This window comes from Terrabacter lapilli (assembly GCF_039531305.1).
GTDB lineage: Bacteria > Actinomycetota > Actinomycetes > Actinomycetales > Dermatophilaceae > Terrabacter > Terrabacter lapilli.
The window spans coordinates 371756-427135 of sequence record NZ_BAAAPU010000003.1 but is presented as its reverse complement, the minus strand read 5'-3'; the positions used below and the strand labels follow the sequence as shown (position 1 = coordinate 427135).

58 protein-coding genes (2 of these 58 only partly in view) are annotated in these 55380 nt (G+C 72.0%); 12 read left to right on the top strand and 46 right to left on the bottom strand.

The window, feature by feature from the left end; genetic code table 11:
• The 3 genes from lepB (ABD241_RS03355) to rplS all read right to left on the bottom strand — a co-directional run.
• Window positions 1–587: the 5' portion of a signal peptidase I gene (gene lepB / locus ABD241_RS03355; RefSeq protein ID WP_344058407.1), read on the bottom strand. Its footprint begins 289 nt before the window's first position; only the first 587 of its 876 coding nucleotides appear in the window; its start codon is at window positions 585–587; the stop codon falls past the left edge of the window.
• Window positions 587–1225 (bottom strand): signal peptidase I, encoded by a 639-nt coding sequence (lepB, locus tag ABD241_RS03350; RefSeq protein WP_344058405.1) that lies wholly within the window; start codon window positions 1223–1225, stop codon window positions 587–589. The genes lepB (ABD241_RS03355) and lepB (ABD241_RS03350) overlap by 1 nt, the downstream gene beginning before the upstream one ends.
• A gap of 214 nt (window positions 1226–1439) precedes the next feature.
• Window positions 1440–1826, bottom strand: a complete 387-nt coding sequence (gene rplS / locus ABD241_RS03345) for a 50S ribosomal protein L19 (RefSeq protein ID WP_142184213.1) — start codon at window positions 1824–1826, stop codon at window positions 1440–1442.
• A gap of 265 nt (window positions 1827–2091) precedes the next feature.
• Between rplS and ABD241_RS03340 the strand changes: the two genes are divergently transcribed.
• Window positions 2092–2850, top strand: a complete 759-nt coding sequence (locus ABD241_RS03340; protein WP_344058403.1) for an ABC transporter permease — start codon at window positions 2092–2094, stop codon at window positions 2848–2850.
• A 69-nt stretch (window positions 2851–2919) separates the two neighbouring features.
• On the opposite strand, the gene trmD is transcribed toward ABD241_RS03340, so the two are convergent.
• From trmD to ABD241_RS03290, 10 genes are all read right to left on the bottom strand, one after another.
• The gene (gene trmD, locus ABD241_RS03335) at window positions 2920–4113 is read right to left on the bottom strand and encodes a tRNA (guanosine(37)-N1)-methyltransferase TrmD (protein WP_344058401.1); all 1194 of its coding nucleotides are present in this window, start codon (window positions 4111–4113) and stop codon (window positions 2920–2922) included.
• A gap of 32 nt (window positions 4114–4145) precedes the next feature.
• The gene (gene rimM / locus ABD241_RS03330; protein WP_344058399.1) at window positions 4146–4673 is read right to left on the bottom strand and encodes a ribosome maturation factor RimM; all 528 of its coding nucleotides are present in this window, start codon (window positions 4671–4673) and stop codon (window positions 4146–4148) included.
• Between the two features lie 125 nt (window positions 4674–4798).
• Window positions 4799–5041 carry an RNA-binding protein gene (locus ABD241_RS03325; protein ID WP_142184219.1) on the bottom strand — a complete coding sequence of 81 codons (243 nt, stop codon included), beginning with the start codon at window positions 5039–5041 and terminating at the stop codon, window positions 4799–4801.
• 2 nt (window positions 5042–5043) lie between these two features.
• On the bottom strand, window positions 5044–5499 hold the full coding sequence (rpsP, locus tag ABD241_RS03320) for a 30S ribosomal protein S16 (protein WP_142222350.1): 456 nt from the start codon (window positions 5497–5499) through the stop codon (window positions 5044–5046).
• Window positions 5500–5694: 195 nt separating this feature from the next.
• A complete protein-coding gene (locus ABD241_RS03315; RefSeq protein WP_344058396.1) occupies window positions 5695–6624 on the bottom strand; it encodes a GNAT family N-acetyltransferase in 930 nt (309 codons plus the stop codon).
• Between the two features lie 16 nt (window positions 6625–6640).
• Window positions 6641–7729 (bottom strand): amidohydrolase family protein, encoded by a 1089-nt coding sequence (locus tag ABD241_RS03310; protein ID WP_344058394.1) that lies wholly within the window; start codon window positions 7727–7729, stop codon window positions 6641–6643.
• A 66-nt stretch (window positions 7730–7795) separates the two neighbouring features.
• Window positions 7796–8218 (bottom strand): DUF350 domain-containing protein, encoded by a 423-nt coding sequence (locus ABD241_RS03305; RefSeq protein ID WP_344058392.1) that lies wholly within the window; start codon window positions 8216–8218, stop codon window positions 7796–7798.
• A 101-nt stretch (window positions 8219–8319) separates the two neighbouring features.
• Complete coding sequence (locus tag ABD241_RS03300; protein WP_344058390.1) at window positions 8320–9531, bottom strand: glutathionylspermidine synthase family protein; 1212 nt, start codon at window positions 9529–9531, stop codon at window positions 8320–8322.
• A gap of 2 nt (window positions 9532–9533) precedes the next feature.
• Entirely contained in the window at window positions 9534–9890 is a 357-nt protein-coding gene (locus tag ABD241_RS03295) for a hypothetical protein (protein WP_344058388.1), read from the bottom strand.
• 244 nt (window positions 9891–10134) lie between these two features.
• The gene (locus tag ABD241_RS03290) at window positions 10135–10377 is read right to left on the bottom strand and encodes a hypothetical protein (RefSeq protein ID WP_344058386.1); all 243 of its coding nucleotides are present in this window, start codon (window positions 10375–10377) and stop codon (window positions 10135–10137) included.
• A gap of 1261 nt (window positions 10378–11638) precedes the next feature.
• Between ABD241_RS03290 and ABD241_RS03285 the strand changes: the two genes are divergently transcribed.
• Window positions 11639–11836 (top strand): hypothetical protein, encoded by a 198-nt coding sequence (locus tag ABD241_RS03285; RefSeq protein ID WP_344058384.1) that lies wholly within the window; start codon window positions 11639–11641, stop codon window positions 11834–11836.
• Between the two features lie 916 nt (window positions 11837–12752).
• On the top strand, window positions 12753–12995 hold the full coding sequence (locus tag ABD241_RS03280) for a hypothetical protein (protein WP_344058382.1): 243 nt from the start codon (window positions 12753–12755) through the stop codon (window positions 12993–12995).
• 86 nt (window positions 12996–13081) lie between these two features.
• Here ABD241_RS03280 and ABD241_RS03275 read toward each other — a convergent pair whose 3' ends face one another.
• The 12 genes from ABD241_RS03275 to ffh form a co-directional block, all read right to left on the bottom strand.
• On the bottom strand, window positions 13082–13450 hold the full coding sequence (locus ABD241_RS03275) for an HNH endonuclease (protein WP_344058380.1): 369 nt from the start codon (window positions 13448–13450) through the stop codon (window positions 13082–13084).
• A gap of 220 nt (window positions 13451–13670) precedes the next feature.
• A complete protein-coding gene (locus tag ABD241_RS03270) occupies window positions 13671–14576 on the bottom strand; it encodes a hypothetical protein (protein ID WP_344058378.1) in 906 nt (301 codons plus the stop codon).
• Window positions 14577–14631: 55 nt separating this feature from the next.
• Window positions 14632–14895, bottom strand: a complete 264-nt coding sequence (locus ABD241_RS03265; RefSeq protein ID WP_344058376.1) for a hypothetical protein — start codon at window positions 14893–14895, stop codon at window positions 14632–14634.
• A 73-nt stretch (window positions 14896–14968) separates the two neighbouring features.
• Window positions 14969–15139: a hypothetical protein gene (locus ABD241_RS03260; RefSeq protein ID WP_344058374.1), complete on the bottom strand. Its 171-nt coding sequence runs from the start codon at window positions 15137–15139 to the stop codon at window positions 14969–14971.
• Between the two features lie 14 nt (window positions 15140–15153).
• Window positions 15154–15930: a hypothetical protein gene (locus ABD241_RS03255; RefSeq protein WP_344058372.1), complete on the bottom strand. Its 777-nt coding sequence runs from the start codon at window positions 15928–15930 to the stop codon at window positions 15154–15156.
• The gene (locus ABD241_RS03250) at window positions 15927–16184 is read right to left on the bottom strand and encodes a WhiB family transcriptional regulator (protein ID WP_344058370.1); all 258 of its coding nucleotides are present in this window, start codon (window positions 16182–16184) and stop codon (window positions 15927–15929) included. The genes ABD241_RS03255 and ABD241_RS03250 overlap by 4 nt, the downstream gene beginning before the upstream one ends.
• Before the next feature lie 274 nt (window positions 16185–16458).
• The gene (locus ABD241_RS03245) at window positions 16459–17775 is read right to left on the bottom strand and encodes a DUF3631 domain-containing protein (RefSeq protein ID WP_344058368.1); all 1317 of its coding nucleotides are present in this window, start codon (window positions 17773–17775) and stop codon (window positions 16459–16461) included.
• A complete protein-coding gene (locus ABD241_RS03240) occupies window positions 17772–17981 on the bottom strand; it encodes a hypothetical protein (RefSeq protein ID WP_344058366.1) in 210 nt (69 codons plus the stop codon). Before ABD241_RS03240 ends, ABD241_RS03245 begins: the two co-directional genes overlap by 4 nt.
• On the bottom strand, window positions 17981–18232 hold the full coding sequence (locus tag ABD241_RS03235) for a FliH/SctL family protein (RefSeq protein WP_344058364.1): 252 nt from the start codon (window positions 18230–18232) through the stop codon (window positions 17981–17983). The genes ABD241_RS03240 and ABD241_RS03235 overlap by 1 nt, the downstream gene beginning before the upstream one ends.
• A gap of 89 nt (window positions 18233–18321) precedes the next feature.
• A complete protein-coding gene (locus tag ABD241_RS03230; protein WP_344058362.1) occupies window positions 18322–18570 on the bottom strand; it encodes a hypothetical protein in 249 nt (82 codons plus the stop codon).
• A gap of 380 nt (window positions 18571–18950) precedes the next feature.
• Entirely contained in the window at window positions 18951–19883 is a 933-nt protein-coding gene (locus ABD241_RS03225; protein WP_344058360.1) for a tyrosine-type recombinase/integrase, read from the bottom strand.
• Between the two features lie 87 nt (window positions 19884–19970).
• On the bottom strand, window positions 19971–21584 hold the full coding sequence (gene ffh / locus ABD241_RS03220; RefSeq protein WP_344058358.1) for a signal recognition particle protein: 1614 nt from the start codon (window positions 21582–21584) through the stop codon (window positions 19971–19973).
• Window positions 21585–21663: 79 nt separating this feature from the next.
• Here ffh and ABD241_RS03215 point away from each other — a divergent pair, with 79 nt between their 5' ends.
• Window positions 21664–22098 carry an NUDIX hydrolase gene (locus ABD241_RS03215; protein WP_344058356.1) on the top strand — a complete coding sequence of 145 codons (435 nt, stop codon included), beginning with the start codon at window positions 21664–21666 and terminating at the stop codon, window positions 22096–22098.
• Between the two features lie 29 nt (window positions 22099–22127).
• Here ABD241_RS03215 and ABD241_RS03210 read toward each other — a convergent pair whose 3' ends face one another.
• The 6 genes from ABD241_RS03210 to smc form a co-directional block, all read right to left on the bottom strand.
• Entirely contained in the window at window positions 22128–24491 is a 2364-nt protein-coding gene (locus tag ABD241_RS03210; protein WP_344058354.1) for a [protein-PII] uridylyltransferase, read from the bottom strand.
• 138 nt (window positions 24492–24629) lie between these two features.
• Window positions 24630–24968: a P-II family nitrogen regulator gene (locus ABD241_RS03205; protein ID WP_343992512.1), complete on the bottom strand. Its 339-nt coding sequence runs from the start codon at window positions 24966–24968 to the stop codon at window positions 24630–24632.
• Window positions 24965–26452, bottom strand: coding sequence for an ammonium transporter (locus ABD241_RS03200; protein WP_344058352.1), 1488 nt, complete (start codon window positions 26450–26452; stop codon window positions 24965–24967). The genes ABD241_RS03205 and ABD241_RS03200 overlap by 4 nt, the downstream gene beginning before the upstream one ends.
• A gap of 206 nt (window positions 26453–26658) precedes the next feature.
• Window positions 26659–27861, bottom strand: coding sequence for a signal recognition particle-docking protein FtsY (ftsY, locus tag ABD241_RS03195; RefSeq protein ID WP_344058350.1), 1203 nt, complete (start codon window positions 27859–27861; stop codon window positions 26659–26661).
• A gap of 136 nt (window positions 27862–27997) precedes the next feature.
• Complete coding sequence (locus ABD241_RS03190) at window positions 27998–28180, bottom strand: hypothetical protein (RefSeq protein ID WP_142184247.1); 183 nt, start codon at window positions 28178–28180, stop codon at window positions 27998–28000.
• Window positions 28181–28313: 133 nt separating this feature from the next.
• Window positions 28314–31892 carry a chromosome segregation protein SMC gene (gene smc / locus ABD241_RS03185; protein WP_344058346.1) on the bottom strand — a complete coding sequence of 1193 codons (3579 nt, stop codon included), beginning with the start codon at window positions 31890–31892 and terminating at the stop codon, window positions 28314–28316.
• Window positions 31893–31946: 54 nt separating this feature from the next.
• Here smc and ABD241_RS03180 point away from each other — a divergent pair, with 54 nt between their 5' ends.
• A complete protein-coding gene (locus ABD241_RS03180) occupies window positions 31947–32669 on the top strand; it encodes an MSMEG_1061 family FMN-dependent PPOX-type flavoprotein (RefSeq protein ID WP_344058344.1) in 723 nt (240 codons plus the stop codon).
• A 16-nt stretch (window positions 32670–32685) separates the two neighbouring features.
• On the opposite strand, the gene ABD241_RS03175 is transcribed toward ABD241_RS03180, so the two are convergent.
• Both ABD241_RS03175 and ABD241_RS03170 read right to left on the bottom strand, forming a co-directional pair.
• A complete protein-coding gene (locus ABD241_RS03175) occupies window positions 32686–33003 on the bottom strand; it encodes a chorismate mutase (RefSeq protein WP_425580663.1) in 318 nt (105 codons plus the stop codon).
• A gap of 18 nt (window positions 33004–33021) precedes the next feature.
• Window positions 33022–33390: an acylphosphatase gene (locus ABD241_RS03170; RefSeq protein WP_425580662.1), complete on the bottom strand. Its 369-nt coding sequence runs from the start codon at window positions 33388–33390 to the stop codon at window positions 33022–33024.
• A 50-nt stretch (window positions 33391–33440) separates the two neighbouring features.
• On the opposite strand from ABD241_RS03170, the gene ABD241_RS03165 reads away from it, so the two are divergent.
• The gene (locus ABD241_RS03165) at window positions 33441–35525 is read left to right on the top strand and encodes an acyltransferase family protein (RefSeq protein ID WP_344058342.1); all 2085 of its coding nucleotides are present in this window, start codon (window positions 33441–33443) and stop codon (window positions 35523–35525) included.
• A 25-nt stretch (window positions 35526–35550) separates the two neighbouring features.
• Here ABD241_RS03165 and ABD241_RS03160 read toward each other — a convergent pair whose 3' ends face one another.
• The 4 genes from ABD241_RS03160 to ABD241_RS03145 all read right to left on the bottom strand — a co-directional run bounded on the left by ABD241_RS03160 (window position 35551) and on the right by ABD241_RS03145 (window position 41505).
• On the bottom strand, window positions 35551–37263 hold the full coding sequence (locus ABD241_RS03160) for a DUF5671 domain-containing protein (protein ID WP_344058340.1): 1713 nt from the start codon (window positions 37261–37263) through the stop codon (window positions 35551–35553).
• 129 nt (window positions 37264–37392) lie between these two features.
• On the bottom strand, window positions 37393–38244 hold the full coding sequence (locus ABD241_RS03155) for an MOSC domain-containing protein (protein ID WP_344058338.1): 852 nt from the start codon (window positions 38242–38244) through the stop codon (window positions 37393–37395).
• Complete coding sequence (locus tag ABD241_RS03150; RefSeq protein WP_344058336.1) at window positions 38241–40166, bottom strand: M3 family metallopeptidase; 1926 nt, start codon at window positions 40164–40166, stop codon at window positions 38241–38243. Before ABD241_RS03150 ends, ABD241_RS03155 begins: the two co-directional genes overlap by 4 nt.
• Before the next feature lie 43 nt (window positions 40167–40209).
• The gene (locus tag ABD241_RS03145; protein WP_344058334.1) at window positions 40210–41505 is read right to left on the bottom strand and encodes a hydroxyacid-oxoacid transhydrogenase; all 1296 of its coding nucleotides are present in this window, start codon (window positions 41503–41505) and stop codon (window positions 40210–40212) included.
• A gap of 22 nt (window positions 41506–41527) precedes the next feature.
• Between ABD241_RS03145 and ABD241_RS03140 the strand changes: the two genes are divergently transcribed.
• Genes ABD241_RS03140 through ABD241_RS03130 form a run of 3 tightly spaced genes read left to right on the top strand, consistent with a single transcriptional unit; the run spans window position 41528 to window position 45005 of the window.
• On the top strand, window positions 41528–42838 hold the full coding sequence (locus ABD241_RS03140; RefSeq protein WP_344058332.1) for an NAD(P)/FAD-dependent oxidoreductase: 1311 nt from the start codon (window positions 41528–41530) through the stop codon (window positions 42836–42838).
• A 60-nt stretch (window positions 42839–42898) separates the two neighbouring features.
• Window positions 42899–44659, top strand: coding sequence for a sodium:solute symporter family protein (locus ABD241_RS03135; RefSeq protein ID WP_344058330.1), 1761 nt, complete (start codon window positions 42899–42901; stop codon window positions 44657–44659).
• A gap of 13 nt (window positions 44660–44672) precedes the next feature.
• Entirely contained in the window at window positions 44673–45005 is a 333-nt protein-coding gene (locus tag ABD241_RS03130) for a hypothetical protein (protein WP_344058328.1), read from the top strand.
• Window positions 45006–45054: 49 nt separating this feature from the next.
• On the opposite strand, the gene mutM is transcribed toward ABD241_RS03130, so the two are convergent.
• The 8 genes from mutM to ABD241_RS03090 form a co-directional block, all read right to left on the bottom strand.
• Window positions 45055–45915, bottom strand: a complete 861-nt coding sequence (gene mutM, locus ABD241_RS03125) for a bifunctional DNA-formamidopyrimidine glycosylase/DNA-(apurinic or apyrimidinic site) lyase (protein ID WP_344058326.1) — start codon at window positions 45913–45915, stop codon at window positions 45055–45057.
• A 6-nt stretch (window positions 45916–45921) separates the two neighbouring features.
• Window positions 45922–46704: a ribonuclease III gene (rnc, locus tag ABD241_RS03120; protein ID WP_344058324.1), complete on the bottom strand. Its 783-nt coding sequence runs from the start codon at window positions 46702–46704 to the stop codon at window positions 45922–45924.
• A gap of 52 nt (window positions 46705–46756) precedes the next feature.
• The gene (gene rpmF, locus ABD241_RS03115) at window positions 46757–46951 is read right to left on the bottom strand and encodes a 50S ribosomal protein L32 (protein WP_142184271.1); all 195 of its coding nucleotides are present in this window, start codon (window positions 46949–46951) and stop codon (window positions 46757–46759) included.
• Between the two features lies 1 nt (window position 46952).
• Window positions 46953–47528 carry a YceD family protein gene (locus ABD241_RS03110; protein WP_344058322.1) on the bottom strand — a complete coding sequence of 192 codons (576 nt, stop codon included), beginning with the start codon at window positions 47526–47528 and terminating at the stop codon, window positions 46953–46955.
• 89 nt (window positions 47529–47617) lie between these two features.
• A complete protein-coding gene (gene coaD, locus ABD241_RS03105; protein ID WP_344058320.1) occupies window positions 47618–48106 on the bottom strand; it encodes a pantetheine-phosphate adenylyltransferase in 489 nt (162 codons plus the stop codon).
• A 41-nt stretch (window positions 48107–48147) separates the two neighbouring features.
• Window positions 48148–48729: a 16S rRNA (guanine(966)-N(2))-methyltransferase RsmD gene (rsmD, locus tag ABD241_RS03100; RefSeq protein ID WP_344058318.1), complete on the bottom strand. Its 582-nt coding sequence runs from the start codon at window positions 48727–48729 to the stop codon at window positions 48148–48150.
• 1 nt (window position 48730) lies between these two features.
• A complete protein-coding gene (locus tag ABD241_RS03095) occupies window positions 48731–50983 on the bottom strand; it encodes an ATP-dependent DNA helicase RecG (protein ID WP_344058316.1) in 2253 nt (750 codons plus the stop codon).
• 1 nt (window position 50984) lies between these two features.
• Window positions 50985–52703 carry a DAK2 domain-containing protein gene (locus tag ABD241_RS03090; RefSeq protein WP_344058314.1) on the bottom strand — a complete coding sequence of 573 codons (1719 nt, stop codon included), beginning with the start codon at window positions 52701–52703 and terminating at the stop codon, window positions 50985–50987.
• Window positions 52704–52854: 151 nt separating this feature from the next.
• On the opposite strand from ABD241_RS03090, the gene ABD241_RS03085 reads away from it, so the two are divergent.
• Window positions 52855–53628: a fructosamine kinase family protein gene (locus ABD241_RS03085; RefSeq protein ID WP_344058312.1), complete on the top strand. Its 774-nt coding sequence runs from the start codon at window positions 52855–52857 to the stop codon at window positions 53626–53628.
• Window positions 53629–53794: 166 nt separating this feature from the next.
• Window positions 53795–53983, top strand: coding sequence for a 50S ribosomal protein L28 (rpmB, locus tag ABD241_RS03080; protein ID WP_325004458.1), 189 nt, complete (start codon window positions 53795–53797; stop codon window positions 53981–53983).
• A gap of 189 nt (window positions 53984–54172) precedes the next feature.
• On the opposite strand, the gene thiL is transcribed toward rpmB, so the two are convergent.
• Window positions 54173–55141, bottom strand: coding sequence for a thiamine-phosphate kinase (thiL, locus tag ABD241_RS03075; RefSeq protein WP_425580702.1), 969 nt, complete (start codon window positions 55139–55141; stop codon window positions 54173–54175).
• Between the two features lie 228 nt (window positions 55142–55369).
• Here thiL and ABD241_RS03070 point away from each other — a divergent pair, with 228 nt between their 5' ends.
• A protein-coding gene (locus ABD241_RS03070; RefSeq protein ID WP_030146698.1) for an Lrp/AsnC family transcriptional regulator crosses the window boundary here: on the top strand, window positions 55370–55380 show its start. The gene runs 223 nt beyond the window's last position; only the first 11 of its 234 coding nucleotides appear in the window; its start codon is at window positions 55370–55372; the stop codon falls past the right edge of the window.

Sequence of the window (55380 nt, the reverse complement as noted above, 5' to 3'; positions counted from 1 at the left end):
ACGGTGATGTCGAACTTCTTGCCCTCGCTCGGGTAGTCGCCCGGCTTGATGTAGGGCTCGGTGATCTCGACGCCGTTGACCTTGATCTTTCCGGTGTCGCCGTTGCCCTGGACGTGGTCGCCCGGCAGGCCGATGACGCGCTTGATGAGGTGGTTCTCCGAGTCCTCCGGCAGCAGGCCGACGAAGACGAGCGCGTCGTGGAACGGCCCGCCGACCGTGCTGTGCGTGTCACCGAGGCTCCCGAGCCACGGCGTGGGCGTCCCGGGATCCTCGAAGACGACGACGTCACCGCGCTTGAGCTCGAACGGTCCAGGTGTCAGCTTGCTGACGATGACCCGGTCGTCCTTGACGAGGGTGTTCTCCATCGAGCCGGACGGGATGTAGAAGGCCTGGAAGAGCCAGGTCTTCACCACGAACGAGAGCGCCATCGCCAGGACGATGACGATCACGAGCTCCTTGATCCCGGCCAGCAGCGTGCCGCCGAAGCCCCGCGGCTTCTCGTCGTAGTCGTAGTCGTCGTCGTCGTCGATGTCGCCAGGGGTACGCCCGCGCGTGGGGTCTTCCGGGCGTCCGGTGTACTGCGACATCACTCACCATTTCGTGGGACGGAGGCAACTGGTCCTGCGGCGACCGGACCGAGCCGATCGAGCGGCCAGTATCGCACCCATACCTTGCCGACGATGTCGTCCCCGGGCACCATGCCGCCCCCCGGGTCTCCGAGGTGGGCGCGGGAGTCGGCCGAGGCTCCGCGGTTGTCGCCCATGACCCAGAACCGGTCGGGCGGGACCGTCACGTCGAACGTCACGGCGCTCGGCCGCTGTCCCGCAGCGACGTAGGGCTCGGTGACGGCGACGCCGTTGACCTCCAGTCGCCCGTCGGCCGAGCAGCAGCGGACGTGGTCGCCGGGAACCCCGATGACGCGCTTGACGTAGTCGGTGGGCTGCCCCGTGCCGGTCAGGCTCTGCACCGCCTGCACGAGGGTCTGGAGCGGCCCGCGCTCGGGCACCCGCAGGTGGAAGGCCTGGGAGGCGTCGAAGACGATGATGTCGCCGCGCCGGACGTCGTCGGGCGCCGTGAGCCGGCTGACGAGGATGTGGTCCCCGACGAGGAGCGTGTCCTGCATCGACCCGCTGGGGATGCCGAAGGGTGTCACGAGGAAGGCGCGCACGACGACAATCGCGAGCAGCAGCAGCGCGGGGCCGAGCAGCCACCGCTGACGCCGCACGGCGGCATACGTACGCGTTGGGCCGGGCGAGTGGGTTGGGCCGGGTGCGCCGGCAACCGCGCCTGTGGCGGCCTCCCCCGCCACGCCTTCCCTGCCCGGGCGCGACGAAGGCGCGGTGGACCCCCGCTCGGGGGTCGTACCGGAGCTCTCCGGGACGGCCCGCTCGGGGTCCACCGCGCCTCGTGTGTCAGTGCGACGACTGCGTCGGCAGCCGTCAGCCCTTGGCGCCGGCCTTGGCGCCGCCCTTGGCCGGGACGGTCTCGCGCTTCTCGCGGATCTTGGCGGCCTTGCCGCGCAGACCACGCAGGTAGTAGAGCTTCGCGCGGCGGACGTCACCGCGGGTGACGACCTCGATCTTGTCGATGACCGGGGTGTGCACCGGGAAGGTGCGCTCGACGCCGACACCGAAGGAGACCTTGCGGACCGTGAAGGTCTCGCCGATGCCGCCACCGTGGCGACGGATCACGACGCCCTGGAACACCTGGACACGCGAGCGCGTGCCCTCGATGACCTTGACGTGGACCTTGAGGGTGTCGCCGGCGCGGAACTCGGGAACGTCCGAGCGCAGCGACGCCGCGTTGATGTCGTCAAACGTGTGCATGATGCTTCGCTTTCCTGGGTGCCACAGGCCACCTCGTCACCAGTATGTGGTCGTGCGTCCGCGTGGCCGCGTCGAGTCACCGGTGGAGCTGGCCGAGCCGGCTCGGCTCGGTGGTGACCCGACTCCCCCTGTGGCAGGGGCCGTCGTGTCCCGGACGCAAGGAGCAAGTCTGCCAGAGCAAGCGTCCCACGGCGAAATCGGCGGCGGCGGCCGCCGCCGGCAGCGGGTGGCCCAGGTGGTCCGGGCCGTGCCCTAGCGTTGCCCCGTGGACGTCTCCCCGAGCTGGCCCGTCGTCGCCTGCCTGATCATCCTCCTCGCGGTGACCGTGGCGGCCAACCGGGTCGGCGGGCTCGGCCTCGGACGGCAGTCCGTGCTCGCGGGCGGACGCGCGGTCGTGCAGCTCACCCTCGTCGCACTCGTCATCACCGCAGTGGTCGGCTCCCTGTGGCTCTCCTTCCTGGCGGTGGGGGCGATGTTCGCCACCGCGGTGGCCACGACGTCCAAGCGGGTCGGGGCTCCGGGCACCTGGCCGTGGGCCGCGGCCGCGATGGCGTGCGGCGTCGTGCCGGTCGTCGCGATCATCCTCGCCACCGGCGCGGTGCCGCTGACCGGGATCGCGGTCATCCCGATCGCGGGCATCGTCATCGGCAACACCATGACGGTGCACACTCTCGTGGGGCGTCGCACCTTCGCGGCCCTGCGCGAGGAGCACGGCCAGTACGAGGCGTGCCTGTCGCTCGGCCTCACCTCCGACCAGGCGATCGACGAGATCATCGCCCGACGCGTGCCCGAGGGGATCGTCCCGAGCCTCGACCAGGTGCGCACCTCGGGAGTCGTCACCCTCCCCGGGGCCTTCATCGGGGTGATGCTCGGCGGTGGCAGCGCCGTGCAGGCCGCGACCGCCCAGGTCCTCGTGCTCTTCGCCATCATGGCCACCCAGTCGATCACCGCGAGCGTGCAGGCCGAGCTGATCCGTCGGCGCCGCCTTCTCCCGGCGGACCTCGACGTCGCGCTCGTCTCCTGACGCCGCCGGCCCGCCGAGACCGCATCCCCGAGACGCGCGAGATCGCCAGGCCGTGGGTCGGGCCGCAGCTCAGCGGCGGCGCTTGACCAGCGTGACCGTGCCCGGCAGGGAGGACGAACCGTCGGCGGGGCGGTAGCCGGCCTTCCGGTACGCCTTGAGCGCCTCGGGGCGACCCGACCCCAGGTGCAGCGTGACGCTGCGCGTGCCGTCCGGCGCAGCGGCCTCGGCCTGCTCGACGAGTCGTCGATCCAGTCCGCGACCCTCGAGGTCGGGGGCGACACAGAGTCGGCTGATGGCCCACTCGCCGTCCGGGGACGGCGAGCGCGGGGTGCGGACGGCGCCCACGAGCCGGCCGCCGCTGCGGGCGACCCAGGTGATCGACGTGTCGAGGGACGCCCGGACGTCGTCGACGCTCGCGTGGGCGTCGGGGGTCCCCGAGGTGCCCGCGGCGCCGGCCTCCCGCGCCGCGCAGGCCAGGAGGAGGACGGCCAGCTCCGGCACGTCGCCCGGGGTCGCGGCCGCGATCTCCAGGTCGCCGCCGTCGGCACCGCCGGCGTGCGAGGCGTGGAGCAGGTCCGGGCGACGCGCGGCCGTGCGGGCGAGGCGCTGCTCGTGTCGCCACTGCGCGATGGCGCCGTGGTTGCCCGAGAGCAGCACCGACGGCACATCGCGGCCGTTCCACGAGCTGGGCTTGGTGTAGATGGGGTACTCGAGCAGGCCGTCCTCGTGCGACTCCTCGACGAGCGACTCGGCGTTGCCGATGACGCCCGGGATCAGCCGCCCGATGGCCTCCACCATGGCCAGGACGGCGACCTCGCCGCCGTTGAGGACGTAGTCGCCGAGGCTGACGACCGACACCTCGAGGCCGAGGTCCTCACGGGCGTGGTCGTAGACGCGCTCGTCGATCCCCTCGTAGCGGCCGCAGGCGAACGCCAGCCACGGCTCCAGCGCGAGCTCGCGGGCCAGGGCCTGCGTGAAGGGGCGCCCGCCCGGGCCGGGTACGAGCAGGCGCGGCTTGGCACCCGACGGGTTGTCGAGGGCCAGCACGTGGTCGAGCGCCTCGGCCCACGGCTGCGGCTTCATGACCATGCCCGCTCCCCCGCCGTAGGGGGTGTCGTCGACCGTGCGGTGGCGGTCGTGGGTGAAGTCGCGCAGGTCGTGGATCCGGACGTCGAGCAGGCCGTCCTCGCGCGCCTTGCCGATGAGCGAGAGGTCGAGCGGGGTGAGGTAGTCGGGGAAGATCGTGACGACGTCGAGGCGCATGGCGGCTCGAGCCGCATGGACGTGTCCCGTCGTCACTCGGAGCCCTCGCGGTAGAGGTCGAAGAGGCCGGGCGGCGGGTCGACGACCACGTGGTCCTCGGCGACCGTCGGCACGATCCGCCTGACGAAGGGCACGTATGCCGTGACGCCGTCGGTCAGCGTGACGACGAGGCGGTCCTGCGCCGGGCCGATCTCCAACCCGCTCACGGTGCCGACCCGCTCCCCGCTGGTGTCGCGGACCTCGAGGCCCACGAGGTCCTCCTCGTAGAACGCCTCCTCCTCGGGGGTCGGGGCCGCCTCGGGCAGCACGAGCCGGGTGCCGCGCAGGCTCTCCGCGCCCGTTCGGTCGGGGATCTCCTCGAAGGTGAGCAGCCAGATGCCACGGTGCACCCGCGTGCCGGCGATGGTCAGGGCCTTGGGCACGCCGGACCCCGGGTCCGCCTCGGTGGCGACGACGGTGCCGACGGCGAAGCGCACCTCGGGGTCGTCGGTGTGCAGCTGGACGGTGACCTCTCCGCGCAGGCCGTGGGGTTTGCCGATGCGGGCAAGGACGACGTTCATGGGCCGAATCCTCTCAGGTCGTGAACGGGTCCGGACACGCGAACAGGGGCGCCCCGGAAGTCCGGGGCGCCCCTGGCGGTCACTCTCTGACGGCTCGTCGGCGTGTCTCCGTGAGCCCTCGGCGCTCAGCGCACGCGGTCGGTGTCGACGATGTCGACGCGTACGTTGTTGTTGCCCGCGAGGGCGCCGACGACCGTGCGCAGGGCGCTCGCCGTGCGGCCGGAACGGCCGATGACGCGGCCGAGGTCGTCGGGGTGGACCCGGACCTCGAGCAGCTCACCGCGGCGCAGCTCCTTGCGGCGCACGACGACGTCCTCGTCGTGGTCGACGATGCCCTTGACGAGGTGCTCGAGCGCCTCCTCGAGCATGCTCAGGCCTCGGCCTTCGCGGACTCGTCTGCGCCGGCCTCGGCGGAGGCCTCGGCCGGGGCCTCGGTCTGCTCGTCGGCCTTCGGCTCGGCCTTCTTGGCAGCCTTCTTGCGCGGAGCCGGGCTGTCGGTGCCCGCGTCGCTCTTGCCACCGGCGGCGGCGACGGCCGCCTCGTAGAGGTCCTTCTTCGAGGTCTTCGGCTCCTTGGTCTGGAGCTTGCCCTCGTCGACGACCTTGATGAGGGCCGCGACGGCCTCGGTCGGCTGCGCACCCTGGCTCAGCCAGTAGTGCGCGCGCTCGATGTCGATGTCGATGAGCGACGGCTGCTCGGTGGGGTGGTACTTGCCGATCTCCTCGATCGCACGGCCGTCGCGCTTGGTGCGCGAGTCCATGACGACGACGCGGTAGAACGGTGCACGGATCTTGCCCATGCGCTTCAGGCGGATCTTGACAGCCACTGTGGCGGTCTCCTCAAACAGTCGTGAGCGCGGCGAGACCGGCTGGGTTCAGCCGGGGTGCCGACGCTCGGTGTGTAGGCGTCCGGTCCAGCCGAGAGGGGGCCGGACGGGTACAGCCCTCCATTCTGCCAGACGCCGGGCAGTGCTCCGACCAGCCGGGGCAGGTGACGGCCCACGGAGCGGGCCGTCGACTGCCTAGGGCGTATGCCGTGAGCTCCCTCGGGCGAACGCCGCCCGGACCGCGAGGGCGTGGCGCACGACGTCGCGCTTCGGCACGTCGAACGCCCCGTCGAGGACCGGTACGACCGACGGGTCGAAACCGGCCCGGGCCAGGCCCATGCGCAGGGCCGGCCCCGTCAGCCCGCACTCGAGCACGCCCCCGACGGGTGAGGAGCGCAGCAGGTCGAAGAGGGCCTCCGTGTTCTCGACGACGGTGGAGGAGAAGAGCGGGACCCCCAGCTCGGCGGCGACGGCAGCACCGAGGCCGGTGCCGCCGTAGCCCCCGGCGCGGTGGACGACGCAGGCGAAGCGTCGGGGTGCGTACAGGTGGTAGGGGGCCGCCGGCCAGTCGCTCGAGAGCATCGTGTAGCGGTCGTGGTCGCGCCAGTCACGCCGGCCGTCGGGGCCCGGCAGGTGCAGGAAGTCGCGGGAGAAGCCCTCGTGGACGAAGCCGAGCGACCGCACCAGGCCGGCCGAGCGGTGGTTGGCCGGCTGGATGTTGGCCTCGAGGCGGTGCAGGCCCATGCCGTGCGGCGGCTCCTCGAAGACGAGGTCGAGCACGAGCCGCAGGCCCTCCGCGAAGAGGCCGCGACCGGCGTACGGGTCGTAGGAGTCGTAGCCGACGGTGGCGCTGCGGAAGGCACCCTCGACGACGTTGGCCACGTTGACCCGGCCGACGAGGCCGTGGGAGCCCTCGGGGTCCAGGGCCAGGACCATGAACGTGCGGTACGTCGGCGACTGGTTCTCGAGGACGGTCGGGAGGTTGTGGGGGTTCGGGATCGCGAAGTCGGCGAGCCGCCGTTCCGACAGCGTCACGGCAGCGGCATACGCGGGGATGTCGTCGGCACACGGCGGGCGCACCTCGACGCGCTCCCCCAGTGCCGTGAGCGGGCGCTCCGGACCCACCGACGGAGGCAGGGCGTCAGGCGACAACTCGGCCTCGCAGGACGACCCCCAGCGGGTCCGCGACGGTCGTGACGTCGGCGCGCGGGTCCGCGGCGAGGACGACGAGGTCGGCATCCTCGCCCTCGGCGATGCCCGGTCGTCCGAGCCACTCCCGGGCGCCCCAGGTGGCGGCGGACACGACCTCGGTGTTCGTCAGGCCCGCCTTCGTCAGCTCGACCATCTCCTGCGCGACCAGGCCGTGCGGCAGGCTGCCGCCGGCGTCGGTGCCGACGTAGATCGCCACGCCGGCCTCGTGTGCCGCGCCGACCGTGGCGTAGCGGCGTTCGTGCAGGTCGAGCATGTGCTTGTGGTAGTCGGGGAACCTCTCCTGCGCCGGCGCCGCCAGGGCGGGGAACTGCGCGATGTTGACGAGGGTGGGCACGATGGCGATGCCCTGGGCTGCGAAGGTGTCGATGGAGTCCTCTTGCAGGCCGGTCGCGTGCTCGATGCAGTCGATGCCGGCGGCCGCCAGGTCACGCAGCGACTGCTCGCCGAAGCAGTGCGCCGTCACCCGGACACCCTCCTCGTGCGCCGCGGCGATGGCGGCGGCGACGGCCTGCTGCGACCAGCTCGGCGCCAGGTCGCCCACGTCACGGTCGATCCAGTCGCCGACGAGCTTGACCCAGCCGTCGCCGCGGTGGGCCTCCAGCCGCACGTGGCGCTCGAGCTCGTCCTCCTCGACCTCGTGGGCGAAGTTGCGGATGTAGCGGCGGGTGCGGGCGATGTGGCGGCCGGCCCGGATGATCTTCGGCAGGTCCTCGCGCTCGTCGACCCAGCGGGTGTCACCGGGCTGGCCGGCGTCGCGGATGAGCAACGTGCCACGGTCGCGGTCGGTGAGGGCCTGCTGCTCGGCCTCCTCCCGCGGCACCTCGCCGTGCGGCCCGAGGCCGACGTGGCAGTGCGCGTCGACGAGGCCGGGCAGCACCCATCCCTCTAGGGTCTGCACGTCGGCGGCGTCGGCCGGCGGGGTGAAGGACACCCGGCCCCCGATGACCCAGAGCTCGTCGACGACGTCGTCCGGACCGACCAGCACCCGACCGCGGACATGGAGCACCGGTGCACTCATGCGTCCGACCCTAACGTCCGCGATGCGCGTCTCCCGTGGCGACGTGCGGGAGCGGCGCGAGACGGCTCAGGCGATGGAGGCGATGACCACGAGCGAGACGGCCAGCTGCGCCGCCGCCGCGACGAGCGCGGCCGGGTGGAACTCGCGCTGGGTCACGACCTCGGCCAGGTCGCCGGGCGTCACGAGGTCGAGCAGCCGGAAGGCCACCGCCTGCAGCACGACGCCGAGCAGGCCGAAGACGACGGTCCAGCCGAGCGCCTCACCCAGGGAGCCCGAGCCGTTGGCCCAGATCGCGGCGAAGACGATCCCCCCGAGGCCGAGGAACCCGGAGGCGAGCACGACGGCGGCGTTGAGCGAGCGCTCGGTCCAGATGTGCGCGCCGAGGTGTCCGGGGGTCAGCAGGTCGAGCGCGGCGTACCCGAGCCCGAGGACGGCGATGCCGACCACGGCGTAGACGAGGGCGTATCCGGTGTGGACGAGCAGGTCCATGTGCAGGCTCCAGGGTCGAAGGGAGAGGGCAGAGGGAGAGGGCAAAGGGAGAAGGCAGGCGTGGGGCTCGGGTGGTGACGTGGGTGGGTCGGCCCCACGGGTCAGGGCTCGGCGACCCAGGTCGCGACCTGCTCGGCGCTTGAGCGGGGCGCCAGCATGCGGTGCGGCACGAACCGGGCGCCGGTGTTCGTGACGAGGTTGGTCGACTCGCGGATGCCGAGACCGGCCGGCTTGCCGTCGACCACCCAGGTGCCGAGGACCGGACGGTTGCCGTCGAAGTCGGGCAGCGGGGTGTACTGCTGGTACACCCGTTGCTGCCCGGCGGTGCGCAGCCGTGGCGAGCGCTCCTCGCCGTCGGGGCCCACGACGTCGACGCCGTCGCCCTCCCACCCGAAGAGCGGCTTCGAGGCGTATGCCGTCAGGCCGTGCGGGTGGTCGAAGTACGCCGGCAGCAGGTTGGGGTGGCCGGGGAACATCTCCCAGAGCACGGGCAGCAGCGCCTTGGACCCGGCGAGCAGCTTCCACGGCGGCTCGATCCACTGGGTCGTCGAGGCGCCCCCGAGCAGGTAGGCGCCGAAGGGCGAGTCGAGCATCCACTCGGTGGGATACATCTTGAAGCAGTGCGTGATCGGCGCGCCGTGCACGTCGACGAAGCGGCGCTGCCCGTGGTGCCAGCCGATGTCCTCCATCGTGATGCCGAGCGCCACCAGACCGGCCTCCTGCGCGGTGTCGCGCAGGTAGGCGACCGTGGCCCAGTCCTCGGTCGGCTCGTCCTGGCCCACGGCGAAGTGCACGACCTCGACTCCCGTGCGCGCCCGCATCCGGCGCCAGCCCTCCACGAGCCGCTCGTGCAGCAGGTTCCACTGGTCGTGGTCGGGGTGCAGGTCCTCCAGCCAGAACCACTGGCTCACGGCCGCCTCGACCAGGCCGGCCGGCGTGTCGGCGTTGTACTCGAGCAGCTTCGGGGGGCCGTCGCCGTCCCAGGCGAGGTCGAACCGGCCGTAGACGGACGTTGCCTGCGGGTCGGCGAGGGACCCGGCGAGCCACGCGCCTGCCCCGTCCGGCAGTCCGTGCCGGGCGACGATCTCGGGGTCGTGGGCCATCCGGTGGACGGCCGCGACGGCCATCCGGTGCAGGTCGCCGGTGGCCCGCTCGAGCACCTCGACGTCGGACTCGGTCAGCTCGTAGCAGGCCGACTCGTCCCAGTACGGGACGGCGGCGCCGTCCTCTGCCCGGTCGACGGCATACGTCAGCCCCTGCTGCTCGACGGTGCGCAGCCAGTCGGGACGCGGCCGGCTGGGAAGGCGGTCCACCCTCAGCCCCCGACGGAGAAGCCGTGGCCGGAGAAGCCGCCGCGGGTGACCACGCCGCCCTCCGACCGGAAGCCGGTCCCCCACGACCTGCTCGACGGGGGCGCCGCGAAGGACCCGCCGGAGATGCGGCTGCCGATCGCGGGGGCCGCCACCCCGCGTGGCACGAAGTACCAGCCGTGCCCGCCGTGGAAGCCGGCCGAGTGGTGGTCGTCGCACCGGTCGTCGGAGATGCGGGTCTGGGTGGCCTGGTCGACGCAGACCCCGGCGTAGTCGTTGTCATCGTCCTGCGCGGCCGCGTAGATGCCGAGCGAGGCGAGCGCCACGGCGCCCACCGTGACGGCGGCGGACTTGCGGGTCATGGGCATGCGGGTACGCGTCTCCTCAGCGGCGTGGTGGCCGCGACGCCTCGTCGCGACGGGCCTACGACGTCAGGAGCGCGCCGCCGGATCCCTCCCGGCTCGTCCCGTTTTGCGGCGGCCCAGAGCCCTGCGGCTGAGGTCGAAGGGCGCAGCCACGCTGACGTGTGCCGCCGCGCCCGGTCGGGCCCGGCGGCATACGTGGTCCGTCACCTCGACGACCGAGGGAACGTCGACGTCCGTGTCGTCAGCTCGGCTTCCACCAGACGGAGAACCGCCACGTCAGGCTGGAGCCGACGGCGGCACCCGCGCCGAAGGCGACGGCGCCCACGACGACGGGGATCGCCCAGTGCCGCTTCTTCTCCTGGGTCTTCGCCGGGGTCTTCGCCGGGGTCGTCTCCGGGGTCGTCTCCGAGGTCGGCTCCGCCGGCGCCGTGGCGCCGCCGTCCGCTGGAGCGAGGACGGCGTCAGTTCGGGTGGTTGTGGTCATGGAGGGCCACCTTCTTCGGGGTGTGAGCAGTCCCCTGTCCTCCCTCCATGGTCCCTCTGGTGGCCGACGCGCGCAGGCGCCGTGAGGGATGGTGCCGGGGGTCACACTCCGACGGCCCGGAGGTCAGCTCTTGCCGAGGAACTTCTCGAATACGCAGCATCTAGCGCTGTGCGGGACACCCTCACAAGGCGGCCAATGACGGAGCGCTGTGGAGTGCAATCTCCTCGGTTAGACGAGGCGGCCCCCGCGACGTTGGCGCGTCCGAGGGCCTGACGACGAACCAACCTGAGAGGGGTTCACCGTGGGCACGATCCTAGACGTACTCAGCGAGGCCGGACGCTCAATCGGCACAGTCCTACTCATCCCATCGACTGTGGTCGCGTGTATCTACGGCTTGAGCGGTGCTCGCCGATGACCACCCTCGGCCGCGACGCACTAGCGGCACTCAGCTCGGCTGGCATCACGCCGCGCGAGTGGATCGGCGAATGGTCTACCGATGGCACATGGTCCGGCGACACGTGCGGATGCCCCGACGACCGATGCATCGGGCACCATCACGACGCCCGCCACGCCTGCGGCTGCCTGCCCGCGCTGCTCGAGGAAGCGGCCGCCCTGAGGGCGGCTAAGCGCTCCAAGGCGGCACTGCGAGAGGCAGGGGCCATGGACTAGCGGGCCACGCTTCACGCGGCGTCGGACAGTGCCCTAGCCGCGACACCAAAACAGACGACGCACCCGGGAATCGACCCCCGTTCCTCGAACCGGCGAGGAACGCTCACAGGCCAGCAGTCGACGGCAGCCCGTGAGTCGACGGCCAGCCTTGCCGCCACTCGCGGTGAGGCCATGAGTCGTGGCTGGGAGCGAACAAGCCGGGTCGGCCTTTGGGGGGGTTCGCCACACCCCTGCCCCGCTCGCGGGTCTGCGCCGTGGTGCCCGACTTGTGAGGTATGAAGAAAACGGCCCCGGCCGACGAGGAAGCGTCGGCTCGGGGGCCTAGAACCGAATCAACCTGTTACCGAGGAGAAACGATCATGACCATTAGTGTCTCGCACACCACACCCAGATACGCCACTCGACGACTCAAGCGCGACCGATGCGCTGTCGACGTCTGCATCCTCCCCGACCGCGCAAAGGGGCAGCACGCGCTCTGGATGCGCCTGACAGGTCAGGAGTGCAACGGGGCCGGGCAGTGCGGCCTCAGCACGTCACTGTTCCCCGATGTCGAGGCGTCCTTGGCAGCCAAGCGTGCCGATCGGGCGGGCCGGTGAGCGACGACTTGCAGCGGATGGCGCGTGCATTCGGCGACAACATGGCGGCCCTGCTCGCCAATACCGACCGCCCCATGACGATGGACACACTCGCAGTCGTTAGCGAGGCTGTCGGTGTGCCGGTGTCCGTGCTCGTCTCGCCGGCCTTCGACGTCACCCAGGCACCCGGACGCCCACGTCTCCAAGTAGTCTGACGTCCGCAACGCCTCGACCGCCTCCCCTGTCGGTCGGGGCGTTGTCTTGTCCGTTCGATCGGCGGCCCGCGCTCATCCGTGTTCGGCAAAGATCTCGGAAAAGGCCCACAGGGAAAGAGACGTCCGGCGAGGATGGGCTAGTCAACGCCCTAAGGGTGTAGATGCAGCGGCTGCCAGGACTCATCCCTCCAGGGAGCTTGGCAGTGCGCCGTTTTGGGCGGCGCTGGCGGCGCCTCAATCCCACACCTCTAGAGGCGCCGCCACGGCCATCGCCTGCCCACGCGATGACGTCCCCTACCTGAGAACACGCTGACAGACGGATGGCAGTTCCCACAACGCATTCGACGCGATTCACAGGAAACTTCGCGCACTAGACCGGGACGCATACCTTGCACTTCCCTCGACCTGCATCGCCGCGTGAGCGGGGGGTAAGCGGCGAGTGGCGCACCCCCGACCACCCCCGGGCGGGGGTGTTGCTCTGCTCTCATATGGGGGGCGTCGGTGACTTCGCCGGTCTCGATGTCGAAGTCAGGTGTCACATCGTTACACCTGCATCGAGGTCGCGAGCCGCCGTCATGTGTAGGGGCCCCTACACCTGACCGGAGGTCGTCGGCTACTAGCGACTTGCTGACGCCCAGGTGATACCCGAGGTGTCACCTGGGCCGATCTCCGGCCAATCGCGCCCGTTGTCGGTGTCAGCCAGACCGGCGAAGTCTCCGACGACTACCAGCCCGCCTCATATGGACAGGGGTCTTAGCGATCTGGCATTCTCGCTGTCGCGCCCGCTGAGCCTCCCCTGTCTCGGTCGGGCGCACTCACGCCCTAAGCGGCATCCCCCGGCGCCGTTTGGGGCACCTTGGCGCAGCCCGCCCAGCCCCCCACGGAGCGGGCTGCGCCACATCAGGCCTCGGATGGGATGAGTTCGTCAGCTGCAACCGAAGGCCAGTGGGTCACCTTCCGCGACGAGACACAGATGCGCGGCGCCGTTGTGCCATGGTTCGACATGAAGGCAGAGGCGGCTGACGGTCAGGTGTCACTGTCCTTCCGTCAAAACGGCAACTTCGTCGCCGACTACCGGTTGAGCGACGACCAAGCGGTGGCGCTAGCGGGGCAGATCGTCCATTCAGTGCAGGAGCTTCGGCCGGACGAGGCCGACTAGCCGCCTCAGAAACGCGTGGAGAGAGAAAGCGGACCTATGCCGACGAGTGGTCCGTGGCGCTCGACTGGGGGTGCCTCCCCACCCCTTCACCATGCGAGTCGGACTGTCGGCTTGGGCCAGTGGAAGCCCGGACCGTAGGGGCATTCAGGCGTGGCCGGTCCGGGTGGGCAGTGCAGCATGGGGCATGCGGTTGGCTGTCCGTAGTCGAGGCGGTCGGACTTGTCGCGGTTGCAGTGGAGGTGCGCGAGCTGCCACGCCTTGGTGTCCATCGCGTCTCCGCCCTTGGCCAGCGGGATGACGTGGTCGACTGATGGGCTGTCGGGGTGGGGCCACTTGAGGGTCTTGTCTACCTCGGCGCCGCAGATGCCGCACCACGGTTCGGCGTTGCGGACGAACCGGGCTTTGGCTTCGCGGTATCGGTGGCCGTTGGCTTTGAGGCGGTGCTCGCCTGCCATGTGGGTTGCTCCCTCTGACTCTCTGTGTGTGTTAGCGGACCTATGCCGACGAGGGGTCCGTCGAGGGCTGCTCGAGGACCCCCGGCCGGGTGGGTCCGGGCTGGGCGCTGGCAGGTCTTCGGGGACCAGGAGGTCGTGACTCGACCCTCGCTGCCATCGCTCCCACACTCGCGCGTAGGTGTGGGTGGCGTTCACGCCCAGCCCGGGCGTTGTTGGTTGGTCAGTCGGCGCTGACGTCGAGTCCCATTGCGCCGGCGTACTGGGCGCTGCGGTTCACGGGCGGGGCTGCCGGCCCGGGCTGGGTGGCGTAGGCCGGCGTGGCGCCGAATCCGCCGCGCATCGCTGAGGCGATCTGGTGGCGGGCGGCTGCGGCGCGCTGGGCTTCGCCGTAGACCTGCTCGAAGCGTGCGTCCTGCTCGTCGGGGGTGGGCAGCCAGAGATGGCCGCCGTTGCGGATGAGCCACTTCGTGCCGTCCGCTCCCTGCCCCCAGGGGCGCGAGGCGTACTGCCGGGTGGCGCGTGGCCACAGCTCGTCCATGTTGCGGATCGAGGCGAACTCTCCCTCGGTGTCGAGGGCGGGTCGGGCGCCCAGGTCGGTGAGGACGCGGCGCGCGCCGTAGAGGACGTCCAGCACGCCGATGTGCTCGGTGACGGCCACGAATGCGGCGCGGTCCTTGGCCGGTGCCGAGAGCGCTGCGGCGGGGTCGTCGGCGTACTTGCCGGTGATGGCGCATGCGTCGGTGAGGGCGGCGAGAGCAGCGTCGAACCTGGGCCGCAGGTGTTCGGTGATGATCTCCTCGGCGGCGTCGGCGGTGGCGGCGTTGAGGCGGTTGAGCAGGGCGTCTGCGGCTGCCAGGGTGACGCTCACGGCGTCGGCGTGCGCACGCTGGGCGGCGCGAGTGGCTTCGAGTGTGGTGACGTCGGGCAGGGGGCGTCCGGCCTCGGCAGCGTCGGCCATCTCGAGGACGAGGCGGGCGTGGGTGTCGGACTCGTCGGGGCTGGGGTCGAGCTGGTGCTGCCAGAGTGCTTGGAGTCCGGTGCGCATCTTCGTGAGGCGGGCGGGCAGGGTGTAGTGGCCGTTCTCGACGGCTGCGAACAGGGCCTTGGTGCGGTCGGTGGTGTTCATGCTGTGGGTGCTCCTTGGGTGGGGCTGGGGGTTGTCTTGGGGGTTGTGCGAGGGGTCACCATTCGGTGGCTGCTTCGGTGCGCCGGCTGCGGCGCTGGGCCTTGCTCATCGCTATCTCGGCGGCGCAGCGCTGGCAGCCGGCGCCTTGCCAATTGACCTGGGCGTAGTGCGGCCGGCAGACGTACCCGCGGCGCTGTAGGCGCTGCTCTGCTGCGGCTGTGGCTGCTTCGGTCTCGGCTCGGGTGTCCTCGACCTTGAATCGGCCGCAGGCGTGGCACTTCCAGAGGCGGTCACCCTCCTCCCCGATGCGCCAGCTCATCCGCGACAGTGGGCGGGTGCAGTCGGGCTCGTGGATGAATCGGGGCACGGGGACGCCGCGGACCTGCTCGGGCTCAGATGGCACGGGGCGGGACCTCCTCGCTCGGCTGGGTGGTCGGCGCGGGCTGCTGCTCGACAGTTGGCATCGGGTCGAGGTTGCGCAGGTCGCGGTCGATGGCGGGCGGCGCGTAGTCGGAGATGGGCGGCTCGGGGGCCGGAATCGGGGGGAGGTAGTCGGTGCTCATCGGGTGTTCTCCTGTCAGGCGCTCGGCCACTGCATGGCGGTGGTGATGCGGGCGTAGGTCTTGCCGCTGCCGCTGGTGTTGCGGGCCTGCAGCTCGAGGGTGATGGGGTCACCGATGGCGCCGGGGAGCGCGGCGGGTGTGCCGAAGGTGGTCTGTCCCATGGCGAGGTTGGCGACGGTCGCGGTCGGTCCGAGCTGGGAGCCGTTGGCGAGCAGGCGCACTTCCCCTGCCGCTGTGCCGTCTGCGATGTGGTTCGCGACGGCGTACAGGCGGGCGCTGCTCTTGTAGGTCAGGGCGCTTGCGACGGTGACCCATCCGGTGGTGGTGTTGTTATCCCAGGTGGCCCACGACATGCCCGAGAAGGGGATCGGCGCGAGGGGCCACGCGGCGCCGCTTCCGGTGCTGTCCTCGGTGATGAGGGGCTTGCCGTTGGAGTCGAACAGGCGCAGCCGTTGCACGGCCTCGAGCAGCGTGTCGTCGTCGGCGAACACGAGCGCGGGCTGCCCATTGAGGCGGGTCAGCGTCATGCCGAAGCCATTGGTCACATATCCGCCAAGGTAGGCGTACTGCCGGCCCTGCAGGTCGTTGGCGAGCATCGAGCCACCCGCAGGGAACGACAGCCGGCCGACGTCCGCGATGTTGAGGTCGCCGTCGACAGTCAGGCCGTTGTCGCCGTTGGGGGCCATGCCGGTTCCGGTGTACGGCGAGCGACGCGCGAGGTCGTCCACGCGGCGTTTGAGGGCGACAATCTCGCCGGTGAGGGAACGCCAGGGGTCAGGTTGCTTGCTCATGCTGCTGTGTCCTTCTTGGTCTTGGGGGGTTGTGGGGATCGGTCGCGGCCGGCCCAGACGCCGAACCGCTCTCTGGTCTCGTCGGCGGCGGCGGCGCACTCGGTGATGCACGGGCAGCCGTCGCATCGGCGGGCGGCTTGGGTGCGCGTGTTGGGGTCCTCTGAGATCCAGTCGTCCGAGCCGGCGCAGGGGATGCGCAGACCGGCGTCGGCGGCGTCCTCGAGAGCTCTAGCGAGGGCTTCGTGGGCGCTCATGGGGCGCCTCGCTGGCAGGAGGGATGCACGGTCACGCCGGGGCGGAGGCTGCCGCCACAAACGGGGCACTTGGGCGCGACATCCACCACGGCCACTCGGACGTGGTAACCGAGCGTCGCGCCACAGTCGGCAGACCTATGGCCGGTGTAGTCAGCACTCGGGCCACCGTGGACATGCGTCTGACCGCAGTGCGGGCAGCAGACCCACACCATGACCCAGCCGGAACGCTGGGGGTTCGGCACCACGGCGTACGGGGTGACGCTCGGCGCGGCGGTCATGCTGCCGCCTCGCAGCCCGCGCGATGGCCTTGGGTGGCGACATGGAATCCGCAGCCGGGACAACGGCCGGGGCCCGACACGAGGGGGAACGGTCGGGTTTCGCTGGTTTCGGGGGTTTCCCTTCCCCATTGAGGGAGAGAGGCCACGTCCTCCGGGTGCGTGATACCCCAAGGGGTATCTTGGGTTACCCCCCCTCCTAGGTCATGTGAAACGACAGGGAGGTAGCGGCTCCAGGCGTCCGCGAGGTCGTCTCGTCGGTAGCCCTTGCGGTTGATGGCCTTGAGCTGCCTGGGGCCGATGCCGTACTTGCCCAGACGGAACGCGAGGCCGCGGGCGTCGAGCGGCTTGCCCTTGAGGTCGTCCCACGGCGCCTCGTCGAGCCGATGCAGTGCGTCGAGAAGTTCGTCGGTGCCCATGTGCTCGGCGCCCTCGAACACGCGGCGAATGTCGGCCAGCAGTCGGATGCCAAGCCCGCCTCTCTCCTGCCGGGAAAGCGAAACCAGCGAAACCGCCGAAACCCTCGCTCGGTCGGGCCACTCGCGCCCAGCCGCGTCGGCTATCGCGATGAGCGGTTCCCACACGTCGGCGTCGCGGTCCTCGATGCCTGCGGGAAGCTCGGGCCATGCGCCCTCGAGCTCCGAGTACCGAGAGTGCACCCACGAGGCGAGCCGGTCGCGCAGCTCGTGGCCCGGGGTCTCATGGACGCGGCGGCGGTAGGGCTGCACTCGCTCGTGCGGTGCCCGACGTCGCATCCTGACGAGGACGGCGCGCGTTGCGATGGTGTCCGGCAGATCGTCAAGGCCGGCCAGGGCTACGGCCGCGAAGGACGGGAAGTCCTCGACCTCAACACTTTTGCCCTTGATGACACATCGGCCAGAGGTCGCGCCGCGGCGGTATCCGGAGTTGATCAGGCCGCGGACCTCTTCGTTGTCCGACTTGGCCTTGGGGCCAAATACGGTGTCGATCTCGTCGAACAGGAGCGTTGGCCGGTTCTCGTCTGCGAGCCGTCGAATCAGATAGGCGGGAGTCGCGTTCACCGTCAGGACGGGGTTGGGGACCAACATTTCGACGATCTCGAGGGCGCGAGTCTTGCCACTGCCCGGCTCGGGCGAGAGGAAGGCGAGGCGCGGTGTCGTCTCGAAGGCGTCGACACTGTGCGCGTGTGCGATCCACAGGACCGTGGCCACGCGCGTCTCCTCGGACGGGAAGGCCACGAACCGAGACAGCATCGCCTCGACCTCGTCGAGCAGGTCGGCGCCGTAGTGCGGTGGTTCGAAGGGGTCCGGCACGGGGCCGTCGTAGTAGTCGCTCATCGGGCATCACCGCGCCGGGGCCGGACGTCGTAGCCCTGCCGGTCGAGCTGGGCGAGGACGTCGGCCACGCGCTCACGGCGCAGCCACCATCCGCGGGAGCGGTTGCTCCAGAGGGCTGGCACATGTGCGGCTCGGAGTGAGTCGCCCACCGGGCCACGCACGAGGACGTGCCTGGGGTCGGTGCCGTCGTAGATGTAGACGCGCATCATGCCGACCGCCGCGCCGAGTAGTCACGGCGGATACGCTCGAGCTCGTCATGCGTGGGGACGTTGGCGAGCGTGTGCACGACGCGGGCAGCGTTGCGCCAGAGGGCTGCCGCCTCGTCGTCCGCGAGCTGGCGGCCGCGCTCGACGCCGGCGACATATCCGGACGCGTAGCCCTCGGAGAAGGCGACGAACTCGGGGCCGGTGTAGTCGGTCAGTGGCCGGCCGGCCGCCCAAGGCTGCTGGGACGCCATTGCGGTACAGTGAGGGTGATCGAGCGGCTTGCCAGCAGCGAGATTCTTTACCCCGAGGTCGCCCGCCTCGGGGTTTCGCTTGTCCAGCATCAGGCCGACTCACCACCCATGGCTGACAGCTCTGCCTCGGCAGCCTGTGCGGCCTCGGTGGCCTCGCGGGCCTTGCGACGAGCCTGAGCCGACTTCAGCGCCAGCCGGGCGAAGTGCGCCTTACGTAGATGTTCGGCTCGCTCGGGGTCGCCCTCGGCCTGGGCCAGGAACTTGGCATCCAAGGCGGCGCGGGCGGGCGCGGTGCGGGCACTGCGGTCCACGGTGTTGGCCCACGACGAGTGGGCCATGACACGGCCAAGGAGAGACCGTTCACTTTGGTTCATCTGGGAGTCCCTAGACGCACGAACGCCGAGCGCGAGAGAGTCGATCTGCGACTCCTCGAACCCGGCGGGGGGTGGTACTCCCGTCAGTTCTCAGTGGCTACCCACCCCAAGCGGTCTAGGACCGCTAGGCCTCTTTGGCGTCTCGCCGAAGCGAGATCTCCCCTAGTTCCGGACTCCTTGGCCGGCCACCTAACGGTGGCTGGTCCTCTTTATGGGCCTCGGGCTTCCCGGACGTTCGGGGGACACTGAGCACTCGGTATTCTGTTGTGGTATCGATTAAATCACAACGTTGTACTTCGCAGCCGTGGCAGTGCGCCTGTCAAGGAAAAATCTCATATATTGGACTAAAGTTCCCCCAGGTTGAGCCGGGCAGCCTCTTCGGCAGCCCGCTGCTCGGCTCGAGCTCGGGTGTACCGCATGAGCATGTCGGGCCGACTCCAGCCGGCCACGCTCATGAGACCGCCCTCGGAGCCGCCGGCGGCCAGCCACCGATGAGCGGCCGTGTGGCGCATGCGGTGCGGGTGGAAGCCTTCGATCCCAGCAGCCAGGGCGCGACGCTCCAGGGCGTCATACAGGCCGGCATACGCAAGGACGTTCCGTCGAGCGCCCAACCAGAACGAGGGCGAGGACGCCAACGACTGACGGCGTCTGGCGCGGACGTAGGCGCCGATGGCCACTGCGGCTTGTGCGCTGAATGGGGCACGCCGGCCGCGGCGGGCCTTCGACTTGTGCACTTCCACAAACGGCGGGTCGGCAGTCCAGTGCACGTCGTCAACTGTCAGAGCCAGCACCTCTCCCGCTCGCAGACCCGTCTCCACCATGAGGCGGATCAGGGCCTCGTCGCGTACGTCGAGGAACTGTCGCTCTCGGGTGGCACCTTTCGGGGTTCTGCATGTCGCCAGCAGGCCACGTATCTGCTCATCGCTTAAGGGATGCACGAGCTTCGTGTCCATCGTCGGTGGAGCGACACCCAGGAACGGGTCCACGTCGAGCTCGTTGACCGAGGCGAGCCACTTGGTGAACTGCTTCACAGCCGTGAGCCGGCCTCTGGCGGTCGAGCCTTCACGGCCGCGGTCGAGCAGGTCGGCCAGGAAGGCGTCCATCGTGCGCCGTGACATCGGCGCCAGGTCCACCGACTCACAGAACGTGAGGAACTGCCCCACGTTGCGCAGGTAGACGCGGATCGTCTCGCGGGACTTCCCCGAGGCGCGCAGCGACACGGCCCATGACTCGGCCAGCTCGCGCAGGTCTGGGACGGTCAGCTCAGCATCCGACATGCCCGTGAGATTAACATTTCCTTGGGTAGATGCGCTGTGCTGTGCTAACGTCCCCATCACCAAGCACGAAACACGCTCAAAACGGGCCTAGCTCTTACCGAGGAACTTCTCGAAGCCCTTGGGCAGGTTCGAGGGGTCGAACCCGGCCAGCGGGTCGCCGTCCTCCTGACCCGCGGCCGGGGCGCCGAAGGCGCTCGCCGAGGCCCGTCCGGCTGCCGCCTTCTGTGCGGCGGCGCGCTCCTCGGCGGCCCGCTTGGCGGGGTTGCCGCTCTTGCTCTTCCTGCGCTGGGGCTGCTGCTTGCCGCGCTTGCCCGAGCCCGGGATGCCCGGCATCCCGGGGATGCCGCCGCCACCGCCGCGCGCCATCGACTTCATCATCTTCTGCGCCTGGCCGAAGCGCTCGAGCAGCTGGTTGACCTCGGTGACGGTGACGCCGGAGCCCTTGGCGATGCGGGCGCGGCGCGAGCCGTTGATCTGCTTGGGGTGCGTGCGCTCGAACGGCGTCATCGAGCGGACCATGGCCTCGACGCGGTCGAACTCGCGGTCGTCGAAGGCGTCGAGCTGCTCACGCATCCCCTGCATGCCCGGCATCATCTTGAGCATCGACTTCAGCGAGCCCATCTTCTTGATGGCGTTCATCTGCTGGAGGAAGTCCTCGAAGGTGAAGTCCTCCTCCGCGAGGAACTTGCGCGCCATCTCGTCGGCCTGGCGCTTGTCGAAGGCCTTCTCGGCCTGCTCGATGAGCGTCAGGACGTCGCCCATGTCGAGGATGCGGCTGGCCATGCGGTCGGGGTGGAACACCTCGATGTCGGTGACCTTCTCACCGGTGGAGGCGAACATGATCGGCTCGCCCGTGATCTCGGCGACCGACAGGGCCGCGCCACCGCGGGCGTCGCCGTCGAGCTTGGAGAGCACGACACCGGTGAACGCCACGCCCTCGTGGAAGGCCTGGGCCGTCTCGACGGCGGCCTGGCCGATCATGGCGTCGAGGACGAAGAGCACCTCGTCGGGCGAGATGGCGGCGCGGATGTCGGACGCCTGCTGCATCAGGTTGGCGTCGACGGCGAGGCGGCCGGCAGTGTCGACGATGACGACGTCGTACTGCTTGGCGCGGGCCTGCTCGATGCCCATCTGCGACACGGCCACCGGGTCGCCGAAGGAGCGGGTGCCCTCGCCGGAGTCGAGGACGGCGTCGTGGCCGCCCATGTTCCCGCGCTCGGGCGCGAAGACGGGGATGCCGGCGCGCTCGCCGACGACCTCGAGCTGGGTGACGGCGTTGGGGCGCTGCAGGTCGGCGGCGACGAGGAGCGGCGTGTGGCCCTGGTCCTTGAGCCACTTGCCGAGCTTGCCGGCGAAGGTCGTCTTGCCCGAGCCCTGCAGGCCGGCGAGCATGATGACGGTCGGTGGCTGCTTGGCGAAGCGGATGGTGCGCGTCTGCCCGCCGAGGATGGCGACGAGCTCCTCCTGCACGATCTTGACGACCTGCTGGGCGGGGTTGAGCGCCTGGCTGACCTCGGCCCCGAGGGCGCGCTCGCGCACCGCGCTGGTGAACCGCTTGACGACGGGCAGGGCGACGTCGGCGTCGAGCAGGGCGAGGCGGATGTCGCGGATCGTCGAGTTGACGTCGGACTCCGAGAGCCGGCCCTTGCCACGGAGGTTCTTGAACGTCGCGGTCAGGCGGTCAGACAGGGATGCAAACACCCGGCAAGGTTATCCGTTCCACGGGGCACCTCCGACTCGCCGCCCCTTCGCCCGTATGCCGGCACGTAGGGTCGCGTGGGTGAGCGACCCCAGTGCCAGCCCCGTCCCCACCCCGCCACCCTTCGTCGACAAGGTCGCCTGGGTCCAGGTCGTGGACCGGCGACTGCTCGTGGCCCGCAGCGCCGGCCGCGAGCTCTTCTACCTGCCGGGCGGCAAGCGCGAGCCGGGCGAGAGCGACACGCAGACCCTCGCGCGCGAGATCGAGGAGGAGCTGGCGGTCGCCATCGACCCGGCGACGGCCGTACACGTCGGGACCTTCGAGGCGCCCGCCGACACCCGCCCGGACGGACGGCCGGTGCGCCTGACCTGCTACACGGCGGAGCACCGCGGCGAGCTCGTCCCCTCGAGCGAGATCGAGGAGATCGCCTGGCTGACGGTCGCCGACGGCCACCGCGTGTCGGCCGCAAACCGGCTCGTCCTGGTTTATCTGCACGAGGCCGGCCTCCTCGACTGATGTGCACCGGCCCCGCGACGGCCGCCTCCTCAGGCGGCGTCGCAGGTGTCGATGATCATCGCCACGGCCTGCGCGGCGCGTGCCGGCGCGAGCTGGCCGCCCCCGAACTCGGTCACGTAGAAGGTGTCCAGGGTCTGGCCGGCATACGTGGCGATGTGCGCGGAGCGCACCGAGAGGGACGCGCGGGCGAGCGTGATCCCGATGTCCTGCAGCAGGCCCGGCCGGTCGGTGGCCCGCACCTCGATGACGGTGGCGGTGTCGGAGGCGCTGGTGATGACCATCGCCCGCGTCGAGTCGACCGAGCCGGAGCCGGGGCTGCGCACCGCCGCGGACCGGCGGCGCTGCAGCCGGCCGAGCGGTGAGCGGTCTCCGCCCGCCACCCGCCGCAGGTCCCGGGCGATGACGTCGGGCAGCGGCGTCTCCCCGCCCGGGGAGTCGACCCACCACTCGTTGACGGCGAGGCCGTCGACGGTGCGGACGATGGCCGAGCGCACGACGAAGCCGTGCGCAGCCAGCAGGCCGGCGGTGTCGGCGAAGAGGCCCGCACGGTCACGGTCGACGATGTCGAGCCGGTGCGCCCCGCCGAGCGAGGTGACAGTGACGTAGGCGTCGCCGGACGCGACGCGCTCCAGGGCGTCGTCGGACAGCGCCAGGGCGTCGGTGGGTTCCACGACGAGGGCCCTCTCCTCGGGGGTCCGGGCGGCCAGGGTCGCCCGGCAGGTCTGGTAGAGGCGCTGCACCAGGCCGGCGCGCCAGTCGCTCCACGCCTTCGGCCCGGCGGCGGAGGCGTCGGCCTCGGTCAGGGCACGCAGCAGGTCGAGCGTCGTCACGGAGCCGTCGACGGCCTCGGACAGGGCGGCGATCGTGGCCGGGTCCTCGGGGTCGCGGCGCGTTGCGAGCTCGACGAGGGTCAGGTGCTCGCGCACGAGCCGGACGACGGTCTGCCGGTCGGCGTCCGGGACGCCCATCCGCTGCAGCGCGGTGTCGGCGAGTCGGGCCCCGGTCGCGGAGTGGTCGCGGGAGCCGGCGACCTTGCCGATGTCGTGCAGCACCGCGGCGAGCATCAGCAGGTCGGGGCGAGCCACGTCTCGGACCATCCCGCTGGTTGCGACGACGGTCTCGACGAGGTGGCGGTCGACGGTGTGGCGGTGCACGGCGTTGCGCTGCGGCCGGCTGCGCACGGCTCGCCACTCGGGGATCCACCGCTCGACGACGCCGGCGAGGTCCAGGCCCTCCCACACCGTGACCAGCCCGGGGCCGGTCGCGAGCAGGTCGGCGAACAGGTTGCGCGCCACCTCGGGCCACGGCTCCGGCAGCGTGGGAGCGCTGGCGGCGAGGTTGCGCAGGGTCGTCGGCGACAGCGGTATGCCGCCCCGGGCCGCCACGACGGCCGCGCGCAACGGGATGACCGGGTCGGACGTCAGGTCGGCCGACGGCCCGAGGACCGCCTCGCCGTCGTGCCGGTAGAGGCCGTAGCCGAGCGGGGCCAGCTGCGGGCGACGGGGGCCCACGCGGAGCGTGCGGGCGCGCTGGGACTGCATGGCCCGGCGCAGGGTGCCGTCGACGGCATACGCGATCGTGCGGGCGGAGGTGGAGAGGTCGGTGAGGAGGTCGTCCGCGTCCGGGTAGCCGAGCAGGGCGGCGCACGCGTCCTGGTCCTCGCGGGTGAGCCGGTCGCGGCCGCGGCCGGTCACCACGTGGATGGCGTCGCGCACGTCGAGGATGCGCTCGTACGCGTCGTCGACCTCCCCGTGCGGCCGGTCCGTCAGCCAGGCCGAAGTCAGGGCCCGCAGGACCGACATGTCGCGCAGCCCCCCGTGCGCCTCCTTCAGGTCGGGCTCGACGAGATGGGCGAGGTCACCCTGGCGGGCGTGGCGCTGCACGACCGACTCCTGGATCTCGGCGAGCCGGGTACGGGCGTTGGCGCGCCAGTCATGGGCCACGGTGGACCGGGCGGCGTTCACGACGTCGGCGTCTCCGGCCACGTGGGTCAGGTCGAGCAGCCCGACGGCGGCCGAGAGGTCGTCCGACGCGACGGCCCTGCAGTCGGCGACGGTGCGGACGCTGTGGTCGAGGCGGACGCCGGCGTCCCAGATCGGGTACCAGAGCTTGTCGGCGAAGGCGCCGACCTCCTTGCCGGACAGGCCCCGGGGGTGGTGCACGAGGACGAGGTCGTAGTCGCTGAGCGGACCACTGTCCCCACGGGCGAGGGAGCCGACCGCGGCGAGCGCGACCCCCTCGTGGCGACGCCCGGCGCACGCGTCGCGCCACAGCTCCTGCAGCCAGCCGAACCCGAACTCGGCGAGCGCCCGGCGCCGGGTCTGGCCGGCGCCGGGCGTCGCGAAGGTGCGGGTGCCGGCGAGGTCCAGGCGCATGGTGGTCACGTCCGTCATGTCAGCTCTCGCCGTCCCCTCGTCGTCATCTCTTGTCGTGCTCGGCTGCTCGGCTGCTCGGCTGCTCGGCCTGCTCGGCCGGCCGGCGGGTGGCCGGCCGAGCTGCAGCTGCGGGTGGTGGCTCGGGCGCCCGGGCCCTCAGAGGGCCGAGACCCCGCGCTCGCCGGTGCGGACCCGCACCACCTCGTCGACCGGGACCGACCAGATCTTCCCGTCGCCGATGCGCCCGGTCTGGGCCGCCTTGAGGATCACCTCGAGGACGTCCGGGGCGTCGATGTCGTCGACGAGGACCTCGAGGCGCACCTTGGGCACGAAGTCCACGGTGTACTCGGCTCCGCGGTAGACCTCGCTGTGTCCGCGCTGGCGGCCGTAGCCGCTGGCCTCGCTGATGGTCATGCCGGCCACTCCGAAGGCCTCGAGGGCCTCCTTCACCTCGTCGAGCTGATGCGGCTTGATGATGGCGGTGATGAGCTTCATGCGGAGGCCTCTTCCTTGGGTGCCTTGTCGGCGGACGGGGTGGACGCGGTGGCTCCGGGGGGCGCGGCCGGTGCGGAGGCCGTGTGGCCCGCGAGCACGCCGGTCCGGGACCCACCGAGCGAACCGAAGTCGTACCCGGTCTCGGCGTGCTCGGCCAGGTCGATGCCGCTGACCTCGTCCTCCTTCGAGACCCGGAAGCCGATCGTCTTGTGGAGCACGACACCGATGAGGTAGGTGACGACGAAGGAGAAGACCAGGACCGACAGCGCGCCCTCGACCTGGGCCAGCAGCTGCGAGGCGCCGCCGCCGTAGAGGAGGCCCTCGTTGACGTCCAGGCCGGCCGCACCCGTCGGGCTCCCCTTGGTGGCGAGGAAGCCGATGAGCAGGGTGCCGATGAGACCACCGACGAGGTGCACGCCGACGACGTCGAGGCTGTCGTCGAAGCCGAACCGGAACTTCAGGCCCACGGCCAGGGCGCAGCCGACACCGGCGAGCAGGCCGACGACGAGGGCGCCGATGGGGGACACGGTGGCGCAGGCGGGGGTGATCGCGACGAGGCCGGCAACGACGCCCGAGGCGGCGCCGAGGGACGTGGCGTGGCCGTCGCGCAGCTTCTCGGTGAGCAGCCAGCCCAGCATGGCCGTGGCCGTGGCGGCGAGGGTGTTGACCCAGACGCCGGCCGCCTGGACCCCGGCCCCGAGCGCGGAGCCCGCGTTGAAGCCGAACCAGCCGAACCACAGGATGCCCGCGCCGATCATGACGAGCGTCAGGTTGTGCGGGCGCATCGGGTCGCGCCGGAAGCCGACCCGCTTGCCGAGGACCAGGGCGAGGGCGAGGCCCGCCGCTCCCGCGTTGATGTGGATGGCCGTGCCTCCGGCGAAGTCGTAGGCGCCCGCGCCCCCGAGGAAGAGCCCCTCGGCCTTGTTGGCGATCCAGCCACCCGTCTCGGCGGCGTAGCCGTTGAACGCGAACACCCAGTGGGCCGCGGGGAAGTAGACGAGGGTGGCCCAGATGACGGTGAAGATCGTCCAGGTGCTGAACTTCGCGCGGTCGGCGATGGCGCCGGAGACCAGGGCCACGGCGATGATCGCGAAGACGACCTGGAAGGCGACGAAGGCGGTGGCAGGGATGCCGCCGGCCGCTGCCGTGCCCTTCGCGGCGTCAGCCGGGACGAAGCCGTAGATCTGGTCGAGGACCCCGCTGAGGCCGAAGTGCGTGAAGGGGTTGCCCAGGAGGCCGCCGCCGAGGTCCGGGCCGAACGTCTCGCTGTAACCCCAGAGGATCCACACCGTGCCGACCGTGCCCATCGTGATGAACGACATCATCATCATGTTGAGGACGCTCTTGGTGCGGACCATGCCGCCGTAGAAGAGGGCGAGACCGGGGGTCATGAACAGGACCAGGGCGGCCGCTGCCAGGACCCACGCGGTGTTCCCGCTGTCGGTGAACGGCGCGTCTGCCGTCACGTAGGTAAGTGCGCTCATGCCGAGAAGAGTGGACAGGAGGAATTTCCACCGATCACGCCCTGTGTTACGGCCGTGTCAACAACACGGGCACGGTGTTAGCGGATGGTTTCGCCCACCGTGGCCGTCCGGATCGTGGATGGGCTGCCCACCCATCGAACGCCGAGGAGCACGTACGCCCTGCGGCGTACGTGCTCCTCGGATCGCTGCTCGTCGAGCAGGTCGGCTCACATGACGATGGCGTCGACGAAGGCCTCGGGGTCGAAGGGGGCGAGGTCGTCGGGTCCCTCGCCGAGGCCGACGAGCTTGACCGGGACGCCGAGCTGGCGCTGGACCGCCACGACGATGCCGCCCTTGGCCGTGCCGTCGAGCTTGGTCAGCACGATGCCCGTGACGTCCACCGCCTGGGAGAAGACCTTGGCCTGCTGCAGGCCGTTCTGCCCGGTGGTGGCGTCGAGGACGAGCAGCACCTCGTCGATCTCGCTCTGCTTCTCGATGACGCGCTTGACCTTGCCGAGCTCGTCCATGAGGCCGACCTTGTTGTGCAGGCGGCCGGCGGTGTCGATGATGACGACGTCGACCTCCTCCTCGATGCCGGCCTTGACGGCGTCGAAGGCCACGGCCGCGGGGTCCGCGCCGTCCTTGTCGGAGCGCACGGTGGGGACGCCGACACGCGCGCCCCAGGTCTCGAGCTGGTCGGCCGCGGCGGCACGGAAGGTGTCGGCCGCGCCGAGGAGCACCTCGCGGTCCTCGGCGACGAGCACGCGGGCGAGCTTGCCGACGGTCGTCGTCTTGCCGGTGCCGTTGACCCCGACGACGAGGATCACGGCGGGGCGGTCGCCGACCCGGGTGCTCGTGATGCGGCGGTCCATCTCGGGCTGGACGAGCGCCAGCAGGTCCTCGCGGAGCCAGCCGCGCACCGTGGCCTCGTCGGTGGCGCCGTCGACCTTGACGCGGGTGCGCAGCGACTCGACGAGCTCCATCGTGGCCTCGACGCCGAGGTCGGAGGAGATGAGCGTGTCCTCGACCTCCTCCCACGTCTCCTCGTCGAGCTTGCCGCGCGACAGCAGGGCGAGCAGGCCCTGGCCGATCGAGGAGTTGGACCGGGCCAGGCGGGCGCGCAGCCGCTGCAGACGTCCCCGCGCGGACGCGGGGCGCTCGATCGTCGGCTGGGGCGGCGCGGGCGCCACCTCCGGCTCCGGCACGACCTCGACGGTGGCCTGCGCGCCGGGGCGCTCGGGCGGCGCCACGGTGTCGGTGGAGTCACCGGGCGGCTGCCGGTCGAGGTCCTCGGCGGGAAGACCGGGGTGGGCGGGCGGCGCCTCGCGCTCGACCGTCCGGCGCCGTCCACCGATGAGGCTGACGCCGTAGGCGATGGCTCCGAGCAGGACGATGACGCCGACGATGACGTAGATCAAGACTGTGTCCACCCGGCCATCCAACCACGGCGCCGGAAGGCGCCCGACGGCCGTGAGGGGCCCGGGACGGGGCGGCCAGAGGGCCCGCGGACGCGGCTCGGCCACCGGTTGTCACCGGTGGCCGAGGAGGTGGGCAGGCGGTCCGTCGCTACGGCGTGCGCGTACGCGGTCGACCGAGGGTGCTCGCACGGCGTCGTGCCGAGCGGGCCACCCCTTCCCCCTTGGCGGTGAGCAGGTCCCGGCCGCCGCGGCGCGCGGGCACCGCGACGACACCGACGACCGCGACACCGAGTCCGGTGACGACGAGCATCGAGATGACGAGGAAGACCATGTGAGAAGAGTGACTGATGTGACTGGTGTGACGCAAACCTCGACGCGTGACGATTTGGCAACGCTGCCATGGCCGCCTCGTGAACCACGAGACGGCCGGGGGCCGAGCACGAGCGGAGCCTGTGTGCCGGTGCTCAGGCGGGGCGGTCGGCGACGTCGCGCAGGCGCTGGGACACGACCGTCGTCACCCCGTCGCCGCGCATGCTGACGCCGTAGAGCGCGTCGGCGATCTCCATCGTCTTCTTCTGGTGCGTGATCACGATGAGCTGCGAGCTGTCGCGCAGCTCCTCGAAGAGCGTGATGAGCCGGCCGAGGTTGGCGTCATCGAGTGCCGCCTCGACCTCGTCCATGATGTAGAAGGGCGAGGGCCGGGCCTTGAAGATCGCCACGAGCAGTGCGACGGCCACGAGCGAGCGCTCGCCGCCGGAGAGCAACGAGAGCCGCTTGATCTTCTTGCCCGGCGGGCGCGCCTCGACCTCGAGGCCGGTGGTCAGCATGTTGGAGGGGTCGGTGAGCACCAGCCGTCCCTCGCCGCCGGGGAAGAGCCGCTGGAAGACCCGCTCGAACTGGACCGCGGTGTCCTCGAAGGCCTCCGCGAAGACGCGCTCGACGCGCTCGTCGACCTCCTTGACGATGTCGAGCAGGTCGCGCTTGCTGTTCTTGAGGTCCTCGAGCTGCTCGGTGAGGAACTTGTGCCGCTCCTCCAGCGCGCTGAACTCCTCGAGCGCGAGCGGGTTGATGCGACCGAGGGCGCTGAGCTTGCGCTCGGCCTGGCGCAACCGCTTCTCCTGGGCCTCACGCACGAAGGGCACGGGCTCGGGCTGGGGCGCGTCCGGGTCGGCGTCGGGGTCGGGCACGGCCGGGACCGGCTGGTGCGGGCCGTACTCCTCCACGAGGTCGGCGGGCGCGATCCCGAGCTCCTCGACCGCCTTGGTCTCGAGCTGCTCGATGCGCAGCCGCTGCTGGGTCCGCGCCACCTCGTCGCGGTGCACGGTGTCGGTGAGCTCGCGCAGCTCGGCCTGCAGCGTCGCGATGTCGCGGCGGACCACGGCGAGCTCGGCGTCGCGCTCGGTGCGCTCGGCCTCCCCCGCCGCCCGGGCACGGCCGGCCTGCTCGGCCCAGTCGACGAGCAGCTCGTGCGCCCACGTCGCCGCGGTGCGCACGGCCTCCGCCACGGCGGCCTCGCGTCGACGGCGGGCCTGCCGCTCGGCGAGGCGCTGGCGCGCCTCCTCCTCGTGCCGGGCGCCACGCTCCAGGGCGTCCGCGCGGTCCTTGAGGGCGCGGGCGCGCTCCTCCCGGGTGCGCAGTCCCAGACGCAGGTCCGTCTCGGTGGCGCGGGCCTCACGCGCCAGGGCCTCGAGACGGTCGCGCTCCTCGGTCGAGGGCTCCTCGGCGAAGTCGCCCTCGCCGCTCGCGGCCTCGAGCCGCTCGAGCAGTGAGGCATGCTCGGCCCGGTCGCTCTCGAGGGCCTCGGTGGCGTCGGAGATGGCCTTCTCGGTGCGCTCGACCTCGGCCCGCGCAGCCCGCAGGGTCTGGCCGAGAGAGCCGAGCTTCTCGGCGATGGCGGCCATCCGGGCGTCGCTCTCGTTGAGGCGCTCGAGCGCCGCCTCCACGGCGTCCGCCAGCTCGTCACGGGCGGCCTCGGCCCCCGCGACCCGGAAGCGCGCCTCCTCCCCCTCGCGGGTGGCTCGCGCAATGGCGTCCTGCGCGTCGTCGAGCGCCGCCTGCAGCTGGAGCAGGCTGGGCGCGCTCGTGCTGCCGCCGCGGACGGTGCCCGGCGCGTACACGTCACCACCCTGGGTCACGGCAGTGACGCCGGGGTGGGTGCGAAGCAGCGCCGTGGCCTGCTGCGTGTCCGCGACGAGCGCGACGCGGTCGAGGACCTGGTCCACCGCCGGGCGCACGGTGTCGGGGCACTGGACGACGTCGCGGGCCCACCGGGCTCCCTCTGCGAGGGCGGGCCAGGCCTCGTGGTCGAGCGTGGTGGCCGACTCGGCCACGAGCAGGCTCGCGCGCCCGTGGTCGCCGTCGCGCAGGGTGTCCAGCGCCGCGGCCGCGGCGTCCAGCGAACCGACGGCGAGAGCCTCGGCGGCCGAGCCGAGCGCGGCGGCGACGGCGTTCTCCAGGCCCGGCTCGACGGTGACGAGGGAGGCGACGGAGCCGAGGATCTCGTGGCCCTCGTCGGCGGTCGCGAGCAGCGCAGCCGCGCCGTCCTTGCGGCGCAGGCTCAGGCCGAGCGCCTCGACGCGGGCGGCTGCGGTGGTGCGGGCGCGCTCCGCGGCAGCCTCCGCCTCCTTCCAGCGCGAGAGCTCGGCCTCGGCGGCCTCGAGCCGCGCGGCAGCCTCCTCGTAGGCGGTGTCGAGGCCCTCCTCGCCCTCCTCGTCCTGGGCGACGCCGGCCTCGAGCCGGGAGAACTCGCGCTCGGCCTCGGCAGCGCGGGCCTGGGCGGCCTCGATGGTGCTGCGCAGGCGTCCCACCTCGGCCTCCCGCGCCTCGATGCGGGAGGCCCGGGCGCCGACCTGGCCGCCCAGCTTGGCCAGGCCCTCACGGCGGTCGGCGGCCGCGCGGACCTCGCGCTGCAGGCGCGCGATCTCCTCGGCGTGGCTGCGCTCGGCGTCCGTGCGCCCGAGGACCGCCTCCTCGAGGGCGGCCTTGGCCTCGGCGATCTCCTCCAGCAGGAATGCCTCCTGCTCGCGCACCTCGGCGGCCTGGGCCCGCAGCTGCTCCGGGTCGCGGCCCTGGCCGGCGGCCTCGGGCTCGTCGTCCTCGCTGAGCAGGCGTACGCGTTCGGCGGCGAGGGAGCGCGTGGAGGCCATCCGCTCCACCAGGCGCCCGAGCGAGACGTACTCGTCCTGCGCGCGGGTGAGCGCGGGCCGGGCCGCCTCGGCCGCGGCCTCGAGGGTGGCGAGCCGCTCGGCGAGGCCGGCGATGGACTCCTCGACCTCGGAGCGTCGCTCGATGAGGGCCGACTCGTCGGCGACCTCCTGCTCGAGGGTCGAGGTCAGCTGCACGAGGTCGTCGGCGAGCAGGCGCAGCCGGGCGTCACGGGCGTCGGTCTGGATGACGGCGGCCTTGCGGGCCGTCTCGGCCTGCCGCCCGAGCGGCCCGAGCTGGCGGCGGATCTCACCGGTCAGGTCCTGCACGCGCGTGAGGTTGGCCTCCATCGTCTCGAGCTTGCGCAGCGCGCGTTCCTTGCGCTTGCGGTGCTTGAGGACGCCGGCCGCCTCCTCGATGAAGCCGCGACGCTCCTCGGGGGTGGCCCTCAGGACGGTGTCGAGCTGGCCCTGACCGACGATGACGTGCATCTCGCGGCCGATGCCGCTGTCGGAGAGCAGCTCCTGCACGTCGAGCAGGCGGCAGGGCGTGCCGTTGATCGCGTACTCCGACCCGCCGTTGCGGAACATCGTGCGCGAGATCGTCACCTCGGTGTAGTCGATCGGCAGCGCGCCGTCGGTGTTGTCGATGGTGAGGGCCACCTCGGCCCGACCGAGCGGCGCCCGCCCGGCCGTCCCGGCGAAGATGACGTCCTCCATCTTGCCGCCGCGCAGGGACTTCGCACCCTGCTCGCCCATGACCCAGGCGAGCGCGTCGACGACGTTGCTCTTTCCGGAACCGTTGGGGCCGACGATGCAGGTGATGCCCGGCTCGAGGCGCATGTGGGTCGCGGAGGCGAAGGACTTGAAGCCCTTCAGGGTGAGGCTCTTGACGTACACGACCCGATTAGTCCTTTTCCCAGCCCGCCAGCGATCCCGGTCAGCGTACTAGCCGTGGAGCCCCACACCTCGGAGGCGAGCGTGCGCACCTGTCGGGAGCGGGCGGCATACCGTGGTCCGGTGGACGAGCCGCAGACCCAGCCGCACGCACCCGACGAGCACGTCGTCACCTCGCTCGAGCGGCTGCTCGAGGTCTATCCGACCGCCCCGGCGCCGAACTCGCTCGCGAAGGAGTCGGCGACGATCACTCCCGGCCAGGCCCGGATCATCGCGGCGGCGCCGTTCGTCGTCGTGGCCACGGTCGGCGACGGGGGCCTCGACCAGTCGCCGCGTGGCGACCGACCCGGGTTCGTCGTGGTCCGCGACGAACGGACCCTCGTCATCCCGGACCGTCGGGGCAACAACCGCCTCGACACGCTGCGCAACGTCGTCGCCGACCCGCGCGTCGGGCTGCTCTTCCTCGTCCCCGGCCTCGGCGAGGAGCTCCGTGTGCGTGGCACGGCCGTCATCTCGACCGACCCCGAGGAGCTGGCGCGGCACGAGGTGCGGGGCGCCCGCCCCGCGTCGGTGCTCGTCGTGACGGTCGAGCGCGTCTACTTCCAGTGCGCCCGCGCGGTGAAGCGCAGCCGGCTGTGGGAGCCGGGCTCCCGGGCGGACCCGCGCACCCTCCCCACAGCGGGCGACCTGACCCGCGAGGCGGGCGGCTTCTCCTCGGACGCGGAGGCTGCGGCCTACGACGCCGCCCTCGACGTGCGCCAGGAGGCCACGCTCTGGTGAGCGCCGGGCACCGTCGCTACGCGTCGCCGCTGGCGATGCGCTCGTGGTGGTGGATGACCTCGGCGATGATGAAGTTCAGGAACGCCTCCGCGAAGACGGGGTCCAGGCCCGCGCTGTCGGCCAGGGCCCGCAGCCGCGCGATCTGCTGCTCCTCGCGCTGCGGGTCCGCGGGCGGCAGGTGCTGCTCCGCCTTGAGCCGACCCACCTGCTGCGTGCACTTGAAGCGCTCGGCGAGCAGGTGCACGAGCGCCGCGTCGATGTTGTCGATGCTGCTGCGCAGCCGGGCCAGCTCGGCAGGGACCTCGGTCACGTCGCTCAGCGGCTCATCGCTCACCGGGTCAGGGTAGGTCGCTCAGCGTTCGACGAAGCCCACGGTTCCGTCCTTCGGGACGCCGGGCTGCACGACGAGGCTCTCGACGTGCCCTGGCCGTCGCCTCGTCGACGGGGACTCCCTGAGCAGCGACTCGAGGGCCGCCACGGCGTCGGGGCTGCCCTGGGCCACCACCTCGACGCGCCCGTCGAAGGTGTTGCGCGCATGGCCGACGAGACCGAGCTCCAGGGCACGCGCACGGGTCCACCAGCGGAACCCGACGCCCTGCACCATGCCGCGCACGAACATCGTCACGCGCACGGTCTCCCCCGGACCCGAGGCCGGACCCGAAGCCGCACCCGAGGCCCCGCCCGGGGCCTCGCCCGTGGCGCCCTGATCCGCTTCCTCCATCCCCACACCGTATGCCGCGTGGCGCCGCGACCCCGTCCCCGCCCGTAACTATGCTCGCTGCAGGCACAGCGGTGACTCCACGCACCGAGGCCCACGGAAGGAGCGACGTGTCGACGTCGGCGATTTCACGGGCGGCTGGCACTCGTCAGACCGCCGAGACGGCCACGGGGGCCACTCCCCGATCCGGTCGTGCACCGTCCGAGGCACCGGGTTCTCCGGGTGGGCCAGGTCGACCGGGACGCATCGAGGGGCTCGACGGGCTGCGGGCCGTCGCCATCGTGGCCGTCCTCGTCTACCACCTCAACGCCTCGTGGCTGCCGGGCGGTTTCCTCGGCGTCGACGTCTTCTTCGTCGTCTCGGGCTTCCTCATCACGACCCTGCTCGTGCGCGAGCGCGACCGGACGGGCCGGATCGCCCTCTCCCGGTTCTGGGTGCGGCGCGCACGCCGGCTGCTGCCCGCGCTGGTGCTGTGCGTCGTCACCAGCGTGCTCATCGCCCGCGCCGTCAGCCAGGACCTCCTCGTCGACATCGGCCGCGAGATCGTCGGCGCACTGACGTTCTCGACGAACTGGCTCGAGATCACCGCCGGCACGAGCTACTTCGACCAGACCGCGCCGCAGCTGTTCATGAACTTCTGGTCGCTCGCGGTCGAGGAGCAGTTCTACCTGCTGTGGCCGCTGCTGACCCTGGCCCTGCTGGCCTTCTCGAGCCGCGTGCGGGTCGGTGCAGCCGTCGCCGTGGGGCTGGCGTCGTCGCTGCTGATGGCGACGATGTTCACGCCGGGCACAGACGGCACGCGCGTCTACTACGGCACCGACACCCACGTCATGGGACTCATGGCCGGGGCGGCGCTCGCCTTCGCGTGGGCGAGCCCGCGCCTGGCACCCCTGGTGGCACCCTCCCGCTGGGGGCGGTTCGGGGCGTATGCGGTCCCGTTCGCCCTCGCGGTCCTCGTCGCCGAGATGGCCCTCCTCGACGAGCAGTCGGCGTGGACCTTCCGGGGTGGGATCGTCCTGGCCTCGCTCGCCACGGCCGTGCTCGTCATGGGCGTGGTCGAGCGGCGGCCGGGCGGCCCGGGCCTGGTCTCGCGGGCGATGCGTCACCCTGCCCTCGCCTGGGTGGGTGCCCGGTCGTACTCCATCTACCTCTGGCACTGGCCGGTCATCCTGCTCGTGGCCCTCGACAACCCCTCCGCGCCCGGCACGGTCCCGCACCTGCTGACGCGGCTGTGGTGCGTGCTCGTGACGCTCGCCCTGGCCGACCTCACCTTCCGCTTCGTCGAGACCCCGTTCCGCACCCTCGGCTTCCGCGGCGTCGCGGTGGCCCTGGGACGCGGCATCTCCGAGCTGACGGTGCGCGGGAAGCGCGTCGTCGCCGTGGTCCTGGCGGTGCTGGTCGTCGCGACGGGCCTGATCGTGCTCACCGCTCCCGAGCAGAGCCAGACCGCGCAGATGCTCGCGCAGAACGAGGCGGCCGCCGACCAGGCGCCCACCGTCGCCCCGTCGGGCGCCGCGCCGGAGGCTTCCTCCGCCGCGCCCGGCAGGTCCGGCGTCGCCCAGCCGTCGACGCCGCCCACCGGCAGCTCCCCGTCCGCCGTCAAGGCGTCCTTCACGATGCCCAGCGGGCCCGAGATCGACGCCTACGGCGACTCGATCATGGTCGGGAGCCTGCAGGCGCTGCGCTACTACTTCCCCGGCATCCGCATCGACGCGAAGTCCAACCGGCGGTGGTCCGACGGCCTGGCCCAGGTGCGGGCCCGTGGCGCGGACAACCGGAGGGCGGTCATCCTCGCCTTCGGCACCAACGCCGGGGTCGACGAGGACGCCGTCAAGCAGGTGCTCGACACGCTGGGCCCCAAGCGCATGGTCGTCCTCGTCAACATCATGGCGCCCTTCGCCCGGGTCGACACCGACAACGCGACGCTCGAGCTCGTGGCCCGCGGTCGCCCCAACGTCGTGGTCGCCGACTGGGCCGACGCGATCCGCGCCCACCCCGACCAGGTGCAGTCCGACCGCATCCACCCCACGATCATCGGTGCGCACCTCTTCTCCAAGACGGTGCGCCAGGCCCTGGCCGACCTCTCCGAGCGCCGGACCGGCAAGAAGGTCGTCCTGAAGGATCTGCCGATCCCCTGACCCGAGGCCCGGTCCCGCGCCGGTGTCAGGGGGCCGACACCGGGATGGCGTGAAGTCCTCGGTCGTCGGCGAGCACCACGACGCCGGCGGCGTCCGGGATCGCCGCGAGCAGCTGCTCCAGCTCCTCCATCGGCCAGGACGTGGGCGGGGTGTCGGTGCGCGTCAGCAGGCTCACGGAGCCACCGGTCCTGCGGTGCAGGACCTGGGCGACGTCGGGATCCGGCGGCCCCACGAGCAGGACGTACCGGGGGCCGTGCTCCTCGCCGGCCAGCACGGCGCGGTCGGCGCGCAGCACCGTCCAGTGGTAGCCGGCCACCAGCGCCGCCGTGACGAGGACGCCGATCGGGTAGCGCACCGCATACAACGTCTGCGCGCCCAGCAGGGAGGCGAAGACGTCCTGGAGGACGGTGACGACGCCGGTGAGCAGGGCCACGACCGCGGCCAGAGCGGCGATCCCGAAGAGCAGGAAGACGTAGGCGCGCCGGGTCCGCGAGCGGCGCTCCCCGACCGGATCGGCCTCCACGGCGGTGCTGACCCGGCGCCAGAACAGCCACCAGACCGGGGCGCCCACCACGAGGAGGGTCGCTGCGGCGACGACGGTTCCGAGGGCATCTGCCTCCTCCGCGGGCGAGACCGATGCAGCGAGCAGGGCCTCCAGCCCTGCCACCACCAGCATCATGACGCCCACGGCGGCGGCGACGAGACCCACGCCCGCGAGGAGGTAGTCGTAGGCCCGGCGGACCTCCGTGCGTCCGTGCTCCTCGCTCAGGCGAAGCACGGTCCGGTGGTAGAGCCACACCGCTCCCCCGACCACCACGGCTGCGAGCGCGACGGGCAGGCCCTCCAGGTCGGCGCTCGAGGAGCCGGCGCTCGTGCCGCGCAGCAACCACAGCACGACCCGGTCGAGCGAGACGCTCGCTCCGACGACGGCGGTGAGCAGTCCCCCGGCGACCCCGAAGATGAGGACGTAGACGTGCCAGAGCGTGCTGCGCTGGAGCCGGGCCGAGGGCAGCACCCACGAGACGACCCACGCGACGAGACCCGACACCAGGGTCGCCACCCCGGTCTGCAGCAGTGACGGGCCCTCGGTCGTCTCCGCCACCGGCACCGAGACCAGGCTCCCGACGACGTGCCCCAGCGCCATGACCGCGCCCACGGACGTGACTCCGAGACCGAGGACGGCGCCGAGGAAGCCGGCCCTGGTCAGCACACGGCCCCCGACCAGGCGGTGCTCCACCCAGCGGTGCGCCAGCCACACCGTGCCCCAGACGACCATCTCGCCGAACTGCGGGCCGTCGTCGCCGGGAGCCCCCAGGGCCCAGGTGATGGTGCCCTGGATCGCCAGCACGGTCGCCACGAGGGCGACGAACGAGGCAGCCGTGACGTAGAGCGTCCAGCCGCGTGACCGGGACTCCTCGGGGTCCGCCTGCATCCGCGCGCGGGTCCAGGCCGCGACGACCGCGTACAGCGGGAGCCCGACGAGGACGTATGCCGTGCTCTGGGCCAGCGACTCGCCGGAGAGCTCCCCGGGGCGCCCGACGTCCACCACCCTCCCGAGCAGGGCGGCGAGGCCCGTTGCCCACAGCATGAGCAGCGAGAAGAGCAGGAGGTAGGTGAAGAAGCGGCGGATCGACGCACCGTCCGACACGCGGGCGGCGTCGCGGGAGAGGGCTCGGCGCGAACCCCACACCGTCAAACCGACGAGGACGACGACGAGGACGAGGAGCAGGGCGAACATGTCAGCCTCCCCGGGCCACGGACCGCCACCAGCAGGCGCTCACGGGGGCCACGTGCCCTCATGCCACCAGTGTCGTGCCGGAGCCGCCGACCCGAGGGGCGGTTCGACTGTGACGCTTGACGCACGGGCTCAGCGCGCGACGACCTCGTCCCCGACGCGAACGGTGGCACCGGGTGCGAGCGGCAGCACCGGCGTCAGCCGGATGCCGAACCACGTCGCCCCGTCCCACTTCCGGTGGCGGGCCAGCGTGCGGATCGGCTCCTTGCCGCTGCGCAGGTCGCTGCGGTCGATCGTCGTCATGACGCACCGGTCGCACACCATCGTGGCCCGGAACGCCACGTCGCCGATGCTCACCGACGACCAGGCGTCCTCGGCGAACGGCTCGCCGCCCGCCACCACCACGTTCGGCCGGAACCGGTCGTGACCCACTGCCGCCCCCGGCTCCTCGCCGCGCTCCAGGGCGGTCTCGAGCAGCCAGTCGCCGAGCCGGCGCAGCGACGCCTCCGACGTCAGGTGCAGGGGCGCGGCGTCCGACAGCGAGTTGACGTCCCCGGCCCGGCCGCCCATCTCCGGCCGGATCGGTCGGCGGGTGTCGTCGTCCTGCCACACGAGCCGCAGGGAGCGGCCGACCCGTGCGGTCAGCCAGGCGTCGGCACGGGCGCCTGCGGGCCGGGCCGTCCCCTGCCCGGAGAAGCGAACCGGCACCGGCGCCGCTTCGGACGGCACGGCGACCTCGAGCGGCTCCGCGCCGTCCGCCGACAGGTGGATCGCGCCGCCCGCGAGGGGCTCGGCCCGCAGCCCCAGCAGCGCGTGCTCCTCGCGCGCCGTGACCTGGGCGCCGTCCTCGTCGACGACCGCCCACCGCCGGTCGCCGTGCAGGCCCCGCTCCCCGACGGCTGCCTCCTGCGCGGACACGCCGGCGAGTGACTTCACGGGGTAGGTCATCAGCGCGGTGACGACCACACCCTCACAGCCGGTCACTCGGCCAGCCAGGCGGCATACGCGTCGAAGGTGTAGGGACGCCCGAGGAAGTCCTCGACGAGGTCGGCGGCGTCGCGGCGGCCCCCCTGGGCGAGCACCTTGTCGCGGTAGGCCCCGGCCACCTCCGGGTCGAAGAGGTCGCCGCGGTCGAACGCGGAGAACATGTCCTTGGCGATGACCAGCGACCACATGTAGGTGTAGTAGGCCGAGCTGTAGCCGTCGAGGTGGCCGAAGTGGCACTGCATGTGCGTGCCCTCGAGGTACGGGAAGACGGAGTAGCGGCCCATCAGCTCGCGCAGGCGGGCGGTCAGGTCGTCGGTCCGGTGCACGTGGAAGTCGTAGGACAGCGCCGCGTAGAACATCTGCGTGCGCGCGTCGTAGCCCTTGCCGAAGTCGTCGGCGCGGCGCATGGCCTCGACGAGCTCGGCGGGGATCGTGTCGCCGGCGGCGTTGCGCGCGAAGGTCGCCAGGACCTCCGGGTCCCAGGCCCACTCCTCGAGCATCTGGCTCGGCGCCTCGACGAAGTCCCACTCGGTCGCGACGCCGGAGAAGCGCACCCACTCGGTGCGACCGGCGAGGACGTGGTGCACGAGGTGGCCGAACTCGTGGAAGAGCGTCACCACCTCGTCGTGCTCCATGAGGCCGCGGCCGAAGTTGCAGACGAGCACCCCCTCGGGCAGCTGCGTGCCGGCGACCCCGCGCACGAGGTCGAACTGCGCCGCGTGCTTGTACTTCCCCTCGCGCGGGTGCAGGTCGAGGTGGATGCGGCCGATCCGCTCGCCCTCGAAGGAGACGTCGTAGGTCGCGACCTCCTCGTGCCACGTCCGGGCGTCCTCGGCAGGCACCGGGGTCCACTCGAGACCGAAGAGCCGGCCGGTCACGTCGAGCAGGCCCTGGCGGACCGACTCGAAGGGGAAGTAGGTGCGCACCTGCTGGGCGTCGACCGCGAGGTCCTCCTTGCGCACCAGCTCGGAGTAGTAGGGCACGTCGGCCCCGTCGATGTCGGTGGCGTCCGGGCGGTCGCGGCGCAGGCGCTCGAGCAGCACCTTCTTGTCGCGCTCGGCGCTGGCCGTCGACAGCTCGGTGATGCGGTCGATGAACTCGGCGATGGCCGCGCCGGTGCGGATCATCTTGACCTCGGCGTCGAAATCGGCCCACGACGCGTAGCCGAGCAGCGCGGCGTGCTCGCGCCGCGCGGCGAAGATGTCCTGCAGCACCCGGTCGTTGGCCGGCCAGGCGATCGTGAGGAACTCGGTCGCGAGGTCACGGCGGGCCTGCGCGTCGTGGGCGAAGGTCCGGAACGGCACGACGTCGGGGTAGTCGGTCGTCACCGTGACGAGGCCGTCCTCGTCGACGGGGTGCGCGTCCACCCAGTCCTGCGGCAGGCCCGCGAGCCGGTCCGGGGTGACGCGGATGCTGCGCACGTCCTCGCGGATGTTCTTGCTGAACTCCTGGCTGAGCAGGATCTCGCGCTCGCTCAGCTCGCGCAGCCGGTCCCGGGTCGCCTCGTCCTGGTCGACGCCCGAGCGGTGGAAGTCACGCAGCGTGCGCTCGAGGACGCGGGCGGCGTCGGCGTCGAGCCCGCTGGGGTCGAGAGCGGACAGCACGGCATACAGCCTCGTGTCGAGGCCGAGGTCGGTGTCGAGCTTCTGCACCTGCTGGGCCACCGACTCCGCACGCTCGCGCACGGTCGCGTCGGGATGCACCTCGGAGAAGAGGGACCCGATCGAGGCGGCGTTGGACAGGGCCGTCTGCGCGTCGTTCCACACGCGCAGCACCTCCAGCGCCCCTGCCGGCGGGTCGCTGCGCAGGCCCTCGACGAGCGAGCGCGCGAGGGCGAGCTGCTGCTCTCCTCGCTCGCCGACCCAGTCGAGCCAGTCGCTCTGGAGGGGAAGGGGCAGGTGGGTCGGCTGGGTCGTCACAGACGGCACTGTATGCCGCCACCCACCTGCCGGTGCCGAACCGCTAGTCCCAGAGCTGCAGGGAGCGGGTCACGATGCCGGCGAGGTCGCCCGCGCCCACCTCACGCGGGCTCGTGGCGAGCAGACGCTGCTGCTTCAGGGCCCCCTCGACGAGGTCGTCCACGTCGCCCTCCCCGTAGCCGACGGCGTGCAGGCCGTTGGGCATGCCGATGTCGCGCAGCAGGTCCGCGAGGACGCCCGGCAGCACGTCGCGGGGCTCGGCGGCCCACCGCGGCCCGTGCTCCGGGTCGAGCAGCCGGGCGGCCGCGAGGTGCCGCTCGGGGTCGGCCTCGAAGGTCCACCGGAACGCCTCGGGCGCCGTCAGGGCGACGGCCATGCCGTGCGGCACCATCGGCTCGTCGTGCGGGTAGCCCTCCGGGTGGAAGTCCCGGACGCGTCCGGCGATGGGGTACGCGTTGGCGTGCGGCACGTGGACCCCGGCGTTGCCGAAGCCGAGGCCGGCGAACGTCGCCGCGAGCGCCATGTCCCCGCGGGCGCCCTCGTCGGAGCCGTCGCGCACAGCCGTGCGGAACGCCTTGGCGAGCAGTGACATCGCCCGCTCGGACCACATGTCGGAGATCGGGTTGCTGCCGCAGTAGGGCACCCGCTCCCCCGGCTGCTTGCGCTCGTAGCTCGCGAACGGCCGTGCGGTCCAGCTCTCGAGCGCGTGGCACAGGATGTCCATGCCGGCGCTCGCGGTGACGCCCGACGGCTGGGAGGCCGTGAGGCGGGGGTCGACGACCGCCAGGCTCGGCCGGAGCCGGACGTGGCTGATGCCGGTCTTGACCTTGAGCGCGAGCACGTCGAGGACGCAGATCGTCGTGCTCTCGGCACCGGTGCCCGTCGTCGTGGGCACCGCGACGAGGGGTGCCAGCGGCCGGCTCGGAGCGCGCCCCGCCCCGACGGGGGCGTTGACGTAGTCCATGAGGTCGCCGCCGTCGCTGAGCAGCAGGTCGACGGCCTTCGCGGTGTCGATGGACGACCCGCCGCCCACGGCCACGTAGCCGTCGAACGGGCCGTCGGCCCGGGCCCGGTCGGCGGCCGCCACGAGGCTCGCGTCCGTCGGCTCCACGTGCGCCGAGTCGTGCACCACGGCCTCGAGGCCGGAGCCGCGGATCCCCTCGGCGACCCGCTCGGGCCATCCCGTCGCCAGCACCCCGGCGTCGGTGACGACGAGCACCCGGCGCGCGCCGAGGGCCAGCAGGTCGTGGCCGATCTCGTCCGCGGCCCCGGCGCCGAACTTCAGCGCCGGAGCGCCGTAGGTGAAGACCGACTCGGGGTTCGCTGGCGACCACGTCATGGGGCCACCCTAGGGTGAGGGCATGACCCAGGAGCAGGCGGCGAGGACCCTTGTCGTCGGGGCCGGGCAGGCCGCCATCTCCCTCGTGACGGCCCTGCGCGAGCTCGGCGACACCGGCCCCGTGGTCCTCGTCGGCGACGAGCCAGAGCCGCCCTACGAGCGGCCACCGCTGTCGAAGGGCTACCTGCGCGGCGAGCACGACCGTCCGTCCCTGGTCTTCCACGACGCCGGCTGGTTCGCCGACCTCGGCGTCGAGCTGGTGACCGGCGACGCCGTGGTCGCCGTCGAGCGCGACCGCGCCGGCGGCAGCGCCACGACGACCTCGGGCCGCTGCATCGAGTTCGACCGCCTGGCCCTGACCACGGGCGCCACGAACCGGTTGCTGCCCGCGACGGGTGCGGCCGAGGCTGCCGACACCCCGCTCCCGCCGGACGGCTGGCTCCCCGGGCTGCACTCGGTCCGAACCCTCGCCGATGCCGACCGCCTCGCACCCGAGCTGCGCGCCGCCCGTGAGGTCGTCGTCGTGGGCGGAGGCTTCATCGGGCTGGAGATCGCGGCGGGCGCCCGAGCCCTCGGCGCCGACGTGACCGTCGTCGAGGTGGCCGACCGCCTCCTCGACCGCGCCGTCAGCCCCGCACTGTCCGACGCCGTCCGCGAAGCGCACGAGCGCCGCGGCACGCGCCTCCTGCTGCACACCGGCGCGGTACGCGTCGTCGTCGACGACGGTCGGGCGGCGGGAGTCGAGCTCACGAACGGCCAGACGATCGCGGCCGACGTCGTCGTGGTCGGGATCGGCGTCGTCCCGCGCACCGAGCTCGCGGCGCAGCTCGGACTGCTCGTGGACCCTCGCGGCGTCGTCGTCGACGCGTATGCGCTCACCTCGGACGGTGCCACCGTCGCCGCCGGCGACTGCGCCGTCGGTCCCAACCCCTTCGGTCGCGGGGTGCCCGGGCTCACCCGCCTCGAGAGCGTGGCGCACGCCACCGACCAGGCACGCTCCGCGGCTGCGACCCTGGCAGGCCACCCGGCGGCATACGACCGCGTGCCCTGGTTCTGGAGCGACCAGGGAGACCTCCACCTCCAGATGGCGGGGCTCCCTCAAGGAGCCGACCGGCAGGTGGTGCGGGGCGACGTTGCGGCAGAGCGCTTCTCGCTCCTGAGCTACCGCGACGGGCTGCTCGTGGCCGTCGAGTCGGTGAACGTCCCTTCCGACTACCTCACCGTGAAACGAGCGCTGGAGAAGGGTATGACCATCGATGCCGACGCCGCGGCAGACGTCACGGTGCCGCTGAAACGGCTTCTCACCCCGACGGCCGACCCCCGGTCGCGCTGACGCGCCCGATCCGGCGCCCTGCGCTAGCGTGGGTCGTCGCCCAACGAAGGGACTGATCGCATGCACGCACTGGCGGGTCTGCCCACCGCGGGAACCCTGATCAACGCCAACCCCGTCGACTACGTCATCATCGCGCTCTACTTCGTCTTCGTCCTCGGCATCGGGGTCATGGCGCGGCGGTCGGTGTCCGACTCCATCGACTTCTTCCTCTCCGGCCGGTCGCTCCCGGCGTGGGTCACCGGGTTGGCCTTCATCTCGGCGAACCTCGGAGCCGTCGAGATCATGGGCATGTCGGCCAACGGGGCCCAGCTCGGCATCTCGGCCGTCCACTACTTCTGGGTCGGGGCCATCCCCGCCATGCTCTTCCTCGGCGTGGTGATGATGCCCTTCTACTACGGCTCGAAGGTGCGCTCGGTGCCCGAGTTCATGTTCCGCCGCTTCGGCACGGGCGCCCACCTCGTCAACGCCATCAGCTTCGCGTTCGCCCAGCTGCTCATCGCCGGCGTCAACCTCTACCTGCTGGGCTCGATCGTGCACGCCCTGCTCGGCTGGCCCCTGTGGGTGACGCTGCTCGTCGCGGCGGCGATCGTGCTGTCCTACATCACCCTCGGCGGCCTCTCGGCCGCCATCTACAACGAGGTCCTGCAGTTCTTCGTCATCGTCGCGGCCCTGCTGCCGCTGACCCTCATCGGGCTCCACCGCGTCGGCGGCGTGCAGGGCCTGAAGGACAAGATCACCGAGTTCGCGTCCACGCCCGCGGCCGCGGCGGCAAAGGTGCCGTCTGCCGAGCAGCAGCTGCACTCGTGGCCCGGCCAGGCGCTCTCCGGCTTCGACTCCCCGTTCTGGTCGGTCGTCGGCATCGTCTTCGGCCTCGGCTTCGTGCTGTCCTTCGGCTACTGGACGACGAACTTCGTCGAGGTCCAGCGCGCCATGGCCTCCAACTCGATCTCGGCCGCTCGCAAGACGCCGATCATCGGCTCGTTCCCCAAGATGTTCGTGCCCTTCATCGTCATCGTGCCGGGCATGATCGCCGCGGTCCTCGTCAAGGAGATCGGCCAGCTCAAGGCCGGCGGGTCGCCGCCCGGGGGCGCATCCGGCGAGGGGGTCAAGTACAACGACTCCCTGCTGCTGCTGATGCGCGACATCCTGCCCAACGGCCTGCTCGGCGTGGCGATCGCCGGTCTGCTCGCCGCGTTCATGGCCGGCATGGCCGCCAACATCTCGGCGTTCAACACCGTGTTCAGCTACGACCTGTGGCAGCGCTACATCCGCAAGGACCACAGCGACGACTACTACCTGCGCATCGGTCGTCTCGCGACGGTCGGCGCGACGGTCATCGCGATCTTCACGGCGATCGTGGCGAGCTCGTTCAGCAACATCATGGACTACCTCCAGACGCTGTTCGGGTTCTTCAACGCCCCGCTCTTCGCCACGTTCATCCTCGGCATGTTCTGGAAGCGGATGACCGCCACTGCCGGCTGGGTCGGCCTCTCGGCCGGAACGCTCTCGGCCGTGCTGGTCGCCTTCCTCAGCGAGGACGCCTTCGGGTCCGCCAGCCTCGGGGTCATCCCGCTCAAGGGGCAGGGTGCGGCCTTCGTCGCCGCGTCGGCAGCCTTCGTCGTCGACATCCTGCTGAGCATCGTCGTGTCGCTCATGACCGAGCCCAAGACCTCGCGCGAACTGCGCGGCCTCGTCTACTCGGAGACACCGCGGGAGGACCTCATCGACCCGGAGGAGCACCGGCTCCCCTGGTACCGGCGCACGCTGCCGCTCGCGGGCGTCTCGCTCGCCCTCGTCATCATCCTCAACTTCTTGTTCTGACAGGAGCCTCGACATGAGTGACCACCACGACCTCGATGCCCCTGCCCCCAGCGAGAAGCAGGGCCGGCAGCACACGGCGGGCGCCTTCGACATCCGCAACTTCATCGGCGCCCTGCTCGGCCTCTACGGCGTGATCCTCACGCTGCTCGGGATCTTCGGCGACAAGGCGTACGACCGGACGGGCAACGTCAACGCCAACCTGTATGCCGGGATCGTCCTGCTCCTCATCAGCGCGGTCTTCATCATCTGGGCCCGGGTCAGACCGATCATCGTGCCCGAGCACGTCGAGCCTGCCGCCGTCGACCCCACGCGGCCCGCGCCCAAGCGCCGCCCGACGGGACACTGAGCCCGCCACACGGACACGACCCGCAGCCCGTCCCCCGTCGTCGCGACGGTCAGGACGGGTTGCGGCGTCTCGGGCGCGGCTGGCACACGGGGCAGGAGAACGACGAGCGGTTCATGAACTGCTCGCGACGCATGATGGCACCGCACCGGTCGCAGGGGGTCCCCGCGCGACCGTATGCGTGGAGCGAGCGGTCGAAGTAGCCGCTGGCCCCGTTGACGTTGACGTAGAGCGCATCGAAGCTCGTGCCGCCCTGGCCCAGCGCCTCGGCCATGACCTCACGTGCGTGGTCGAGGATGCGGGCGAGCGTGGGCCTGGTCAGCGAGGAGCAGAGCCGCTCGCCGTGCACCTTCGCCCGCCACAGCGCCTCGTCGGCGTAGATGTTGCCGATCCCTGAGACGAGGGTCTGGTCGAGCAGGGCACGCTTGACGGCGCTGTCGCGCTGCTTCATCCGGCGCACGACCGCGGCCTGGTCGTAGACCGGCTCGAACGGGTCGGGGGCGATGTGGGCCACCGACTCCGGGATGCCGTCGGGTCGCAGGGGCGACAGGGCCAGCCCGCCGAAGGTGCGCTGGTCGACGAAGCGCAGCTGCGGGCCGCCGTCGTCGAAGTCGAAGCGGGCATGGCAGTGCTTCTCGAGCGGGGCGTCGGCCGGCTCCACGAGCATCTGGCCGCTCATCCCGAGATGGACGATGAGCGCGTCCTCGCCGTCGAGGGCGAGCCAGAGGTACTTCCCGCGACGCGAGGCCGCGGTGACCGTGACGTCATGCAGGCGCTGGGCGAGGTCCTCCGGGCCGGCGTCGTGTCGCCGGGCCACGCGTACGCCGGTGATCCGGGCACGCGAGACGTGCCGCCCGACCACGTGCTCCTCGAGGCCGCGGCGCACCACCTCGACCTCGGGCAGCTCCGGCACGTGGGCTCAGGCGCTCGGGCCGGCAGCGGTAGCGCCGTTGGACCCAGCCCCGGCAGCGCCGTTGGACCCGGCCGCGGCGTGGCCGGCGCCACGGCGCCCGTCCAGCGCGTGCCAGGCCTCCTTGGCGGCCTTCTGCTCGGCTTCCTTCTTCGAGCGCCCGTGGCCCTCGCCGAGGACCTCCTCGCCGACGACGACCCGGGCGTGGAACTCCTTCTCGTGGTCGGGCCCCTGCTCCGCCACGCGGTACTCGGGCGAGCCGAGCGCGAAGCCGGCGGCCATCTCCTGCAGGCTCGTCTTCCAGTCGAGGCCGGCGCCGAGGGTGGCCGCCTCCTCGATGATCGCGTCGAAGTGGTGGTGCACGAAGCGTGCGGCCAGGTCGATGTCGGTCGAGAGGAACACGGTGCCGATCAGCGCCTCGAGCGTGTCGGCCAGGATCGACGCCTTGTCGCGTCCGCCCGTGGCCTCCTCGCCCTTGCCGAGCATGACGTACTGGCCCAGGTCGAAGGTGCGCGCGACGTCGGCCAGGGCGCGCATGTTGACGACGGCGGCGCGCAGCTTGGCCAGCTGGCCCTCGGCGAGGTCGGGGTGCTCGCGGTAGAGCGACTCGGTGACGACGAGTCCCAGCACCGAGTCGCCGAGGAACTCGAGGCGCTCGTTGTTGGGCAGTCCGCCGTTCTCGTAGGCGTAGGACCGGTGCGTCAGGGCACGCAGGAGCAGCGGCTCGTCGATGTCCTGGCCGACCACCTCCTTGAGGTGGGCGATCAGAGCATCGACGGGCCGCTGCGGCACCGCCGGAACACCCCCAGCGCCAACTTCGCTCACGGGGCTGCTCACTGGGTGATCAGGCCTGGTGCTCGGTGCGCTCGGCAGCGGCGTAGTGACGGCCCTTGTACGTGCCGCACGACGGGCACGCGATGTGCGGCTGGTTGGCCGCACCGCACTGGGGGCACGTGGAGAGCGTCGTCGGCGTTGCCTTCCAGTTCGCGCGACGCGAACGGGTGTTGGAGCGCGACATCTTCCGCTTCGGGACAGCCACGTCAGTTCCTCTTCTCTTGCGGGTCGGTCCCCAGCAGTCCGCTGAGGGACGACCACCTCGGGTCGATCACTTCATGATGATGGTCCGGGTCCTCCGCGAGGTGCATCCCACACTCGGAACACAACCCCGGGCAGTCCGGCCGGCACACCGGTTGGAACGGCAGCGTCGGCACGACAGCGTCCCGGAGCACGGGCTCGAGGTCGATGAGGTCACCGACCAGCTCGTACACCTCGTCCTCGTCCGAGTCGGCTCCCACCTCGTGGTGGTGCGCCGCCCGGTCGGCGTAGGCGAACAGCTCCTGGAAGGTCCCCTCGGCGTGTTGCTCGAGGGGGTCCAGGCACCGCACGCATGCGCCGGTCGCCGTGCCGCTGACCGAACCCGTGACGAGGACACCTTCGACGACGGACTCCAGGCGCACCTCGACCTGGACCGGCTGGCCGGCCTTGATCGAGATGACGTCGGTGCCGAGGTCGTCGGGCAACGTCACCGTGCGCGAGAGCTCCTGCATCGTGCCCGGTCGCCGAACGAGCTCCCTGGTGTCGAGCACCAGGGGGGAACGGGGATCGGGACGGTCCATGACTCCTGCGCACAGTAGAGGATTCGGCCCGCGCCAAGACGGACGTGGACCGACCTCCAAGGCTACTAGAGGGGCGCCGTGCGCCCAAATCAGCCCAGACGGTCGCGCAGGGCCGTCAGGACGGCGTCGGGGACCAGACCGCTGACATCGCCGCCGTAGCGCACGACCTCCTTGATGAGCGAGCTGGAGACGTGCTGCAGCGCCGGGTCCGCCGGGATGAAGAGGGTCTCGACGCCGCTGAGGTGGTGGTTCATGGTCGCCATGGGCAGCTCGTAGGCGAAGTCGGTGCCGCCGCGCAGGCCCTTGACCATGCTCGCGGCCCCCACCTCGCGGCAGACGTCGACGACGAGCGTGGCGGCCCAGGCCCCGATGCGGATGTTGGGCAGGTGGCCGACCGACTGCTCGAGGAGGGCCACCCGCTCGTCGACGGTGAACGTCCCCTGCTTGCTGGGGTTGTGCAGGATGGCGACGACGACCTCGTCGAAGAGCCTGCTGGCCCGGGTCACCACGTCGACATGGCCATTGGTGAGCGGGTCGTAGGAGCCGGGGCAGACACACCGGCGCGCGGGGCTCGTCACGCGGCCAACCTACCGTCCGTGCCCAGCCGGCCGGGGCAGGCTCACGCGACGACGTCACTCGGTGGCGGCTCGGCGAACCAGACCGCTGTCTCGCCGTAGCGCTTCTCCCCCGACAGCTCGAGGCCCTCGGGCCACGTCGGCTGCGGGGAGCGGGTCGAGCGCTCGACGACGACGACCGCGTCCTCTGCGAGCCACCCGTGCTCGACGAGGCCGGCGAGGACCGCGGCGAGGGCCTCCTCGCTGACGTCGTAGGGCGGGTCGATGAGGACGAGGTGCATGCGGACGTCCCCGGGGGGCCCGGCTGCCACGGCACGCTCGACGGTGTCGGCGAGGACGCGTACGGCGCGGTGGCCGACCACGGCGACGTTGGCGCGGATGACCTTGGCGGCCGCCTTGTGCGACTCGACGAGCAGTACGAGGGCTGCGCCGCGGCTGGCGGCCTCGAGACCGAGGGCGCCGGAGCCGGCGTAGAGGTCGAGCACGTTGGTGCCGTCGAGGAGGCCGCGGTGCTCCAGACGGCTGAAGAGCGCCTCCCTGACCCGGTCGGACGTCGGGCGGGTGGAGGAGCCGGAGGGCGTCTGGAGGCGGCGACCGCCGGCGCTGCCGCTGATGATGCGGGTCACGTCAGCCGCGCTCCAGCCATGCCGCCTGCTCCTCGTCGAGCCGCATCGCGACGGCTGCGGCGAGCGCCGGGTGCGCCCGCAGCTGCGGGTCGTGCTCGACGAGCGCGAAGGCGTCCTCGCGGGCGTCGGCGATGATCTGCTCGTCCTCAACACGGCCGAGGCGCAGGTGGCGCACGGAGTTGGCCCGGCCGCTCTGGCGGGCCCCGAGGACGTCGCCCTCGCGGCGCAGCATCAGGTCGGCGCGGGCGAGCTCGAAGCCGTCGGTCGTGGCGGCGACCTGGTCGAGGCGCTCCATCGCCCGCTCACCCGGGTCGCTGGTCATGAGCAGGCAGAGGCCGGGCACCGAGCCGCGGCCGACTCGACCACGGAGCTGGTGCAGCTGGGAGATGCCGAAGCGGTCGGCGTCGACGACGACCATGACCGACGCGTTGGGCACGTCGACCCCGACCTCGATGACCGTCGTGGCGACGAGCACGTCGATCTCCCCTGCCGCGAACGCGCGCATGGTGGCGTCCTTGACGTCCGGGTCGAGCCGCCCGTGCAGCACGCCGATGCGGACACCCTCGAGGGCCGGGGTCGCGCGGAGGGTGCTGAGCATCGCGTAGACGCCGGTGAGCTCTCGCGTCGGCCCCTCCTCCGCGCCGCTCTGGTCGTCGTCACCCTCACCGTCCCAGTGCGCCTCCCAGCCGGCGTCCTCGTCGGAGCTGTCCCGCGAGGTGGCTCCCGGCTCGTCGTCGACGTCGCCGATCCGGGGACAGACGACGTATGCCTGGTGTCCCGCCGCGACCTCCTCGGCGACGCGCGCCCACGTGCGGTCGACCCAGCCGGGCCGGTTGGCGTCGACGACATGGGTCGAGATCGGCGAGCGGCCGCGGGGCAGCTCTCGCAGGGTCGATGTCTCCATGTCGCCGAAGACGGTCATGGCCACGGTGCGCGGGATCGGGGTCGCGGTCATGACGAGGACGTGGGGCGGCCGGATGCCCTTCTCCCGCAGGGCGTCACGCTGCTCGACCCCGAAGCGGTGCTGCTCGTCGACGACGACCAGTGCGAGGTCGGCGAACTGGACGTGCTTCTGGATGAGCGCGTGGGTCCCGACGACGATGCCGGCCTCGCCGGAGGCGGCGTCGAGCAGGGACCGGCGGCGCGCCGCTGCGCTCTGGCTGCCGGTCAGCAGCGCGACCGTGGTGCCGAACTCGGCGCCGCCGAGCATCCCGCCCTGGGCGAGGTCGCCCAGCATCGCGGTGATCGACCGGTGGTGCTGCGCCGCCAGCACCTCCGTGGGCGCGAGCAGGGCCGCCTGGCCGCCCGCGTCGATGGCAGCGAGCATGGCCCGCAGGGCCACGACGGTCTTGCCGGAGCCGACCTCGCCTTGCAGCAGGCGATGCATGGGGCGGTCCGACGCGAGCTCGGCGGTGAGCACCTCGCCGATCTCGCGCTGCCCGGCGGTGAGCTCGAAGGGCAGCCGGGCGTCGAAGGCCGCGAGCAACCCACCCGGGCGCGGCGGTCTCGGTGTGGCGAGCTCGGACTCGGCGGCCTTGCGTCGCTGGGCCAGGATCGTCTGCAGGACGAACGCCTCGTCGTACTTGAGGCGGTCGAGGCCGCGGGCGGGCTGCTCGTCGACGGCTGGGCGGTGGACCAGCTCGAGCGCCGCTGAACGGTCGATCAGCCCCCGCGACGCGCGGATGTCGTCCGGCACGGGCTCGCGGATGCGGTCGACCGAGTCGAGCGCCTGGTAGACCAGGCGCCTCATCTTGAGGGAGTTGAGCTTGCCGGTCGTCGAGTAGACCGGCACGCGGTGGGTCCGGTAGAACTCGACCGCCGCGTCGCCCTTCTCGTCGTCGTCGATCAGCTCGTACTCGGGGTGCGTCAGCTGCAGGCGGCGGCCGTAGGCACCCACCTGACCCACGAAGAAGCCACGGACCCCCGGGGCGAGCTTGCCCTCGTGGCCGTAGGCGCTGAAGAACGTCACGTCGAGCTCGTTGCCCAGGTCGTCGCCGATGACGACGGTCAGCATCTTGCCGCGACGGTTGCGCATGGGTCGGGTCGTGGCCTTCTTGACCTCGGCCACGACGAGGACGTCCTCGCCCACGTGGAGCGACGAGAGGTCGGTCAGGTGTCCCGGACGCACGTAGCGGCGGGGCACGAACTCGAAGAGGTCGGCCACGCTGACGAGGCCCTTGTTGCGCGCGAGCTGCTCCGCCTCGTTCTTCTTGACGAGCTTGGTCAGTGGCGAGTCCTCGGTGAGCACCGGCACCTCACTCCACCCCCAGCAGCACCGGGTAGACGTCCTGACCGCCCTCCACGAGGGAGACTTCGACGCCGTGGTGCGAGCGGCGCGCCTCGTCGGTCACCGCCTCCACGAGCCCCCCCGGAGCACCCGTGCCGGCCACCACGGTGACGAGCTCGCCGCCGCTCGCCAGCAGCCGGTGCACCACGTCGCGGGTCACGGACAGCTGGTCCGTGCCGACGACGACGACGTCACCGTCGACGACGCCCAGGACATCGCCCTCCTCGCAGGGACCCCCGCTGGTCAGTGCCGCCCGGTTGGCGACCGTGACGGCTCCGTGCCGGGTCGCCGAGGCGGCCGCCTGCATGGCGAGGACGTTGGCGGCCGCGGTGGCCGCGGGCTCGAAGACGGCGAGCGCCGCGAGCCCCTGCACGGCCGTGCGCACGTGGACGAGGTGCGACTCGATGCCCTCGTCCGAGGCCGCACGAACGGCTGCTGCGGCCGCGAGGAGCGTGTCGCCGTCGTTGGGCAGGACGATGACGCCCTCGGCGCCGCGCTCGTGCTGCTCGCGGATGGCGTCGATGAGCGTGCCGGTGGAGGCGCGCCGCCCGGGGCCGGAACCGACCACGAGCGCGCCGACCTCCTCGAAGAGAGCGCGGAGCCCCTGGCCGGCTGCGCACGCCACGATGCCCGCTGGGTGCCGCTCAGCGGCGCCCGGCGCACCGGTCAGTCGGCCGCTGCGCCGCTCGGGACGGGCGTGGGTCAGGGCCGTGATGCGCACCCGATGGGGCCGTCCCGCGTCGATCCCGGCCTCGACGGCGGCGCCGGCGTCGTCGACGTGGGCGTGGATGTTCCACTCGCCGTCCGCGCCCACCACGAGCACGGAGTCGCCGAGCTCGACGAGCCTGCCCCGCAGGACGTCGACCGCCGCGTCGTCCGAGTCGCGCAGGAGGTACATGACCTCGAACTCCGGCGTCGTGCTGCGCCCAGTGGCGCCGTCGTCGTGCGATGGCGTGGCACCGTGCGGGGCCGGGCGTGCGGGATCGGCACGCCGGCGCGCCGCGCGACCCGAGGCGCCGGCCCCCGTCTGTCCGGCGTGTCCCGCGCACACCTGCTCGAGGCACTCCAGGAGGGCGACCAGGCCGGCCCCGCCCGCGTCGACGACCCCGGCGCGGGCCAGGACCTCGAGCTGCTCAGGAGTGTGCTCCAGCGCAACCCGGGAGGCCTCCACCGCTGCCCGAGCGACCGCGTGCACGGTGGCGCCGGCGTCCTCGACGGCGTGCGCGGCCGCGTCGGCCATGGCGGTGGCCACGGTCAGGATGGTGCCCTCCTGCGGGTCGGCCACGGCCTGGCGGGCCCGCACCTCTGCGCGACGCAGCCCCGCGGCCAGGGCCCGGGCGTCGATGTCTGGCGTGCCTGCACAGCCCTCCGCGAGGCCCCGCGCGAGCTGGCTGAGGATGACCCCGGAGTTGCCCCGCGCCGTCCAGAGCAGGTGGCGGGCGAAGACGGCGAGCAGCCGGTCGGCGGTCGTGACGTCCACCTCGCCGAGCGTCCGCTCGGCCGCGCCGTCGAAGGTCAGGTAGAGGTTGGTCCCGGTGTCGCCGTCGGGCACGGGGAAGACGTTGAGGGCGTCGATCTCGGTGCGACGGGCCGCGAGCAGCGACCGGGTGAGGGCTGCCCAGCGGCGGATGGCGGCGAGGTCGAGCACGGCCAGGGGTCCGTCGGTCGACGGCTCTGCGCCGGGCATCTGTCCTCCTACTCGTGGTGCTGGACATCGGGCTCGCCGATGCTCGGCAGGCTAGCGCCTCGTCCCGACGGTCGCATGCGACCCTCCCAGCCGACCGCGCACCCGGACCACGCACCACCGGCACCGGGCGCCGGGCGGTTACGTTGGGCCCGTGACCCACCTCGACCGACGACACCGGAAGACCAGGCACGACGCCCCGGCCGGCTTCTTCGAGGCGGAGGCCGCGGGGCTGCGGTGGCTCGGCGAGGCCGAGGCGCACGGCGGCGCGAGGGTGGTCCGGGTCCTCGACGTCGGGCCGCACCACATCGACCTCGAGCGGCTGCACCCCTCGCACCCGACCGCTGCGCACGCCGAGGCCCTCGGGCTGGCCCTGGCCCGGACCCACGCCGCCGGCGCACCCGCCTTCGGTGCTCCTCCGCAGGGCTGGAGCGGCGACGCGTGGATCGGGCGCCAGCCGCAGAGCAACGACCCGTCCAGGACGTGGGGCGTCTTCTACGCCGAGCAGCGGGTGCGGCCCTTCGTGCGTCGGGCGCTCGACCGCGGTCACCTCGACGCGGCCGGCGCCCGTGTGGTCGACCGCGTCTGCGACCGCCTGGTCGCGGGCGACTTCGACGACGACCGGCCTCCGGCCCGCGTCCACGGCGACCTGTGGGCGGGCAACGTCGTCTTCACGACGGACGGCGCCGTCCTGATCGACCCGGCCGCGCACGGTGGCCACGGCCTCACCGACGTGGCGATGCTGGAGCTCTTCGGCTGCTCGGGCCTGGACCGGATCACCGCGGCCTACGACGAGGCCGCCGGCCTCGAGCGCGGCTGGCGCGACCTGGTCCCGCTCCACCAGCTGCACCCGCTCGCCGTGCACGCCGCGTCGCACGGCCCGTCGTATGCCGGCCCGCTCGTCGACGCGGCCCGCGCCTTCGCGTGAGGGCAGCTGGGGAGCCGCTCCCGCCGTTTTGTCGTCCGCGCGGCTCGTCGGCTACTCTTGACCGGTTCCCCCCGCGCACTGCGGGGTGACGCACGCCCTCGTGCGTCTGCCCCGAACCGGTGGTGGAGCGTTGCACTTCATCGACATCGAACTTCAGGAGATACCCGTGGCTGCCAACTGCGACGTCTGCGGCAAGGGACCGAGCTTCGGTCACAACATCTCGCACTCGCACCGCCGCACCAAGCGCCGCTGGAACCCCAACATCCAGCGCGTTCGGACGCTGGTGGGCGGTGTGACGCCCAAGCGAGTCAACGTCTGCACCTCGTGCCTCAAGGCCGGCAAGGTCGCACGCTGACCTCTCAGCACACGTAGAAGGCCGGTCCCGTCGGGGCCGGCCTTTCTCGTACCCCGCTGCGACGGCTCGAGGCTGGACCTCGCGACCCGGCGCGACGGCATACCTCGACCCGACGAGCACCACGCTGGGTCGAGGTGGGACCTCGCAACCCGGCGCGCCGGCATGCCTCGACCGGCGCTCCGTGCGGACTCAGGTCGCGCGGAAGTGGTCCCAGCCGGTGTGGGTGACGACGCGCCCGCCGACGAGGATGGCCGGCGCCTCGTCGTCCCGCACCGCACGCACGGTGCCGATGGCGCGCCATCCGGCCGGGAGCACGCCGGCCGGGAAGGTGGCCAGGAGCGAGTGCTCCTCTCCCCCGGCCAGGACGCAGTCGAGCGCCTGCTCGGCCCCCAGCACGTCCGCGAGCGCGTCGACGTCGGGCACGAGCGCCGACAGGTCGAGGTCGAGGACGACCCGGCTCGCCCGCGCGATGCGCCCGCCGTCACGCAGCAGCCCGTCGCTGACGTCGAGCATGGCGGTGGCCCCGCCCGCTGCCGCCTGTGGCCCGGCCGCCAGCGGCGGCTCGGGGCGACGCTGGCGCTCCGTGGCCTCGGGCAGCCGGTCGGGCGCGTCGGCCTGCAGCAGCCGCAGGCCCGCGTCGGCGAGGCCGAGTGAGCCGTGGACCGCGAGGACGTCACCGGGGCGCGCGCCGGAGCGCAGCACGGGCTCGCCGTCGAGTCGGCCGAGGGCGGTGACCGAGACCATGACCACTCCGGGCGGCGCGGAGGACAGGTCACCACCGAGCACCGCCACCCCGGCGGCCGTGCACACCTCCGCCAGGCCACGCACGTGGTCGAGGACCCACTCGAGCGACAGCTCCGGGTCGGCCACGAGCGTGACGAGCACACCGGTCGGCACGCCTCCCATGGCGGCCACGTCGGCGAGGTTCTGCGCCACGACCTTGTGGCCGATGTCGGCCCCGGACGACCAGGCGTCCAGCCAGTCGCGCCCGAGCACGACGGTGTCGGTGGTGGCGATGGTGCGGTCGGACGTGCGCAGCACCGCCGCGTCGTCACCCGGTGCCACGACGAGGTCGGCGCCGGGCGGGAAGGCGGGGAAGATGTGCCCCAGCAGCTCCTCCTCGTCCAGGGAGCGGAGCGGCGTGCCACCCGTCATCATCGGCCCGCGCTCGGACCGCCGCGCGTTCGACACGGGCCACACACCCTTCCGGTCGTCGGCCCGCCTCGGGCCTTGGTGTCCGACGGGACGTGGAGCCCCATGGCAAGGTAGCGTCAGGCACGGCCGCAGTCACACTGGGGCCTGCCGTTCCGACCGGTCGTGCTGCCGCAGCCCGCGAGTGTGCGTCACGAGCGACCGACCAACGATCGACACACAGTGAGGTGACATGTGGTCCAGGC

Coding starts and splice junctions, on each gene's coding strand:
- rplS (WP_142184213.1), bottom strand. CDS start 1,826: ATGCACACGTTTGACGACATCAACGCGGCGTCGCTGCGCTCGGACGTT.
- trmD (WP_344058401.1), bottom strand. CDS start 4,113: ATGCGCCTCGACGTCGTCACGATCTTCCCCGACTACCTCACCCCGCTC.
- rimM (WP_344058399.1), bottom strand. CDS start 4,673: ATGAACGTCGTCCTTGCCCGCATCGGCAAACCCCACGGCCTGCGCGGA.
- ABD241_RS03325 (WP_142184219.1), bottom strand. CDS start 5,041: ATGCTCGAGGAGGCGCTCGAGCACCTCGTCAAGGGCATCGTCGACCAC.
- ABD241_RS03310 (WP_344058394.1), bottom strand. CDS start 7,729: ATGAGTGCACCGGTGCTCCATGTCCGCGGTCGGGTGCTGGTCGGTCCG.
- ABD241_RS03305 (WP_344058392.1), bottom strand. CDS start 8,218: ATGGACCTGCTCGTCCACACCGGATACGCCCTCGTCTACGCCGTGGTC.
- ABD241_RS03295 (WP_344058388.1), bottom strand. CDS start 9,890: ATGACCCGCAAGTCCGCCGCCGTCACGGTGGGCGCCGTGGCGCTCGCC.
- ABD241_RS03290 (WP_344058386.1), bottom strand. CDS start 10,377: ATGACCACAACCACCCGAACTGACGCCGTCCTCGCTCCAGCGGACGGC.
- ABD241_RS03280 (WP_344058382.1), top strand. CDS start 12,753: ATGAGTTCGTCAGCTGCAACCGAAGGCCAGTGGGTCACCTTCCGCGAC.
- ABD241_RS03275 (WP_344058380.1), bottom strand. CDS start 13,450: ATGGCAGGCGAGCACCGCCTCAAAGCCAACGGCCACCGATACCGCGAA.
- ABD241_RS03270 (WP_344058378.1), bottom strand. CDS start 14,576: ATGAACACCACCGACCGCACCAAGGCCCTGTTCGCAGCCGTCGAGAAC.
- ABD241_RS03265 (WP_344058376.1), bottom strand. CDS start 14,895: ATGAGCTGGCGCATCGGGGAGGAGGGTGACCGCCTCTGGAAGTGCCAC.
- ABD241_RS03260 (WP_344058374.1), bottom strand. CDS start 15,139: ATGAGCACCGACTACCTCCCCCCGATTCCGGCCCCCGAGCCGCCCATC.
- ABD241_RS03255 (WP_344058372.1), bottom strand. CDS start 15,930: ATGAGCAAGCAACCTGACCCCTGGCGTTCCCTCACCGGCGAGATTGTC.
- ABD241_RS03250 (WP_344058370.1), bottom strand. CDS start 16,184: ATGAGCGCCCACGAAGCCCTCGCTAGAGCTCTCGAGGACGCCGCCGAC.
- ABD241_RS03245 (WP_344058368.1), bottom strand. CDS start 17,775: ATGAGCGACTACTACGACGGCCCCGTGCCGGACCCCTTCGAACCACCG.
- ABD241_RS03240 (WP_344058366.1), bottom strand. CDS start 17,981: ATGCGCGTCTACATCTACGACGGCACCGACCCCAGGCACGTCCTCGTG.
- ABD241_RS03235 (WP_344058364.1), bottom strand. CDS start 18,232: ATGGCGTCCCAGCAGCCTTGGGCGGCCGGCCGGCCACTGACCGACTAC.
- ABD241_RS03230 (WP_344058362.1), bottom strand. CDS start 18,570: ATGGCCCACTCGTCGTGGGCCAACACCGTGGACCGCAGTGCCCGCACC.
- ABD241_RS03225 (WP_344058360.1), bottom strand. CDS start 19,883: ATGTCGGATGCTGAGCTGACCGTCCCAGACCTGCGCGAGCTGGCCGAG.
- ABD241_RS03210 (WP_344058354.1), bottom strand. CDS start 24,491: ATGACGGACGTGACCACCATGCGCCTGGACCTCGCCGGCACCCGCACC.
- ABD241_RS03205 (WP_343992512.1), bottom strand. CDS start 24,968: ATGAAGCTCATCACCGCCATCATCAAGCCGCATCAGCTCGACGAGGTG.
- ABD241_RS03200 (WP_344058352.1), bottom strand. CDS start 26,452: ATGAGCGCACTTACCTACGTGACGGCAGACGCGCCGTTCACCGACAGC.
- ABD241_RS03190 (WP_142184247.1), bottom strand. CDS start 28,180: ATGGTCTTCCTCGTCATCTCGATGCTCGTCGTCACCGGACTCGGTGTC.
- ABD241_RS03170 (WP_425580662.1), bottom strand. CDS start 33,390: ATGGAGGAAGCGGATCAGGGCGCCACGGGCGAGGCCCCGGGCGGGGCC.
- ABD241_RS03165 (WP_344058342.1), top strand. CDS start 33,441: ATGCTCGCTGCAGGCACAGCGGTGACTCCACGCACCGAGGCCCACGGA.
- ABD241_RS03160 (WP_344058340.1), bottom strand. CDS start 37,263: ATGTTCGCCCTGCTCCTCGTCCTCGTCGTCGTCCTCGTCGGTTTGACG.
- ABD241_RS03145 (WP_344058334.1), bottom strand. CDS start 41,505: ATGACGTGGTCGCCAGCGAACCCCGAGTCGGTCTTCACCTACGGCGCT.
- ABD241_RS03140 (WP_344058332.1), top strand. CDS start 41,528: ATGACCCAGGAGCAGGCGGCGAGGACCCTTGTCGTCGGGGCCGGGCAG.
- ABD241_RS03135 (WP_344058330.1), top strand. CDS start 42,899: ATGCACGCACTGGCGGGTCTGCCCACCGCGGGAACCCTGATCAACGCC.
- ABD241_RS03130 (WP_344058328.1), top strand. CDS start 44,673: ATGAGTGACCACCACGACCTCGATGCCCCTGCCCCCAGCGAGAAGCAG.
- ABD241_RS03110 (WP_344058322.1), bottom strand. CDS start 47,528: ATGGACCGTCCCGATCCCCGTTCCCCCCTGGTGCTCGACACCAGGGAG.
- ABD241_RS03090 (WP_344058314.1), bottom strand. CDS start 52,703: ATGCCCGGCGCAGAGCCGTCGACCGACGGACCCCTGGCCGTGCTCGAC.
- thiL (WP_425580702.1), bottom strand. CDS start 55,141: ATGATGACGGGTGGCACGCCGCTCCGCTCCCTGGACGAGGAGGAGCTG.